The organism is Bradyrhizobium sp. NBAIM14, from assembly GCF_020193895.1.
GTDB classification, from domain to species: domain Bacteria; phylum Pseudomonadota; class Alphaproteobacteria; order Rhizobiales; family Xanthobacteraceae; genus Bradyrhizobium; species Bradyrhizobium yuanmingense.
This window is the reverse complement of record NZ_JADYVQ010000021.1, coordinates 1-55,629: the sequence shown is the minus strand read 5'-3', so window position 1 is coordinate 55,629 and position 55,629 is coordinate 1. Positions and strand designations below refer to the sequence as shown.

The 55,629-nt window shown below is 65.8% G+C and carries 53 protein-coding genes, 1 pseudogene and 1 riboswitch (1 of these 55 only partly in view); of the genes and pseudogenes, 29 read left to right on the top strand and 25 right to left on the bottom strand.

The window, feature by feature from the left end:
- The 4 genes in view from I6F28_RS31870 to I6F28_RS31855 are tightly spaced (each overlapping or abutting the next) and all read left to right on the top strand, a layout consistent with a single transcriptional unit that may run on beyond the window.
- On the top strand, positions 1–146 hold the end of the coding sequence (locus I6F28_RS31870) for an ABC transporter permease (protein WP_025033623.1). The gene continues 814 nt to the left of window position 1, outside the view; only the last 146 of its 960 coding nucleotides appear in the window; its start codon lies off the left edge, out of view; its stop codon occupies positions 144–146.
- Entirely contained in the window at positions 112–1,029 is a 918-nt protein-coding gene (locus I6F28_RS31865; RefSeq protein ID WP_035996800.1) for an ABC transporter permease, read from the top strand. Before I6F28_RS31870 ends, I6F28_RS31865 begins: the two co-directional genes overlap by 35 nt.
- Positions 1,029–2,024, top strand: a complete 996-nt coding sequence (locus I6F28_RS31860) for an ABC transporter ATP-binding protein (RefSeq protein WP_035996773.1) — start codon at positions 1,029–1,031, stop codon at positions 2,022–2,024. Before I6F28_RS31865 ends, I6F28_RS31860 begins: the two co-directional genes overlap by 1 nt.
- The gene (locus I6F28_RS31855) at positions 2,021–2,989 is read left to right on the top strand and encodes an ABC transporter ATP-binding protein (RefSeq protein ID WP_035996776.1); all 969 of its coding nucleotides are present in this window, start codon (positions 2,021–2,023) and stop codon (positions 2,987–2,989) included. The genes I6F28_RS31860 and I6F28_RS31855 overlap by 4 nt, the downstream gene beginning before the upstream one ends.
- Before the next feature lie 29 nt (positions 2,990–3,018).
- Here I6F28_RS31855 and I6F28_RS31850 read toward each other — a convergent pair whose 3' ends face one another.
- Both I6F28_RS31850 and I6F28_RS31845 read right to left on the bottom strand, forming a co-directional pair.
- Entirely contained in the window at positions 3,019–4,923 is a 1,905-nt protein-coding gene (locus I6F28_RS31850; RefSeq protein ID WP_225142864.1) for a sensor domain-containing diguanylate cyclase, read from the bottom strand.
- A gap of 173 nt (positions 4,924–5,096) precedes the next feature.
- Positions 5,097–5,318, bottom strand: a complete 222-nt coding sequence (locus I6F28_RS31845; RefSeq protein ID WP_036020706.1) for a dodecin — start codon at positions 5,316–5,318, stop codon at positions 5,097–5,099.
- 178 nt (positions 5,319–5,496) lie between these two features.
- Here I6F28_RS31845 and I6F28_RS31840 point away from each other — a divergent pair, with 178 nt between their 5' ends.
- Positions 5,497–6,378, top strand: coding sequence for a DMT family transporter (locus I6F28_RS31840; protein WP_157286813.1), 882 nt, complete (start codon positions 5,497–5,499; stop codon positions 6,376–6,378).
- 20 nt (positions 6,379–6,398) lie between these two features.
- On the opposite strand, the gene I6F28_RS31835 is transcribed toward I6F28_RS31840, so the two are convergent.
- From I6F28_RS31835 to I6F28_RS31810, 6 genes are all read right to left on the bottom strand, one after another.
- Positions 6,399–6,956: an HNH endonuclease gene (locus tag I6F28_RS31835; RefSeq protein ID WP_057028390.1), complete on the bottom strand. Its 558-nt coding sequence runs from the start codon at positions 6,954–6,956 to the stop codon at positions 6,399–6,401.
- Between the two features lie 200 nt (positions 6,957–7,156).
- On the bottom strand, positions 7,157–8,134 hold the full coding sequence (locus tag I6F28_RS31830; protein ID WP_225142859.1) for a peptidyl-alpha-hydroxyglycine alpha-amidating lyase family protein: 978 nt from the start codon (positions 8,132–8,134) through the stop codon (positions 7,157–7,159).
- 143 nt (positions 8,135–8,277) lie between these two features.
- Positions 8,278–10,038 (bottom strand): flavin-containing monooxygenase, encoded by a 1,761-nt coding sequence (locus I6F28_RS31825; protein ID WP_225142858.1) that lies wholly within the window; start codon positions 10,036–10,038, stop codon positions 8,278–8,280.
- A 163-nt stretch (positions 10,039–10,201) separates the two neighbouring features.
- Positions 10,202–11,728, bottom strand: coding sequence for an acyl-CoA synthetase (locus I6F28_RS31820; protein WP_225142895.1), 1,527 nt, complete (start codon positions 11,726–11,728; stop codon positions 10,202–10,204).
- Between the two features lie 22 nt (positions 11,729–11,750).
- On the bottom strand, positions 11,751–12,932 hold the full coding sequence (locus I6F28_RS31815) for an ABC transporter substrate-binding protein (protein ID WP_036020716.1): 1,182 nt from the start codon (positions 12,930–12,932) through the stop codon (positions 11,751–11,753).
- A gap of 34 nt (positions 12,933–12,966) precedes the next feature.
- The gene (locus I6F28_RS31810; protein ID WP_035996871.1) at positions 12,967–13,941 is read right to left on the bottom strand and encodes an NAD(P)H-dependent flavin oxidoreductase; all 975 of its coding nucleotides are present in this window, start codon (positions 13,939–13,941) and stop codon (positions 12,967–12,969) included.
- A gap of 181 nt (positions 13,942–14,122) precedes the next feature.
- Here I6F28_RS31810 and I6F28_RS31805 point away from each other — a divergent pair, with 181 nt between their 5' ends.
- A complete protein-coding gene (locus tag I6F28_RS31805; protein WP_225142856.1) occupies positions 14,123–15,010 on the top strand; it encodes a LysR family transcriptional regulator in 888 nt (295 codons plus the stop codon).
- On the opposite strand, the gene I6F28_RS31800 is transcribed toward I6F28_RS31805, so the two are convergent.
- A complete protein-coding gene (locus I6F28_RS31800; RefSeq protein ID WP_225142854.1) occupies positions 15,007–15,660 on the bottom strand; it encodes a DNA-3-methyladenine glycosylase family protein in 654 nt (217 codons plus the stop codon). The genes I6F28_RS31805 and I6F28_RS31800 overlap by 4 nt on opposite strands.
- Before the next feature lie 184 nt (positions 15,661–15,844).
- On the opposite strand from I6F28_RS31800, the gene gluQRS reads away from it, so the two are divergent.
- Together gluQRS and I6F28_RS31790 are read left to right on the top strand one after the other, a co-directional pair.
- Positions 15,845–16,717 (top strand): tRNA glutamyl-Q(34) synthetase GluQRS, encoded by an 873-nt coding sequence (gluQRS, locus tag I6F28_RS31795; RefSeq protein WP_225142852.1) that lies wholly within the window; start codon positions 15,845–15,847, stop codon positions 16,715–16,717.
- A 101-nt stretch (positions 16,718–16,818) separates the two neighbouring features.
- Positions 16,819–18,072, top strand: a complete 1,254-nt coding sequence (locus I6F28_RS31790; protein WP_225142850.1) for an ATP-binding protein — start codon at positions 16,819–16,821, stop codon at positions 18,070–18,072.
- Here I6F28_RS31790 and I6F28_RS31785 read toward each other — a convergent pair.
- Positions 17,999–18,892 carry a YihY/virulence factor BrkB family protein gene (locus tag I6F28_RS31785; RefSeq protein ID WP_109142243.1) on the bottom strand — a complete coding sequence of 298 codons (894 nt, stop codon included), beginning with the start codon at positions 18,890–18,892 and terminating at the stop codon, positions 17,999–18,001. The genes I6F28_RS31790 and I6F28_RS31785 overlap by 74 nt on opposite strands.
- A 312-nt stretch (positions 18,893–19,204) precedes the next feature.
- Between I6F28_RS31785 and I6F28_RS31780 the strand changes: the two genes are divergently transcribed.
- The 6 genes from I6F28_RS31780 (at position 19,205) to I6F28_RS31755 (ending at position 23,270) form a co-directional block, all read left to right on the top strand.
- Positions 19,205–19,399, top strand: a complete 195-nt coding sequence (locus I6F28_RS31780; RefSeq protein ID WP_036020744.1) for a twin transmembrane helix small protein — start codon at positions 19,205–19,207, stop codon at positions 19,397–19,399.
- 2 nt (positions 19,400–19,401) lie between these two features.
- Positions 19,402–19,974 carry a cob(I)yrinic acid a,c-diamide adenosyltransferase gene (locus tag I6F28_RS31775; RefSeq protein ID WP_035996833.1) on the top strand — a complete coding sequence of 191 codons (573 nt, stop codon included), beginning with the start codon at positions 19,402–19,404 and terminating at the stop codon, positions 19,972–19,974.
- A 127-nt stretch (positions 19,975–20,101) separates the two neighbouring features.
- The gene (locus tag I6F28_RS31770; RefSeq protein ID WP_157286821.1) at positions 20,102–20,851 is read left to right on the top strand and encodes an electron transfer flavoprotein subunit beta/FixA family protein; all 750 of its coding nucleotides are present in this window, start codon (positions 20,102–20,104) and stop codon (positions 20,849–20,851) included.
- Entirely contained in the window at positions 20,851–21,795 is a 945-nt protein-coding gene (locus I6F28_RS31765) for an electron transfer flavoprotein subunit alpha/FixB family protein (RefSeq protein WP_225142848.1), read from the top strand. Before I6F28_RS31770 ends, I6F28_RS31765 begins: the two co-directional genes overlap by 1 nt.
- Positions 21,796–21,989: 194 nt before the next feature.
- Positions 21,990–22,871 carry a 3-hydroxybutyryl-CoA dehydrogenase gene (locus tag I6F28_RS31760; RefSeq protein ID WP_035996839.1) on the top strand — a complete coding sequence of 294 codons (882 nt, stop codon included), beginning with the start codon at positions 21,990–21,992 and terminating at the stop codon, positions 22,869–22,871.
- 204 nt (positions 22,872–23,075) lie between these two features.
- A complete protein-coding gene (locus I6F28_RS31755; RefSeq protein ID WP_036020754.1) occupies positions 23,076–23,270 on the top strand; it encodes a glutathione S-transferase family protein in 195 nt (64 codons plus the stop codon).
- Between the two features lie 4 nt (positions 23,271–23,274).
- On the opposite strand, the gene tlpA is transcribed toward I6F28_RS31755, so the two are convergent.
- A complete protein-coding gene (gene tlpA / locus I6F28_RS31750; protein WP_225142846.1) occupies positions 23,275–23,940 on the bottom strand; it encodes a thiol:disulfide interchange protein TlpA in 666 nt (221 codons plus the stop codon).
- A gap of 100 nt (positions 23,941–24,040) precedes the next feature.
- On the opposite strand from tlpA, the gene argH reads away from it, so the two are divergent.
- The 3 genes from argH to lysA all read left to right on the top strand — a co-directional run bounded on the left by argH (position 24,041) and on the right by lysA (position 27,115).
- Complete coding sequence (argH, locus tag I6F28_RS31745) at positions 24,041–25,438, top strand: argininosuccinate lyase (RefSeq protein WP_225142845.1); 1,398 nt, start codon at positions 24,041–24,043, stop codon at positions 25,436–25,438.
- A gap of 94 nt (positions 25,439–25,532) precedes the next feature.
- A complete protein-coding gene (lptM, locus tag I6F28_RS31740) occupies positions 25,533–25,826 on the top strand; it encodes an LPS translocon maturation chaperone LptM (protein WP_035996882.1) in 294 nt (97 codons plus the stop codon).
- Between the two features lie 23 nt (positions 25,827–25,849).
- On the top strand, positions 25,850–27,115 hold the full coding sequence (gene lysA / locus I6F28_RS31735) for a diaminopimelate decarboxylase (RefSeq protein ID WP_225142843.1): 1,266 nt from the start codon (positions 25,850–25,852) through the stop codon (positions 27,113–27,115).
- A 131-nt stretch (positions 27,116–27,246) separates the two neighbouring features.
- Here the strand turns inward: lysA and I6F28_RS31730 are convergent, their stop codons facing one another.
- Together I6F28_RS31730 and I6F28_RS31725 are read right to left on the bottom strand one after the other, a co-directional pair.
- Positions 27,247–28,137 (bottom strand): NAD(P)-dependent oxidoreductase, encoded by an 891-nt coding sequence (locus I6F28_RS31730; RefSeq protein ID WP_225142841.1) that lies wholly within the window; start codon positions 28,135–28,137, stop codon positions 27,247–27,249.
- 218 nt (positions 28,138–28,355) lie between these two features.
- Positions 28,356–28,739 (bottom strand): carboxymuconolactone decarboxylase family protein, encoded by a 384-nt coding sequence (locus tag I6F28_RS31725; RefSeq protein ID WP_028134137.1) that lies wholly within the window; start codon positions 28,737–28,739, stop codon positions 28,356–28,358.
- A 169-nt stretch (positions 28,740–28,908) separates the two neighbouring features.
- On the opposite strand from I6F28_RS31725, the gene I6F28_RS31720 reads away from it, so the two are divergent.
- Positions 28,909–31,578, top strand: coding sequence for a TIGR02302 family protein (locus tag I6F28_RS31720; protein ID WP_225142839.1), 2,670 nt, complete (start codon positions 28,909–28,911; stop codon positions 31,576–31,578).
- Between the two features lie 202 nt (positions 31,579–31,780).
- On the opposite strand, the gene I6F28_RS31715 is transcribed toward I6F28_RS31720, so the two are convergent.
- Both I6F28_RS31715 and I6F28_RS31710 read right to left on the bottom strand, forming a co-directional pair.
- Positions 31,781–32,155: a response regulator gene (locus I6F28_RS31715; RefSeq protein WP_035996894.1), complete on the bottom strand. Its 375-nt coding sequence runs from the start codon at positions 32,153–32,155 to the stop codon at positions 31,781–31,783.
- A gap of 36 nt (positions 32,156–32,191) precedes the next feature.
- Positions 32,192–33,070 (bottom strand): MJ0042-type zinc finger domain-containing protein, encoded by an 879-nt coding sequence (locus tag I6F28_RS31710; protein ID WP_225142837.1) that lies wholly within the window; start codon positions 33,068–33,070, stop codon positions 32,192–32,194.
- 180 nt (positions 33,071–33,250) lie between these two features.
- Here I6F28_RS31710 and ftsE point away from each other — a divergent pair, with 180 nt between their 5' ends.
- The 4 genes from ftsE (at position 33,251) to I6F28_RS31690 (ending at position 36,640) form a co-directional block, all read left to right on the top strand.
- The gene (gene ftsE / locus I6F28_RS31705) at positions 33,251–33,910 is read left to right on the top strand and encodes a cell division ATP-binding protein FtsE (protein WP_057028593.1); all 660 of its coding nucleotides are present in this window, start codon (positions 33,251–33,253) and stop codon (positions 33,908–33,910) included.
- A complete protein-coding gene (locus I6F28_RS31700; protein WP_225142835.1) occupies positions 33,903–34,871 on the top strand; it encodes a cell division protein FtsX in 969 nt (322 codons plus the stop codon). The genes ftsE and I6F28_RS31700 overlap by 8 nt, the downstream gene beginning before the upstream one ends.
- 282 nt (positions 34,872–35,153) lie before the next feature.
- Positions 35,154–35,858, top strand: coding sequence for a YdcF family protein (locus tag I6F28_RS31695; protein WP_225142833.1), 705 nt, complete (start codon positions 35,154–35,156; stop codon positions 35,856–35,858).
- A gap of 11 nt (positions 35,859–35,869) precedes the next feature.
- Complete coding sequence (locus I6F28_RS31690) at positions 35,870–36,640, top strand: lysophospholipid acyltransferase family protein (RefSeq protein WP_225142831.1); 771 nt, start codon at positions 35,870–35,872, stop codon at positions 36,638–36,640.
- 97 nt (positions 36,641–36,737) lie between these two features.
- Here I6F28_RS31690 and I6F28_RS31685 read toward each other — a convergent pair whose 3' ends face one another.
- Complete coding sequence (locus I6F28_RS31685; protein ID WP_109142250.1) at positions 36,738–37,349, bottom strand: gamma-glutamylcyclotransferase; 612 nt, start codon at positions 37,347–37,349, stop codon at positions 36,738–36,740.
- Positions 37,350–37,459: 110 nt separating this feature from the next.
- Between I6F28_RS31685 and I6F28_RS31680 the strand changes: the two genes are divergently transcribed.
- Positions 37,460–38,644, top strand: a complete 1,185-nt coding sequence (locus I6F28_RS31680; RefSeq protein ID WP_225142829.1) for a DUF2125 domain-containing protein — start codon at positions 37,460–37,462, stop codon at positions 38,642–38,644.
- A gap of 119 nt (positions 38,645–38,763) precedes the next feature.
- On the opposite strand, the gene I6F28_RS31675 is transcribed toward I6F28_RS31680, so the two are convergent.
- Genes I6F28_RS31675 through I6F28_RS31665 form a run of 3 tightly spaced genes read right to left on the bottom strand, consistent with a single transcriptional unit; the run spans position 38,764 to position 41,675 of the window.
- Entirely contained in the window at positions 38,764–39,699 is a 936-nt protein-coding gene (locus I6F28_RS31675; protein ID WP_225142827.1) for a prephenate/arogenate dehydrogenase family protein, read from the bottom strand.
- Positions 39,696–40,793, bottom strand: a complete 1,098-nt coding sequence (gene hisC, locus I6F28_RS31670) for a histidinol-phosphate transaminase (RefSeq protein WP_225128580.1) — start codon at positions 40,791–40,793, stop codon at positions 39,696–39,698. Before hisC ends, I6F28_RS31675 begins: the two co-directional genes overlap by 4 nt.
- A 33-nt stretch (positions 40,794–40,826) precedes the next feature.
- Positions 40,827–41,675 (bottom strand): chorismate mutase, encoded by an 849-nt coding sequence (locus I6F28_RS31665; protein ID WP_225142825.1) that lies wholly within the window; start codon positions 41,673–41,675, stop codon positions 40,827–40,829.
- 155 nt (positions 41,676–41,830) lie between these two features.
- Positions 41,831–41,910: riboswitch (SAM riboswitch) on the top strand.
- 94 nt (positions 41,911–42,004) lie between these two features.
- Between I6F28_RS31665 and metX the strand changes: the two genes are divergently transcribed.
- Together metX and metW are read left to right on the top strand one after the other, a co-directional pair.
- Positions 42,005–43,207 (top strand): homoserine O-acetyltransferase MetX, encoded by a 1,203-nt coding sequence (gene metX / locus I6F28_RS31660; protein WP_157286853.1) that lies wholly within the window; start codon positions 42,005–42,007, stop codon positions 43,205–43,207.
- Positions 43,208–43,209: 2 nt separating this feature from the next.
- On the top strand, positions 43,210–43,872 hold the full coding sequence (gene metW, locus I6F28_RS31655; RefSeq protein ID WP_035996939.1) for a methionine biosynthesis protein MetW: 663 nt from the start codon (positions 43,210–43,212) through the stop codon (positions 43,870–43,872).
- Positions 43,873–43,988: 116 nt separating this feature from the next.
- On the opposite strand, the gene I6F28_RS31650 is transcribed toward metW, so the two are convergent.
- Positions 43,989–44,852, bottom strand: a complete 864-nt coding sequence (locus tag I6F28_RS31650; RefSeq protein ID WP_225142823.1) for an alpha/beta fold hydrolase — start codon at positions 44,850–44,852, stop codon at positions 43,989–43,991.
- Positions 44,853–45,065: 213 nt separating this feature from the next.
- Here I6F28_RS31650 and I6F28_RS31645 point away from each other — a divergent pair, with 213 nt between their 5' ends.
- Positions 45,066–45,719, top strand: a complete 654-nt coding sequence (locus I6F28_RS31645) for a TIGR02594 family protein (RefSeq protein ID WP_225142821.1) — start codon at positions 45,066–45,068, stop codon at positions 45,717–45,719.
- A gap of 115 nt (positions 45,720–45,834) precedes the next feature.
- Here the strand turns inward: I6F28_RS31645 and I6F28_RS31640 are convergent, their stop codons facing one another.
- Positions 45,835–46,623 (bottom strand): MOSC domain-containing protein, encoded by a 789-nt coding sequence (locus I6F28_RS31640; protein ID WP_225142819.1) that lies wholly within the window; start codon positions 46,621–46,623, stop codon positions 45,835–45,837.
- Positions 46,624–46,862: 239 nt separating this feature from the next.
- Between I6F28_RS31640 and clpB the strand changes: the two genes are divergently transcribed.
- A complete protein-coding gene (gene clpB / locus I6F28_RS31635) occupies positions 46,863–49,502 on the top strand; it encodes an ATP-dependent chaperone ClpB (RefSeq protein WP_035996950.1) in 2,640 nt (879 codons plus the stop codon).
- A gap of 41 nt (positions 49,503–49,543) precedes the next feature.
- Here clpB and I6F28_RS31630 read toward each other — a convergent pair whose 3' ends face one another.
- The gene (locus I6F28_RS31630; protein WP_225113047.1) at positions 49,544–49,963 is read right to left on the bottom strand and encodes a nuclear transport factor 2 family protein; all 420 of its coding nucleotides are present in this window, start codon (positions 49,961–49,963) and stop codon (positions 49,544–49,546) included.
- 54 nt (positions 49,964–50,017) lie between these two features.
- Between I6F28_RS31630 and I6F28_RS37660 the strand changes: the two genes are divergently transcribed.
- Positions 50,018–50,830 carry a helix-turn-helix domain-containing protein gene (locus tag I6F28_RS37660; RefSeq protein WP_346656755.1) on the top strand — a complete coding sequence of 271 codons (813 nt, stop codon included), beginning with the start codon at positions 50,018–50,020 and terminating at the stop codon, positions 50,828–50,830.
- Positions 50,829–50,973, top strand: a pseudogene (locus I6F28_RS31620) (AAA family ATPase); the annotation flags it as partial. The gene I6F28_RS37660 and the pseudogene I6F28_RS31620, both read left to right, overlap by 2 nt.
- Before the next feature lie 65 nt (positions 50,974–51,038).
- On the opposite strand, the gene I6F28_RS31615 reads toward I6F28_RS31620, so the two are convergent.
- The 3 genes from I6F28_RS31615 to I6F28_RS31605 form a co-directional block, all read right to left on the bottom strand.
- On the bottom strand, positions 51,039–51,299 hold the full coding sequence (locus I6F28_RS31615; RefSeq protein WP_225142808.1) for a hypothetical protein: 261 nt from the start codon (positions 51,297–51,299) through the stop codon (positions 51,039–51,041).
- An 87-nt stretch (positions 51,300–51,386) separates the two neighbouring features.
- Positions 51,387–53,006: a Vgb family protein gene (locus I6F28_RS31610; RefSeq protein ID WP_225142806.1), complete on the bottom strand. Its 1,620-nt coding sequence runs from the start codon at positions 53,004–53,006 to the stop codon at positions 51,387–51,389.
- A 154-nt stretch (positions 53,007–53,160) separates the two neighbouring features.
- Complete coding sequence (locus I6F28_RS31605) at positions 53,161–55,224, bottom strand: M23 family metallopeptidase (protein WP_225142804.1); 2,064 nt, start codon at positions 55,222–55,224, stop codon at positions 53,161–53,163.
- Positions 55,225–55,629 lie beyond the last annotated feature (405 nt).

Genomic DNA, 55,629 nt, shown 5'->3' with positions numbered 1-55,629 from the left:
GCTCGCTGCTGATCTCCTCCATCCTTTCCAACGACACGCCGGTGGTGATGGCCGTCACCTTCGTCTTCGCGTGCCTCGTGGTGCTGTTCAATCTCATCGCGGACGTGCTTTATGGCTGGCTTGACCCTCGCATCTCCCTCCGCTGAGCGGCGCGCCTATTCGCCCTGGCGCGAAGCATGGCGGCGTTACAGCCGCCACCGGCTCGCGGTGGTCAGCGCTGTCCTGCTCCTCATCCTGGTGCTCGCCGTCGTGCTTGGGCCGTTCGTGTGGCGTGTGAAGATCAACGAGATCGACATCGTCGCGGGCCTGCAGGGTCCGTCGCTCGCCCATCCCTTCGGCACCGACGATCTCGGCCAGGACATTCTGGCGCGCATGATCTATGGCGGCCGCATCTCGCTCGCGGTCGGGCTCGCCGCGATGCTGGTCGCTGTCATCATCGGCACAGTGATCGGCGCGCTCGCCGGTATGTCGCGCGGCGCGCTCGGACACGGATTGATGTGGCTCACCGACCTGTTCCTGTCGCTGCCGCAGCTGCCGCTGCTGCTGCTGCTGATCTATCTGTTCCGCGACGGGCTGAAGCAGGTGTTCGGGCCCGAAGGCGGCATCTTCATCTTGATCGTGCTCGTGATCGGAGGTCTGCGCTGGATGCCGGTGGCCCGGCTGGTGCGTGCCCAGTTCTTGTCGCTCCGCGAAAAGGAGTTCGTCGAAGCCGCCCGTGCGCTCGGTGCCAGTCCGGTGCGGCAGGTGGTACGGCACATCCTGCCCAATGCGGTCGGCCCGGTGATCATCGCCGGTACCATCGACGTCGCCGCCGCGATCATCGCGGAATCGACGCTGTCCTTCCTCGGCCTCGGCTTCCCGCCGGATACCCCGACCTGGGGCCGGCTGCTGTTTGACGCCAAGGATTTTCTCGACATCGGCCCGCACTGGGCGCTGTTTCCGGGCGGCGCGATCTTCGTCGCGGTGGTGGCCATCAACTTCATCGGCGACGGTCTGCGCGACGCGCTCGATGCGCGACGGGTGATCTGATGGCGCCGCTGCTCGAGATCAAGGGCCTGAAAACCCACTTCTCCACGGACGACGGCATCCTCCAGGCCGTCGACGGTGTCGACATCTCCATCAACAAGGGCGAGACGCTCTGCGTCGTCGGCGAATCCGGCTGCGGCAAGACCGTGACCGCGATGTCGATCCTGAAGCTGATCGCGATGCCGCCGGGCCGGATCGCGGCGGGCCAGATCATCTTCGAGGGGCGCGATCTGGTGCCGCTGACCAGCAACCAACTCGACGAGATCAGGGCGAAGGAGATCGGCTTCATCTTCCAGGAGCCGATGACCTCGCTCAATCCGGTGCTCACCATCGGCGAGCAGATCGCAGAGAGCCTGCGGCGGCACGAAGCGGTGACCAGGAAACAGGCGCTCGAGCGCACCATCGAGATGCTGAAACTGGTGCAGATCCCGAACGCCGAAGGCCGCGTGCACAATTATCCGCATCAGTTTTCCGGCGGCATGCGCCAGCGCGTGATGATCGCGATGGCGCTCGCCTGCAAGCCGAAGCTGATCATCGCCGACGAGCCCACCACCGCGCTCGACGTCACCATCCAGGCGCAGATCCTCGACCTGTTGCAGGACATGAAGGACCGCTTCGGCATGGCGGTGATGCTGATCACCCATGCCATGGGCGTCGTCGCCGAGACCGCGCAGCGCGTCGTCGTGATGTATGCCGGCAAGGTGGTGGAGGAGGCGCCCGTCGACGATCTCTTCGGCGATCCCCGTCACCCCTATACGCAAGGCTTGATCCGCTCGATCCCGCGCATCGATCTCGACAGCGAGCACAAGACGCGGCTCGAGGCGATCGGCGGCTCTGTGCCGATCCTGATCAACCCGCCGGCCGGCTGCCGCTTCGCGCCGCGCTGCAAGTTCGCTATGAATGTCTGCACCGAGAAGGAGCCGCTGCTGCGCGAGATCGCGCCCGGTCACCGCATGGCCTGTCATCTCGGAGATACCAGCGTGGGAGCCGCGTCATGAGCGAGCCCTTGCTCCGCGTCAGCGGCCTGAAGAAACATTTCCCGGTGCTCGGCGGCCTCTTGTCGCGCCAGGTCGGCACCGTCTATGCGGTCGACGGCGTGTCGTTCTCGGTCAACCGCGGCGAGACGCTCGGCCTCGTCGGCGAATCCGGTTGCGGCAAGTCGACGACCGGGCGCTGCGTGCTGCGCCTGATCGAGCCGACCGACGGCGAGGTCACCTTCGACGGCCAGGACGTACGCAAGCTCGGCGGCAACGATCTGCGCGCGATGCGGCGGAACATGCAGCTGGTGTTCCAGGATCCGTTCGCCTCGCTCAATCCGCGCATGACGGTCGGGGCCATTCTCGGCGAGGCCTTTACCATCCACAATCTCGCCTCCTCCTCGAAAGAGCGCGAGGAGCGCGTTGCGGGGCTTCTGGTCAAGGTCGGGCTCAAGGCCGAGCACATGCGGCGCTATCCGCATGAATTCTCCGGCGGCCAGCGCCAGCGCATCGTGATCGCGCGCGCGCTCGCGGTCGAGCCGAAGCTGATCGTCTGCGACGAGCCGGTCTCCGCGCTCGACGTGTCGATCCAGGCCCAGGTCATCAACCTGCTGGAGGACCTTCAGGCCGAGCTGAACCTGACCTATCTGTTCGTCGCGCACGATCTCTCGGTGGTCGAGCACATCTCCGACCGCGTCGCGGTGATGTATCTCGGCCGCATCGTCGAGCTCGCGAAAGCCAGCGACCTCTACCGCAACCCGCAGCATCCCTACACCAGGGCGCTACTGTCGGCGGTGCCGGTGCCAGATCCAAAACTCAAGCGCGAGCGCATCCGCCTCAAGGGCGACGTGCCGAGCCCGATGAAGCCGCCCTCCGGGTGTCACTTCCACACCCGCTGCCCGATCGCCCAGCCACGCTGCGCGGAAAGCGCGCCGCCGCTGAAGGAGGGCGCGGGCGGCCATTTCGTGGCGTGCCATCTGGCGTAGTGCTATGAATCCGTAGACGGCCGATCAGCTCACGCGCTTTTCGCGGGCCATGCTATCACCTGGCCCGACATCACCAGCCGGTCTCGGCCGCTCTCCTTGGCGACGTAGAGCGCACGGTCGGCGGCGGCGACCAGCGTACTAGAGTCCATCGCGGTCTGGGACGGAAGAGCCGCGGCGCCGCCGATGCTCGCAGTCACCAGCCGCGAAGGCGGATTTTGCGCGTGCAGCATGGCGAGATCGAGCAGCGCCTGGCGAATCGCTTCGCCGACCTCGGCGCAGCCTTCAGGACCGGTGTTCGGCAGCAGCACGGCGAATTCCTCGCCGCCATAGCGCGCCGCGAGGTCGGCCGGACGCCTGGCCTGGGCGGATAAAATCCGGGCCAGCGCGCGCAGGCAGGCGTCGCCCGCCAGATGCCCATAGAGATCGTTGAATTTCTTGAAATGATCGACATCGATCAGTAGCAGCGAGAGCTGGGTTCCGTCGCGCCGAGCCCGCGCCCATTCGTCGGCAAGGTGGTCGTCGAAGGCGCGACGGTTGGCGAGGCCGGTGAGACCGTCAGTGATTGCCAGCGAGGCGAGCCTGTCCTGAAGATCCTTCTGCTCGGTCATGTCGCGCACGACCGCGACGACGCCGTCGATCACGCCGCTGTCGGACGCCACGGTGACGTGTAGCGCCGCCTCGGCCCAGATCTCGCCTTTGTCGCGATGACGCTGCCGATAGACGAACCGCGCTTCCTCCGCCTCGCCATTCTTCAGCGCGGCGATGGCCTGCTCAACTCGTTCCATGTCGTCGGCGTGAATGCCGGCCAGGGCCGAGGTGCCCATCAGTTCTTCGGCCGACCAGCCGGTGATGCGCGCGCAGGAGGGAGAGACGTAGAGCAACCGGTTATTCAGCCCGATGCGGGTCACCATGTCGCTGGATTGCTCGGCCAGCAGGCGGAAATTGGCTTCCTTGGCGACCAGGGCCTGTGCCGTGCGCTGCCGCTGCAGCAACTGACGGACCAGATAGTAGCCGATCACCGCGATCAAGAGGACGAGTCCGAGGACGAAGCTCATGCGTGCTGCTGCCGCGCGTCGCCAGGGGGCGAGCACGTCAGCCTGCGACTTGCTCGCCAGCACCATCAGGGGATAGCGGCTGCTGCGCTGGTAGTAGCTCAGCCGCTCCGCGCCATCGAGCGGCGATTTGAAGTAATAGACCGCTGCGGCGGGGCGGCTTTTCCAGCTTCTGAACAAGGGCGCATCGGACAGGTCGCGTCCGACGAAGGCGCCGCTCTCGTCACGGCTGCGCGCCAGCATGATGCCGCTGTCGTTGAGCAGAGATGCCGAGCCGTTCGGCCCGATGTCGAACCGCTCGTAGAATTTGACGAAATAGCTGACGTCGATCGTGAGCAGGGCGACGCCGGCGAAGCCGCCGTCGGAATCGTTGATCCGGCGGGATGCGGTGACGATCCACTGACCGCCGGAGCGGCTCTTGACGGGTCGCCCGATCAGCGTGCCCGTGTCCGTAGAATCGCGATGGCGTTGGAAATATTCACGGTCGCTGTTGTTGAGCTTGGAGAAATCGAGGTGCTCCGTCGTGGCGAGCCAGCGGCCGGTCGCATCATAGATGAAGATGCCGCGGATGCGTTCCGATGATTTGCGGGTGGGCAGATAGGCCTGGAGCTTCATGATCGTGTCCGGGCCCATCCCGTCGATCTCGAGCCGGTGGACCAGCCCGACGAGAATCGTATCGGCAAGCTCGAACGTGTCGTCCGCGTGCTGGATCAGCGACTGAGCGAGGTTGGTGACGTCGATTTCGGCGTTCCTCAGATCGGCGTTGCGCGCCTCCCATTCGCGCCACGCACTCAGGCCGAGGATAGCCACGCAAGTCAGCACGACGAATCCGGCCGCCCAGAGCGGAAGGCGCGTCTTGCCGAGTTCGCGGCTTGTGACCATCAGGCTTGCTCCAAATCGGAGCAAACCTCTCACTTTCGCCTTAACGGCTTGTTGCAATATCCGCGATGATTGTGCGGGGTCTGTACTCGACCGGGAACATGGCCGACATCGAGTTCCACTCTCGTCGGCCCGCTTTCATGGTGGTGTCGCCGCGCGATGGGCGGCCTGACGTCTCATCCTTCCAACGTGAAGCCGACGCGCAGCGTCACCTGAAAATGACGCACGGCGCCGTTCTCGACATGGCCGCGCGTTTGCACGACCTCGAACCATCTTATTTCGCGAACGGTCTTGGAGGCGCGGCTGATGGCGTTCTTGATCGCATCCTCGATCGAGGTCTCGGATGATCCGACGAGGTCCAGGATCTTGTAGACGTGATCGTGCTCGGCTGTGGGCATGGCCTTCCCTCATTTGGTATATTGCCATCCGAAACATGCGTATGGCGGAACGTGCGCAGGCGAGCATGCCTGGCCCACGGTCTGAACGGTCGTGGGAGCTTCGGGTTCCTTGCTCCGCGATGGCCCGCATGCACCAGGCGAGGTGGAGCGGCCGGCGCTGGCCTGCTAAGCGCTGGGTATGGACACGGCGCGACGCGACAGGACGATCGGCTCTCTCTGCCTGTGCGTAACGGCGTTCGGCTGGGCGTTGAACTGGCCGCTGATGAAGCTGCTGCTGCAGCAATGGCCGCCTTTGTTCGCGCGCGGCCTTGCGGGTGTTTGCGCCTCGCTCATTCTCGGCACCCTGGTGCTGATCCGGAAGGAATCCTTCGCCGTTCCGCGCGAGGCGGTGCCGCGCCTCTTGTTTGCGACCTTCACCAACGTCTTAGCCTGGATGGGTCTCGGCACGGTCGCGATGAAATATGTGAGCGTGAGCGAGGGCGCACTGCTCGCCTATACGATGCCGATCTGGGCGATGCTGTTCGCCTGGCCGGTGCTGCACACGCGGCCGGCGCGACGGGATGTTCTCGGGCTTGTCCTCGGCATTGCCGGCGTCACGCTGCTCCTGAGCGGCAACGGTCTTGCGTTCAGCACCGACAAGCTGGTCGGCATTGCGCTCGCACTGCTCTGCGCCATCCTGTTCGCGCTCGGCAATGTGCTCAACCGCAAGCCGCTGCCGATGCCGCCGCTGGTCGTCGTCGCCTGGCAGGTCGGGCTGGGCTGCGCCACGATGCTGGTCCTCGGCGTGCTGTTCGAGCGCCCTGACGTCACCGCCATCACTCCGCTGGGGCTCGGCTGCTTCGTCTACATGACGCTGGTGCCGATGGGCCTCTGCTACGTCACCTGGTTCGAGACGCTGCGCCGTCTGCCCCCAACCACGGCGTCGACCGGCATGCTGATCGTGCCCGTGATCGGCGTCGTCTCAGCGGCGATCATTCTCGGCGAGCCGCTCGGCTATCGCGAATGGACGGCGATGGCGCTCACGCTCGGCGGCGTGACGCTGGCGTTGCAGCGGGGGTAGCAGAGCGCGCTGGCTCGCACCTACGGATCCAGCTCCGTATCCCAGTACAGATAGTCCAGCCAGCTGTCGTGCAGATAGTTCGGCGGAAACAGCCGGCCGTTGCGGTGGAGCTGGTGCACGGTGGGCGCGAACGCGGTCTGGCGCGGAAACATTTTGGACTGCGCCGGTGTGAGATTGCCCTTGCGCAAATTACACGGCGAGCACGCCGCGACCACGTTCTCCCAGGTGGTCTGGCCGCCTTTGCTGCGCGGGATGATGTGATCGAAGGTGAGGTCTTCGGGCGAGCCGCAATATTGGCAGGCGAAACGATCGCGCAGGAAGACGTTGAAGCGGGTGAAGGCGGGGTGGGTGGTCGGCTTGACGAAGGATTTGAGCGAGACGACGCTGGGCAGCTGCATTTCGAGCGTGGGACTTCGAACCGCCTGATCGTAATGTGCGACGATGTTGACGCGGTCGAGGAACACCGCCTTGATCGCGTCTTGCCACGACCACAACGACAGTGGGTAGTAACTCAGCGGCCGGAAGTCCGCATTCAGCACCAACACCGGCCAACTGCCTTGCGAGACATGTGCGTTCAAGTAACGCTCCCGGCCTCCAATATACGCTGCGAAGCAGCATGTAGTGACATACTACATGCAGCGTGACGGGATTGTGAAGCCCGTTGAGCGACTTATTCAAGCGCAAGCAATGCGGCGGCGGGGTGGCAAACGTGCTCAAAAAGCCGCGATCCAGGGGGCGCGCGGAACCGCCCCAGCATGGGCTGCCGTTGCCATGGCAGCTACTCCCGTACCCGCTCCAGCTTCTGCAGGCAGCGCGTCGCGCGCACCGCGGCCGGCATCTCCTCGTCCGGAAAGCTGGTCTCCCAATTGGTGACGCCGACCTCGCCGACATAGATATCGCCCTTCGAGTCCAGCGCGATGCCGTGCGGCGCCAGGAATATGCCGCTGGCGACGCCCGGCCCCTCCTCGCCGCCGAGCCGCGCGATGCGATTTCCCTTGGTGTCCACGATCGACAGCCGCGGGCCGAGATTGGGTACATTGCGGTTGATGGCGAGGCCGGGGCCGAGCTCGCCGATCACGAAGGTCGGGCTTTTGGCCCCGCCGCAATAGCACAGCGCGCAGGGTCGGTGCAGATTGTTCCACTGCGTCTCGTATTTGCCCTCGCCGTCGAACACCTGGACGCGGTGGTTCTCGCGATCGGCGACATAGACCCAGCCGTCGGCATCGGTGGCGATATTGTGCACGATATTGAACTGACCGGGATCAGTGCCCGGCTCGCCCCAGCTCTTGATCAGCTTGCCGTCGGGCGTGAATTTGTGCACGCGCGCATTGCCATAGCCGTCGGAGACGTAGATCTCGCCCTTCGGCGACAGCGCGGTGTGGGTGCAGCGGTGGAACGGCTCGCCGCTCATGAACGGCGCCGGCTTTGCCGGGATGCCGATCGTCAGCAGCACCTTGCCGTCGGCGGTGCATTTGCGCACGGTATGGTCGCCGTCGTCGGTGCAATAGAGATTGTCGTCGGCGTCGATGTGCAGGCCGTGCGCGCGGGAAAACAGTCCTTCGCCCCAACTGCGCAGGAAATTGCCGTCGCGGTCCAGCACCACCATCGGGTGGGCGCCGCGGTTGAAGACGTAGACGCGGTCCTTGCTGTCGACCGCGACCGAGGCGACGTCGGTGAGTTGCCAGCCGTCCGGCAATTTCGCGAAGTTGTCGACGACGCGGTAGCGGTGCTCGCCGGTGCCGAGAATGGCTGGCATTGATCTCTCCTCTTGTCATTCCGGGGCGCGCGAAGCGTGACCATGATGCGCAATTGCGCATCTGAGAATCCATTGGGCAGCATACTCTGTGGTTAGATGGATTCCGGGTTCGCGCTTCGCGCGCCCCGGAATGACGGCTGTAGCTATATTCGTGCCAAAATCCCTTCCTCGATCGCCTTGATCTGCAGCGCCAGATATTTCGAGTTGATCCGGCATTGCGCCAGGCTCCCGGCGATGAACCAGAGGCCGGGCTGCCTGGTGCGCGCATACATGTTGCGCAGCTCGAAGCCGTCGCCAAAACCCCAGATCGGCCCGACGCGGTCGGCGATGCCGTCGCCGAACAGCTTGCGCACCAGATATTCCTGCGGCTTGTAGCCGGTCGAGAGCACGACCAGGTCGGCGGTAATGATCGAGCCGTCCTTCATCCGCGCGCCCTCAGCGTTGAAGCTTTCGATGTCGGAGAACTGCCTGAGGCTGATCTTGCCCTCGACGATCAGGTTGGAGCAGCCGACGTTGAAGTAATAGCCGCCGCCGCGGGTGAGGTATTTGAACTGCCAGCCGGTGCCGGCTTCGCCGAAATCGAGCTTGAAGCCGACGCGCGCGAGGCCGTCGAGTAGCTCCTTGTCGAGCTGCTTGGATTGCTCGGTCAGCATCACATGCGTCTTCTTCGCGAGCGGCGTCGGCATCGAGGCCGCAATCAGATCGTTGTCCTCTAGCGTGCCCTCGTTGTAGGTCGCATAAGCGAGCTGCGCCGACGGTTCGATATTGGTCACGAGTGTGGGCGAGCGCTGCACCAGCGTCACCTCGGCGCCGCTGGAATGAAGATCCTGCGCGATGTCGTGACCGCTGTTGCCGGTGCCGAGGACGATGGCGCGCTTGCCGGTCCAGTTCTCGCCGTCCTCGTAGCCGCTGGAATGCACCAGCGTCCCCTTGAAATTGTCGAGGGTCGCAATGTCGGGAATGTTGGCGATGCCGCTGACGCCGGTCGCCATGATCACATGGCGCGGATGCATGGTGCGCTTGCTGCCGTCGGCGCGCCGCAGCGTGACGGTCCAGTGGCCCTTGGCCTCGTCATAGGCCCCGCCCTCGAACTCGGTGCCGGTCCAGAAGTTCAGCTCCATCGCATCGACATAGGCCTCGAACCAGTTGGCGAGCTTGTCCTTGGGGATATAGACCGGCCAGTTCGGCGGAAACGGCATATAGGGCAGGTGATTCACCTGCACCTGGTTGTGCAGGGTCAGCGCGTGATAGCGCTTGCGCCAATTGTCGCCGATCCGCATCTCGCGATCGACGATCAGGGTGTCGACGTTCAGCTGCTTCAGCCGCGCGGCAATCGCGAGCCCGGCCTGGCCACCGCCGACCACCAGCACGGCCGGATCGTGGTCGGCATAGGCGCGCGCAGCGTTGCGCTGGTCGAGCCAGTTCGGCCCGCGGAAGTCGCGAGAATAGGCCTGCCCCCGCGGCCGCGAGGTGCCGAGCTGTTCCTCGAAGCCTTTCAATTCGTCGAGCGCGGTGAGCAGCGTCCAGGCTTTCAGGCTGTCGTCAGGGCCGTCGGGAATGAGCCGGACAATGCCGCTGCCGCGGCCGAGCGCGGTCTCAAAATTGAAGATCGCTTCGATGTTGTTGGTGCCGGCGCGCGTCACCCAGCGCGGCGGCGCCCGGTTCGGCGCGATCTTGAAATTGCTGGGCGCCGCCTTGGGCGCGCGCGCCGCAAGCTCCTGCGCGATCGCATCGCGGCCCGCGATGGTCTGCAGGTTCCAGCTCAGCGCCAGCACGTCGCGCCAGAAGCCGTCGGCGAGGAAGAGCGGGCCCAGCGTCGCGGGATCAGGTCTGCTTAAGGTGCGCTCGAAGTCGTCGAGCCACGCCTGTGCGGCGATGGAAATATCCTGCGTCCGGTCCAGCATGCGCGACCTCATGGCCGTCTTCGCGGCGTTTCCTCAGAGATCGAACGCTATACGGTTTCGCCGACCGCCAAAAGCCGCGGACCTGAGCGAGGCCGGCATGCGGCCCTGCCCGGACGGAATATGGCCCGGAATTCCGCACGTGCGGACGCGGCCGGAGGACGACTTAATCGCCGCCCGGCCTCCGGTCCGCCCAATAGGGGTCGCGCAGCTTGCGCTTGAAGATCTTTCCGGTTGCCTCGCGGGGCAGCGCATCCAGGAACTTGACCTCCTTCGGCACCTTGAAGTTGGCCAGACGCTCGCGCAGATAAGCCTGCACCGCGGCGGCGGAGAGCTGCTCGGCCCTGTCGGGCTCGATGCAGGCGCACAGCCGCTCGCCATATTCCGCGTCCGGAATGCCGAACACGGCGCAATCGCGCACGCCGGGCATCGCGATCAACACGTTCTCGATTTCGGCGGGATAGATGTTGACGCCGCCCGAGATCACCATGTCGCGCTTGCGGTCGCAGAGGAACAGATAGCCGTCCTCATCGAGATAGCCGACATCGCCGACGCTGACGAGACCGTCGCGCCCGGCCTCGGCGCGCGCCTGCGCCTTGCCGTGATAGTCGAAATCCGGCACCGCGGTCTGGCGCATGTAGATCTCGCCGACCTCACCAGCATCGCAGAGGCTGCCGTCGTCGCGAAAGATCTTGACGATGCCACCTTCGATGGCGCGGCCGACCGTGCCGGGCTTCTTCAGCGCCTCTTCGGCCGAGTGCCAGACCGGGATGCCGGTCTCAGTCGAGCCGAAATATTCGTTGATGACCGGTCCCCACCACTCGATCATCGCCCGCTTCACCTCGGGCGGGCAGGGCGCCGCGCCGTGCACGACGAAGCGCAGCGACGACAGGTCGTAGCGCTGCCTGACCGCTTCGGGCAGGCGCAACAGGCGCACGAACATGGTCGGCACCATGTGGATATGCGTCACACGGTGGCGCTCGATCAGCGCCAGCAGCTCCTCGGCGTCGAACCGCGGCTGAAGCACGATGGTGCAGCCGTTGCGGAAGGCCATCATGCCGTAGGAATGCGGCGCCGAGTGATACATCGGACCGTTGATCAGCACGACCTGGTCCTCGCGCGGCTTGATGCCGTAGGCGATCGCGCCGACGCGCTCCGAGGCGGCGGCCTGCTCCGGCGGCATCGGCATGCGCCGCACGCCCTTCGGCATGCCTGTGGTCCCCGACGTGTAGATCATCGCCGCGGCCCGGCGCGGCGGCTCCTCTGTTTCCGTGTGGCCGTCGCGCCAGCGGTCCCAATCGGTCAGGCCCGAAGAGATCTCGGTCAGCTCACGGGGAATGGCGAAGGTCGCCGCCAGCTCGGGCGGTGTTGCGACCACGAGCAGGCGGACATCCTCCGGAATGCCGCCGCGGATTTGTGGCAGCAGGTCGGCGTGGCAGATCAGGATCTTCGCGCCACTGTCGGTCAGGATGTAGCGGACCTCCTCGGCCTTCAGGTGCCAATTGATTGGCACCACGGGGCTGCCCAGTGCGGCCGAGGCCGCGACCACCTCGAACAAGGCGAAGTCGTTGCGCAGCATCATGGCAACCGGTGCGCCTGCGGCAAGGTCGAGGGCGCGCAGCCCGCTCGCCGCGCGTCTGATGCGCGCCTGGATCTCGTCATGGCCGATCCGGCGTTCGCCGCTGATGATCATGGTCATTCCCATTCCGTTGGAGTCAGCGATCGTCCAGCACGTCGCCGAAGCCGACCCAGCTCTTGCCGTTGAAGCGCCGCAGCTGCAGCTGCTGGAACGGCAGATAGTCGTCGGCGGCGGTGCTGACGGATATGCCGGGCAGCAGCAGCGGCAGCTTCACCTCTTTCAGCGAGGCGGACTGGCGCATGATGTTGTCGCGGCTGAAATCGTCCTTGCACGCCTTCAGCACCGTCATCAGCAGCGTCGCGTAATGGTAGCCGGCCGCATAGTTGGAGTTGGAGAGATCCGCGTTCGGCATGTACTGCTTCATGAAGGCGAAATACTCCTTCACGCCGGGATCGCTGGCCCATTGCGGGTCCATCGTGTCCTTCTGGTTGCTCGACGAGATCAGGCCGACGGCGTTGTCGAGCCCGGCCGGCTCCAGGAACGAAATCGACGAGGCCGAGGTCGGCACGAAGAACAGCTCGGGCTTCCAGCCGAGCTCGGCGACGCCCTTGATCATCTGCGAGGTGAACTTGCCGAGCACGACGCCGAACAGCACGTCGGCGCCCGATGCCTTCAGGGTCGAGAGCTGCGAGCTGATCGTCGGCGCGCTGGTCTCGTAGGTCGCTTCCGCAACGATCATGCCGGCAGCCTTGTCGCCGAGCGCGCGCTTGAAGCCGGCGACGTAGTCGCGGCCGAAATCGTCGTTCTGGGAGAGGATGGCGATCTTGGCGCCCGGCTTGGTGCGCAGCACGTGCTTGGCATAGACCACGCCTTCGGATTCATAGGCGGCCATGCCGGGCATGGTCCATGGATATTTCTGCGGATCGGCCCATTTGGTCGCGCCGGAAAGCACGAACAGCTGCGGCACCTTCTTGCCGTTGAGGTAGCGATGCACGGCGCTGTTGGTGGCGGTGCCGAGCGAGCCGAACAGCATCAGCACTTCGTCCTGCTCCACCAGCTTGCGGGTCTGCTCGACCGTCTTCGGCGGCGAGTAGGCATCGTCCAGCGTGATGAACTTGACCTTGCGGCCGTTGATGCCGCCTTCGGCATTGATCTTCTCGAAGAACGCCTCCTGCGTGCGGCCGATCGCGCCGAAGCCGGAGGCCGGGCCGCTATAGGGCAGGGTCTGTCCGATCCGGATCTCCGTGCCTTCGGCGTGGGCGCTGTCCGTGGCGAGTGCCAGCAGGGACAGACCGATCAGTGCGGCTGCCAGCTTCATGATATCCTCCCGTTTGTCTTGTCAGTTGGAGACGTCAGGCGCTGACGCGCATCAGGAAATCCTGCCTCGCCTGATCGAATTCACGCTTCATGCGGTCGACGAGCTCCGCGACGGGCGGGGCATCGGTGATCTGGCCGATGCCCTGGCCCGATCCCCAGATGTCGCGCCACGCCTTGGATTTCATGTTGCCGCCGGAGCCGAAATTCATCTTCGATTTGTCGGCGGCGGGGAGGTTGTCCGGATCGAGGCCGGCGGCAGCGATCGACGGACCGAGATAATTGCCGTGCACGCCGGTGAACAGGTTGGTGTAGACGATGTCGTGCGCGGCGTGCTGCGTCAGCGCCGATTTGTAGGCTTGGTCGGCATTGGCTTCCTGCGTCGCGATGAAGCGCGTGCCCATATAGGCGAGGTCGGCGCCCAGCGTCAGCGCCGAGGCGATGCCATAGCCGTCGCTGATCGCGCCCGACAGCAGGACGGCGCCGTCAAACCATTGCTTGACCTCGCGCACCAGCGCAAAGGGCGACAGCGTGCCGGCGTGTCCGCCCGCACCGGCGCAGACCAGGATCAGGCCGTCGACGCCCTGCTCGGCCGCTTTGCGCGCGTGCTTGACGTTGATGACGTCGTGGAACACCAGTCCGCCATAGGAATGCGCGGCCTCGACGATCTCCGCCGGCGGCCGCAGCGAGGTGATGATGATCGGCGCCTTGTGCTTGACGCAGGTCTCCATGTCCTTCATCAGCCGGTCGTTGGAGGCATGGCAGATCTGGTTGACGGCGTAGGGCGCGACCTTCTTGCCGGGATTGCGCGATTTGTACTCGCCGAGCTCGTCTTCGATCCGGCTCAGCCATTCGCCGAGCTTCTCGACCGGACGGGCATTGAGCGCGGGAAAGGAGCCGACGACGCCCGCCTTGCACTGGGCGATCACCAGTTCCGGGCCGGAGACGATGAACAGCGGCGAGCCGACCACGGGCAGCTCGAGCGAATCCTTCAAGAGATTGGGCAGTGCCATCATGTCCTCCCGAAACGCGGCCCCGCCGGCGGGCGGATGACGAGGCGTTTCCGTATTGATTGTCGCGCGGGCGGATGGGCCGCCCGTGGCCGCGGATTTGATCCCATTATAAGGTTGGACGGCGCCGCCCGGGCCGTTCAATAATGAACGGACGATCATTCAGGTATGAACAGGGCCGCCGATGGATTGGGACCTTTGCAAGACCTTCGTCGCGGTCGCCGATACCGGCAGCTTCACCGCCGCCGCCCGCCGCCTGCACACCAGCCATCCCACCGTCAGCCGCAAGATCGCGGCGCTGGAAGCCCAGCTCGGCACCAGATTGGTGGCGCGGGCTGCCGATGGCCTGGCGCTGACCGCGGATGGACGGACCTTGCGCGAGCACGCCGAGGCCATGGCGGCCGCAGCGCTGCGGGCCGAAACCGCAGTGGCGGCGGGTGGACACAAGGCGCGCGGCATCGTCAAGCTGTCGATCGGCGCGACGCTGGCCTCGCACTGGCTGATGCCGCGCTTGCCAGCCTTCCTGCGCGCGCACGATCATATCCAGCTCGAGATCATCACCCATCCATTTCCGGCGAGCGTGCGCCGGCGTGAGGCGGACGTGGTGCTGCGGCCCTTCGATACCGGGGAGGAGAACCTGGTCGGCCGCAAGATCGGCCGTCTCGGCACCGGCTTCTATGCCTCGCGCGATTATGCCGCCGGGCGGTCCCTGCCGGAAAGGCGCGGCGATTGGAAGGAGCACAGCGTCATCGGCTTCGCCGACCAGACGTCCAATGCGCAGCTTGCGCGCTGGAGCGACGTCGTCATGCGGCAGGCAAGGGTGGCGATGCGCTGCTCGTCCCAGGGGGACATGCTGGCGGCGGTCCGCGCCGGCATCGGAATCTCCGCGCTGTCGTGCTTCGTCGCCGAAGCCTATTCCGATCTCGTGCGCGTCGCCCCGCAGAAGCTCGCCAGCGTTGCGGATCTCTGGCTGCTGGCCCATCCCGACCTCGTCGAGCTGCCGGCGGTGCGCGCCGTAATCGAATTCGTCGCCGAATGCGCCCGGACCGACCGCGCGCGGCTGCGGGGTTAGCCCGATTCCGCGAGCACGCCCTCGCGCTTCTTCACCGCGCGGTAATAGCTCCACCACAGATGCGCCGCCGCACCGCGCAGCGGACGCCAGGGCTCGGCAATCGGCGCCATCTGCTTCTCCGTCGGCCGCGCCTTGAGGCCGAGGCCGATACGGATGCCTTCCTGCACGGCGAGGTCGCCGGCCGGCCAGGCATCGCCGTGGCCGAGGCAGAACAGCAAGTAGAGGTCGGCCGTCCAGGGGCCGATGCCGGGCAGCGCGATCAGGGTGTGATGCGCGGCGTCGGCATCCTCCTCGGCGAGCACGTCGAGATTCAGCCGCTGCGCGGCGATCTCGCGGGCGAGATGCTTGAGCGTCTTGATCTTGGCGGCGGAGAGGCCGAGCCGCCCCAGCCGGTCGGCGCGGGCGCGGCGCACGGCGTCATGGTCGAGCGGATCGAATGCGGCCGACAGCCGCCCCCAGATCGCCGCGGCGCTCGCGGTGGAGAGCTGCTGCCCGCAGACGATGTGCGCGAGCCCCGTAAACCCGGGCTCGCGCCGCCGCAACGCCGGCATGCCCGCGATCTCGAGCACGGGCTTGAGCCGCGGATCGCGCTTGATCAGCGTGTGGACGGCCTCTTCGAGATCGGACTGGGTTTCGAGGTGGATGGTCATGGCGGGCGGGTTCTCTCCAGCGTCATGGCGGGCTTGTCCCGGCCATCCACGTCTTTCTCACCGCGAGGCACTGTGTAGCATGAGCGGTGATCGTGGTGTTTGTTCGTGACGTTGACACCATCGGTCTGTGGTACCGAAGAACGTGGATGGCCGGGACAAGCCCGGCCATGACGAGATTCATGTGATGGCACCACCCGTTTTCCGATTCGCCCCGAGCCCGAACGGCTTCCTGCATCTCGGCCACGCCTATTCCGCGCTGCTCAACTTCGATCGTGCGCGAAAGACGGGCGGGCGGTTGTTGCTGCGGATCGAGGACATCGACGTGACGCGGTGCCGGCCGGAGTTCGAGACGGCGATCTACGAGGATCTCGCCTGGCTCGGGATTGCCTGGGAGACGCCGGTGCGGCGGCAGTCGGAGCATCTCGCCGATTATCGCGCTGCGCTGGACAAGATGTCTGCGCTCAGTCTCGTCTATCCCGCCTTCGAAAGTCGGGCCGAGATCGCAAGGCTGGTCGCGGCGCGCGAGGCCGACGGGCCGTGGCCGCGCGATCCCGACGGCGCGCCGCTTTATCCGGGCGAGGCCAAATCGCTGTCGGTTGACGAGCGCTCGCGGCTGATCGCCTCGGGCGCGCCCTATGCGCTGCGGCTCGACATGGCGGCCGCCTGCCGTCACGCCCCAGGCGTGAGCTGGAACGAGCTCGGCGAGGGGCCGGACGGCGCGCGCGGCGTGGTGCCGGCGCGGCCGGAGGCCTGGGGCGATGTCATCCTGGCCCGCAAGGAGACGCCGACCAGCTACCATCTCTCGGTGGTCGTCGACGACGCGCTCCAGGGCGCCAGCGAGATCGTGCGGGGGCAGGACCTGTTTTACGCCACCGCGGTGCACCGCCTGCTCCAGGTTCTGCTCGGCCTGCCCGAGCCGGCCTATCGCCATCACCGGCTGATTCGCGATGAGGCGGGTCGGAAGCTGTCGAAATCGGGCCGCTCGACCGGTCTGCGCGAATTGCGCGCGGCCGGCCTCACGCCTGCCGCGATCCGCCGGCTAGTGGGATTAGGTTAAGTTTCTCTGGGGGTTAGCGAAACGTCGCCGTGACTCCGGGCGTTCCTCCGTGCCATGCTTGGCCAGCGCGGGGTTCGAAGAGGGTACTTCGAAGGGGATTCATGGCGGCGAAGACGCGTCCAGTGCGCACCACCCGGACGTCCAGGCGGCGGCCGCTTCGGAAGCGGCCCAAGGCGGCCGGCCAGTTGCGCAAGCGCAGCACCAAGGCGGCTGCGCCTGATGTCGTCCAGGCGGCGCTGGCCGCGTTTGCCCATGAGGTCCGCACCCCCCTGACCGGCATTCTCGCGATCAGCGACCTGCTCGCGACCTCCGATCTCGGCGAGCGGGAGCGGCGCTGGGCCGACACCATCAAGGCCGGCGCCGAGCATCTGGCGAGCCTCGCCACGCTGTTCGTGGATGCTGCCAGAACGGAGAAGGGCGGCAGCACGCCGCGCCAGGATCTGTTCGATCTCAAGGCGCTCGCCCGCACCGCCGGCGATTCCCTGGCCGGCCGCGCCGCGGCCAAAGGTCTCCAGGCCAAGGTCGAGATCGCCGACAAGATCCCAGGGCTCGTGGTCGGTGATTCCGTCCGCCTGCGCGCCGCGCTTGAGAACCTGATCGACAACGCCGTGAAATTTACCGACCAGGGCGGAGTAGCCCTCGCCGTCGAGCCGTGGCGTCCCGCCAAAGGCAAAGCAAAGGGCAGGGTCGGCGTCGCTTTCGCCGTGTCCGACAGCGGCATCGGCCTGACCATGGCCGAGATCAAGCGGCTTTTCCGCCCGTTCACCCAGGCCAATGTCACCATCGCCGCACGCTTCGGCGGCGCCGGCTTGGGGCTCTCCTCGGTCAAGCAATTGGCGCGGGCGATGGGCGGCGACATCAATGTCGCTCCGCGCCGCGGTGGCGGCGCCACCTTCACATTGACGGTGTCGCTGGACTTGGCGGGACGGGGCAAGACCCGCAAGGCAAAGGACGGTAGCGAGCCCGAGGCGGCCGCTGCGCTTCGCGTTCTCAGCGTCGAGGACAATCCGTTCGGCCGCGTCGTGCTCAACACCATCCTGACCGAGCTCGGCCATCACGCCGAGTTCATCGGGCGCGGTGAGGACACCGTGAACCGGCTGGAGCAGGGCGCATTCGACGCGGTGCTAATGGACATGGTGCTGCCGGGCATCGACGGCATCGAGGCCATCCGGCGGATCCGCAGGCTGCCAACCCCGCTGGCTCGGATCCCGATCATCGGCGTGTCCGGCCGCGGCGAGGACGAGGCCGCCTCGCGCGAAGCCGGGGCCGACGCCTTCCTGGTCAAGCCTGTGTCTCCGAGGGCTTTAGCGACTGCGCTGCTTGAAGCGACACGCCGTGAGGAAGCCGCGACTTGATGATCGCGGCATTGAGCTCGCCGCCGTAAACGAAGATCGCGGCGATGAAGTACAGAAACACCAGCGCGATGATCACCGAGGCGAGGCCCGCATACATGGTCACGTAGTTGTTGGCAAAGCGGGCCAGGTATTGGCCGAACACGATGCTGGAGATCAGTGACGCCACGATGGTGAAGACGATGCCGGGCAGTATCTGCAGGAAGCTGCGCCGTCCCGCCGGCAGCCAGGCGTGCAGGATGATCAGCGCCACCACCAGCGCGCCGATGGAGATGCCGTAGCGCACCCAGGTGAGGATGCTCTCGTTGGATTCGACGAACAGCGGAATGTGGCGCCGCGCCGCCTCGATAATGAGCGGACCGAGCACGATCAGGAACGCCATAGCGAGCGCCGTGAAGGCCGCAATGATCGTATAGGCAATCGACTCCAGCCGAAGCCAGTACCAGCTTCGCATCTCCACCACCGCATAGGCGCGGTTGAGCGCCACCCTGAGCGCCTCGACGCCGTTCGAGGCGAAATAGACCGACAGCGCCGCGCCGATGGTCAAAAGGCCGGTCCGGGTGGTGGTCAGCACGTCATGCACCTCGCCCGAGATCGAATCGGCGACCTGCTTGGGCCAGACCTGGAGCATCAGGCTGGCGGCCTGGTCGGCGAGTTCCTTGGAGCCGAAGAAGCCGGCGAGCGCGGTCAGCACGATCAGGAATGGGAACAGCGCCATCAGCGTCGAGAGCGCGATGTGGCTCGCGATCGCCCAGCCGTCATCGGCGAGGAACGTGTAGAACGCGTCCTCAGCGACGCAGTAGATGTAGCGGATGGCTTTCACTTGGCACCTACGCCGCTGCTGTCTCCTTCTGAACGTAGGGAGAGGCCAGGAGAACAAGCAATGGGCGCAAATCGAAAAATCATCGCGCTACCATCTGATATTCTTGGCCCAAAAGCCAGTTCGCGAAGCCCCCTTTGTCATTCCGGGGCGCGCGCAGCGCGAGGCCGGAATCCATCTAGCCGCGGCGCAAGTGGCGCGATGGATTCCGGGCTCGACGCGCCGGGTCTCGCTTCGCTCGATCCCGCCGCGTCGCCCCGGAATGACGAGCTGGGGAGATGGCGGACCGGCGCACACGGTGTTATCTACCCTCAAATGGCATCTTTTCTGAGTACTTTCATCCTGCCGGCCGCAGCCGGCGCCGTGGCGCTGGTGCTGCTGCTCGGGCTCATCAACATGATGCGCGGCGGCTCGCCCAACACCTCGCAGAAGCTGATGCGCTGGCGCGTGCTGCTTCAGTTCGTGGCGATCATCGTCGCGATGCTCGCGGTCTGGGCGATGGGACGCTGATCATGGTGGTGCTGAACCGCATCTACACGAAGACCGGTGACGATGGCACGACGGCGCTCGGAACCGGAGAGCGGCGTCCGAAATACGATCTGCGCATCGAGGCCTATGGCACCGTCGACGAGACCAACGCGGCGATCGGCGTGGTCAGGCTCTACACCGCGGAGATGCCCGAGCTCGACGCAATGCTCGGCCGCATCCAGAACGATCTGTTTGATCTTGGTGCCGATCTCGCCGTGCCGGAGCGGGAAGGCAAGGCCGAGCGGCTGCGGGTGGTGGCGAGCCAGGTCGAGCGGCTCGAGCGCGACATCGACATGCTCAACGACAAGCTCGCGCCGCTGACCTCCTTCGTGCTTCCCGGCGGCACGCCGGCCGCGGCCCATCTGCATGTGGCGCGCACGATATGCCGCAGGGCGGAACGCGTGATCGTGGAACTGGCGGCCCAGCCGGGCGAGCCGGTCAGCGCGGCTGGCATTCAATATATGAATCGCCTGTCCGACTTTCTCTTCGTGGCCAGCCGGGTCGTGAACGGCAATGGCGCCGGCGACGTGCTCTGGGTTCCCGGCCAGAACCGCTGACCCATCGCGCTCGGCGCATTTCAGAAGGCCAAAATTAGACCCGTTCGCGCGTTGACCGGGGCAGATCGGGCCTTTAGGTTCCGCGCCAGTTGATAACCCCCCTCCCAAATTGAGTGAAAGAGGATCGATGAAGGTCTTAGTGCCGGTAAAGCGGGTGGTCGATTACAACGTCAAGGTCCGCGTCAAGGGCGATGGATCGGGCGTTGAACTCGCCAACGTCAAGATGTCCATGAACCCCTTCGACGAAATCGCTGTCGAGGAAGCGCTGCGCCTGAAAGAAGCCGGCAAGGCCACCGAGGTCGTGGTGGTCTCGATTGGACCTGCGCAGGCGTCCGAGACGATCCGCACCGGTCTTGCCATGGGCGCCGATCGCGGCATCCTGGTGAAGGCGGACGGCACCGTCGAGCCGCTCGCCGTCGCCAAGATCCTGAAGAAGGTTGCGGACGAAGAGCAGCCGGGCCTAATCATTCTCGGCAAGCAGGCGATCGACGACGACTCGAACCAGACCGGCCAGATGCTGGCCGCGCTGCTCGGCTGGTCGCAGGCGACCTTCGCCTCCAAGCTCGAGGTCGAAGGCTCCGACTTCAAGGTGACGCGTGAAGTCGATGGCGGTCTGCAGACCGTGAAGCTGAAGGGACCGGCGATCGTCACCACCGATCTCCGCCTCAACGAGCCGCGCTACGCCTCGCTGCCCAACATCATGAAGGCGAAGAAGAAGCCGATCGCGGAGAAGACGGTCGCCGATTACGGCGTCGACATCGCCGCGCGTCTCGAAGTTCTGAAGACGGCTGAGCCCGCGGGCCGCAAGGCCGGAGTCAAGGTCAAGGACGTCGCCGAGCTGGTGTCGAAACTCAAGAACGAAGCCGGGGTGCTCTGATGACGACGCTTCTGATTGCCGAACACGACAATGCATCGCTCAAGGACGCCACCAACAAGGCCCTGACCGCAGCCGCCGCGCTTGGCGCGGATGTCGAGGTGCTGGTCGCCGGCCAGAACGCCAAGGCCGCGGCGGATGCCGCTGCCAAGCTCGCTGGCGTGAAGAAGGTGCTGCTCGCCGATGGCGACCTCTACGCGCACGATCTGGCCGAGCCGCTGGCTGCGCTGGTGGTGTCGCTGGCGTCCGGCTATGACGCCATCGTCGCGCCGGCGACCTCGCGCTTCAAGAACGTGATGCCCCGCATCGCCGCTCTGCTCGACGTCATGCAGGTCTCGGAGATCACCAAGGTGGTCGCGCCCGATACCTATGAGCGCCCGATCTATGCCGGCAACGCCATTCAGACGGTGAAGTCGAAGGACGCCAAGAAGGTCATCACGGTCCGCACCTCCACCTTCGCCGCAGCAGGCGAGGGCGGCAGCGCCCAGGTCGAGACCGTGGCGGCGGCGGCCGATCCGGGCCTGTCGACTTTCGTCGGTGAGGAAGTCGCCAAGAGTGATCGCCCCGAGCTGACCTCGGCCAAGATCATCGTCTCCGGTGGCCGCGCCATGCAGAGCCGCGAGAACTTCGCCAAGTACATCGAGCCGCTCGCGGACAAGCTTGGGGCCGGTGTCGGTGCCTCGCGCGCCGCGGTCGACGCCGGCTATGCGCCGAACGACTGGCAGGTCGGCCAGACCGGCAAGGTGGTGGCCCCCGAGCTCTACGTCGCGGTCGGCATTTCCGGCGCCATCCAGCATCTGGCCGGCATGAAGGATTCCAAGGTGATCGTCGCGATCAACAAGGACGAGGACGCGCCGATCTTCCAGGTCGCCGACTACGGCCTGGTCGCCGATCTCTACCAGGCGGTTCCGGAGCTGACGGCCGAACTCGGCAAGCTCGGCAAGTAAAAGGCATCGAAAACACCGGCCGGAGGTATAAACTCCGGCCGGTGTTGCGTTTCTGAGGCGTTTTCTTTGGCGTGGGCGCGCCTTGGAGACGATCCAATCTAGGTTTCGAGCCAAGGTTCTGATTAAATCGGACCTCCCGGCTCGAGGGGAAAAGGCAGGGCGCGCCCCCGCGCGCCGTTCCGGTGGATGACAATATGGCGGCAGTGATCAAGAAGGTCGGCGTGATCGGCGCGGGTCAGATGGGCAATGGCATCGCGCATGTCGCGGCGCTCGCTGGCTTCGACGTGGTGCTCAACGACGTTTCGGCCGACCGCCTCAAGTCGGGCATGGCCACCATCAACGGCAATCTGGCGCGCCAGGTCTCCAAGAAGGCCGTCACCGAGGACGACAGGGCCAAGGCGATTGCGCGTATCAAGCTAGCCGAGAAGCTGGACGATCTCGCCGATTGCGACCTCGTCATCGAGACCGCGGTCGAGAAGGAAGAGGTCAAGCGCAAGATCTTCCACGAGCTCTGCGCCGTATTGAAGCCGGAGGCGATCGTCGCCTCCGATACATCCTCGATCTCGATCACGCGCCTCGCCGCCGCCACCGACCGCCCGGAGCGCTTCATCGGCATTCACTTCATGAATCCAGTGCCGTTGATGGAACTGGTCGAGCTGATCCGCGGCATCGCCACCGACGACGCCACCTTCGAGACCGCCAAGGACTTCGTCGGCAAGCTCGGCAAGCAGGTCGCGGTCTCCGAGGATTTCCCGGCCTTCATCGTCAACCGCATCCTGCTGCCGATGATCAACGAGGCGATCTACACGCTGTATGAAGGCGTCGGCAACGTCGAGGCGATCGACGCGGCGATGAAACTGGGCGCCCACCATCCCATGGGTCCGCTCGAGCTTGCCGATTTCATCGGGCTCGACACCTGCCTCTCCATCATGCAGGTGCTGCACGAGGGGCTAGCCGACTCCAAGTACCGCCCGTGCCCGCTGCTGGTCAAATACGTCGAGGCCGGCTGGCTCGGCCGCAAGACCCAGCGCGGCTTCTACGACTACCGCGGCGCCAAGCCGGTGCCGACGCGGTAAGGTGGCCTTGTGCCCCGGACGCAGCGCGGAGCGCTGCAGAGCCGAGGCCCAGGAACCGCGCGCTGAAGGCTAGGTCCCGGCTCTGCGGTGCGTCACTTGCGTGCCGCCCCTTGTCCGGGACACGATTGCCCGTACTGCTCCATGACAATTCATGTCGCGTTAACCTCTCGCGCCTAGGTTACGGCCGGTACGAGGGTTCGCGTAATGGACATGATGGCAATGGTCAGCAGCATGCTGGCCGCACAGCAAGGCGCGCTGCAGTCGAATATCGCGGCGACGCTGACCAAGCAGAACGCGGATATGGAGAAATCCACCGTCCTGACGCTGCTCGGCACCGGCCAGCCCTCGCTCGCCAATGTCGCCCCCGGCGTCGGCGGCAATCTCAATGTGACGGCCTAAACCCTTAAAGCGCCGCGGCGGCCTTGCCGGTTGCCGCGCGGATCAGCTTGAGCGCGTCCTCACTCGCCCATTCCGCCGGCCCCGCGATCGTCGCGATTTCACACCCGTGAGGGTCGACCAGCACGGAGGTGGGCATGCCCAGTGCCCGTCCCACGGCCTTAAGATCCTGGAACACCTTGGCTTTGTGGTCGCTGAAATAGGCGAGCCGGGTCAGGTTGGCCTCTTTCAGGAAGGTTTTCGGCTTCTCCAGGTCGCGGGTGTCGATGTTGATCGCCACCACCTCGAAATTCGGGCCCGATAGCTTGCCCTGGAGTTCGTCCAGCGCCGGCATCTCCTTGCGGCAGGGCACGCACCAGGTGGCCCAGAGGTTCACCAGCAGGGTCTTGCCGCGGAAGTCGGACAGCTTCTTCGGCTTGCCCTCGGCATCCTCGAAGGTGAGGTCGGGCAGCTTCAGCGGGGCGCTTGCCATGGTCAGCGCCGCCACCTCGCCATGGGCGAGCGGGGCGATCTTCTGCGCCGTCGCCACCGCCGCCTTGCAGGTCGGATCGCCCAAGGGCGCCCGGCTCGGGCCGAGCCCGTACAGCGCGGCGAAGCCGGCCAGCCCGACGATCGCCACGGCGGCGATGACGAAGGGGATGCGGCGCGTGGCGGAGGGCTTCTGGTCGAGCATATCGTTTGTCATCCGGTCGCAGATATGGCTATCAGGGGCCTCTTAATACGGCTGGCCGCGGCCAGCAAACGTGCGGCAAATCAGGCGTGAGCAGGGGATCATGAGCAACAAGATGTGGGGCGGCCGGTTCTCGGAACGCCCCGACGAGATCATGGAAGAGATCAACGTCTCCATCGACGTCGATCGTCACCTCTTCGCCCAGGACATTGCCGCGTCCAAGGCCCACGCCGCGATGTTGGCCAATCAGGGCATCATCACGGCTTCTGATGCGAAAAATATCGGCAAGGGTCTAGACACAATCCTGTCAGAGATCGGCAAGGGCGGCTTCGAATTCAAGCGCGCGCTCGAGGACATCCATATGAATGTCGAGAGCCGCCTGTCGGAGCTGATCGGCCCGGCCGCCGGAAGGCTGCACACCGCGCGTTCGCGCAACGACCAGGTCGCCACCGACTTCCGTCTGTTCGTCCGCGACGTCATCGACGAGACCGATGCCGCGCTCGCCGCGTTCCAGCAGGCCCTGGTGGACCGCGCGCTGGAGCACGCCGCAACCGTGATGCCCGGCTTCACGCATCTGCAAACGGCGCAGCCCGTCACGTTCGGCCATCACTTGCTGGCTTATGTCGAGATGGCGGCGCGCGACCGCGGCCGCTTCCAGGACGCCCGCAAGCGCCTGAACGAATCGCCGCTGGGCGCGGCTGCGCTCGCCGGCACCTCGTTCCCGATCGACCGCCATGCCACCGCGAAGGCGCTCCTGTTCGACCGCCCGATGGCGAACTCGCTCGATGCCGTCTCCGACCGCGATTTCGTGCTGGAGACGCTGTCGGCCGCCGCGATCTGCGCCGTGCACATGTCGCGCTTTGCCGAGGAGATCGTGATCTGGACCTCGCCGCTGGTCGGCATGATCCGGCTCAGCGACAAGTTCACCACGGGATCCTCGATCATGCCGCAGAAGCGCAACCCGGATGCCGCCGAGCTGGTGCGCGCCAAGACCGGCCGCGTCATCGGCGCGCTCAACGGCCTCCTGATCGTCATGAAGGGCCTGCCGCTCGCCTATCAAAAGGACATGCAGGAGGACAAGCAGGGCGCCATGGAGGGTTTTGCCGCGCTGTCGCTGGCAATCCGCGCCATGACCGGCATGGTCCGTGATCTCGTTCCGGACGAACCCAAGATGAAGGCGGCCGCGGGCGAGGGCTATGCCACGGCGACCGACCTCGCCGACTGGCTGGTGCGGACGCTGAGGATGCCGTTCCGCGAGGCGCACCACGTCACGGGCCGCATCGTCGCCAAGGCCGCCGAGGGAGGCGTTGCACTGCACGAGCTGCCGCTGAAGGAGATGCAGGCGATCGAGCCCAAAATCACCAAGGACGTGCTCGGCGTGCTGTCGGTCGAATCGTCGGTGAAGAGCCGCACCAGCTTTGGTGGCACCGCGCCGAAGAACGTGGCGTCCCAGGCCAAGGCCTGGGCGAAGCGGCTGGAAAAAGAGCGAAAATTGGGCTGAGGGCAAAATTTCGCTTATGTTTCATGGTCATCCGGCTCTCGCCAGAACGCGCCAATCTCTGTATGGTGCGCCGCGCGTAGTGGGGATTTTCGTCGTGACGTCAAAGTTTCGCCCGGCCGGCTCGGGGTGGGCCATCATTGTCTTGAGCCTGACGGCGCTCGCGCTTGCAGGTTGCGGCCGCAAGGGCCCGCTGGATCTGCCGCCGACCGCCTCCAACGCCCCCGCAGCCACCGGCGCCGCACCCGTCGAGCCCGAGACCGCGGCCCAGAAGGCGCCGAGCCTGTTCGAACCCACGGCCAGCGCGGATGCTGCGCCCGCGGCGGCCAAGGGCCGGAAGAAATCGTTTATTCTCGACCCGCTCCTGGACGAACCTCCCGGCAAGAAATAAGCCGGGACAACCGAGCCTGCGCCATGAACCATTTCGACTATCGCAACGGCGTGCTGCACGCCGAGGCGGTGAACCTGTCCGAGCTGGCCGCCACCGTCGGCACGCCGTTCTACTGCTATTCGACCGCAACGCTGGAGCGGCATTACCGCGTCTTCACCGAGGCCTTTGCCGGCGAGAAGGTGCTGGTCTGCTACGCCATGAAGGCGAACTCCAACCAGTCGGTGCTGCGGACGCTGGCCAAGCTCGGCGCCGGCGCCGACGTGGTTTCGGGCGGCGAGCTGAAGCGCGCTTTGGCCGCCGGCATTCCCGCCAGCAAGATCGTCTTCTCCGGCGTCGGCAAGACCGAGGCAGAGCTGCGCGCGGCGCTCGCCGCCGACATCCTCTGCCTCAACGTCGAATCCGAGCCGGAGCTCGAGCTGCTGTCGCGCCTGGCGACCGAGATGGGCAAGACCGCGCGCATCTCGCTCCGCGTCAATCCCGACGTCGATGCCGGCACGCATGCAAAGATCTCCACCGGCAAGTCCGAGAACAAGTTCGGCATCCCGATCGTGCATGCCCGCGAGGTCTATGCGCGCGCGGCGAAGCTGCCCGGAATCAAGGTGACCGGCACCGACGTGCATATCGGCAGCCAGATCACCGACCTGTCCGGCATGGAGACCGCGTTCCGCATCCTCTCCGAATTCGTGCAGACCCTTCGGGCGGACGGCCACGACATCAGCCACGTCGATTTCGGTGGTGGCCTCGGCATCCCCTATTACATGGATCGCGAGGCGCCGCCGGCGCCGGCCGCCTATGCCGCCATGGTCAAGCGCGTCAGCCACAATCTCGGCTGCACGCTGATGTTCGAGCCGGGCCGCATGATCGTCGGCAATGCCGGCATCCTGGTCGCGAAGGTGATCTATGTGAAGCACGGCGACGGCAAGAATTTCGTCATCATCGACGCGGCCATGAACGACCTGATCCGCCCGACACTGTACGAGGCGCATCACGACATCCTGGCGGTGAAGCAGCCCGCCAAGGGCGCCGCCACCATCAAGGCCGATGTCGTCGGCCCGGTCTGCGAGACCGGCGACTATCTTGCCCTCGACCGCACGTTGCCGACGCCCGCGCCCGGCGATCTCCTCGCCATCATGACCGCAGGCGCCTATGGCGCGGTGCAGGCCGGCACCTACAACACCCGGCCGCTGGTGCCCGAGGTGCTGGTGAAGGGCGACCAATACGCCGTGGTGCGCCCGCGCGTGGAGGTCGAGCAGCTCATTGCGATGGACACGCCGGCGCCGTGGCTGTGAGGCCGCTACCAAAACCTGCAAAACAACCCCATGCACAGTAGACCGGGGCTTTCGCGATGATGCGTGGTCGTCAGGCAAAACCGCTTGAACTGTCGGGTAAATTCAGCACGACCGCGCTATTTCGCTGAACGTCAGTTTTTTCGGCCTACGATCACACCCGCTTTCTTCTCGATCGGCTTGATCGCCGCGGTGAAATCGGACTCGGCGCCTTCGGCGCTGATCACCGTTTCCCACAACCGTCCGACCGCGTCGGCGACCTCCATCGACAGGCCGAGCTGCTTCATCTCCTCCAGCGCCAGCCGCACGTCCTTCACCATCAATCCCGTGGCGAAGCCGAAGTCGAAGGTGCGCGGCAGCACCGCGCGCGGAAACTTGTCGCGGCTCGCGGTGTTCATGCCCGAGCCGGCATTGATGACGTCGATCATCACGGCGGGATCGAGCCCGGCCTTCACGCCCATCACCACGGCTTCCGACGTCGCGACGATCGCGGTCGCCGACAGAAAATTGTTGGCGAGCTTCATGGTCTGCGCCGCGCCCGGCTTCTCGCCGATGAAGAACACCTTTCCGATCACCTCGAGCGCGGGCTTGAGCAGCTCGAACTCGGCTTTCGGGCCCGACACCATCACGGCAAGCGTGCCCTTCTCGGCGCCGCCGACGCCGCCGGAGACGGGACAGTCGATCTGCACGATGCCGCGCTCGGCGAGCAGCCCGTGAATCTTCACAGCCATTGCCGAGCCGACGGTGGAGAGATCGACGAAGCGTTTGGCGCGCCTGCCCTCGATCACGCCGTTCGCTCCCGTTGCGACGTCGAGTGAAGCCTGCAGCGAAGGCAAACTCGCCATGACGGTCTCGGCCTGGTCAGCGACGTCCTTCGGCGACGACGCGGCAAGGGCACCGCGCGCGACCAGCTTGCCGATAACCTCCTTGCGCGTGTCGAATACGACGAGCCTGTGCCCCGCCTCGATCAGCCGCCGCGCCATCGGGAAACCCATGTTTCCGAGCCCGATGAATCCGATGTCCATGGTGTTTCCCTTTGGTTGTTGAAAACGCGCACACCGATGTCGTCCCGGACAAGCGCGCCCTAAAGCGCGCGCCGGTCCGGGACCCATAACCACAACAAGGAGGAATCGTCCCGCAAAGGCGCCGCTCCGAGTCGTCGTAGCAACATCGTCCTGTTGCTATGGGTCCCGGGCTCGCGCTTCGCGCGCCCCGGGACGACAGTTGAGATTGGCGCTGGGTCTCACGCCTTCCCGTCGATCTCTGCGAACACCTCGCGCGCGATGCGGAAGCTGTCGACCGCGGCGGGCATGCCGCCATAGATCGCGACCTGCATCAGGATCTCGCGGATCTCCTCGCGGGTGACGCCGTTGGTCAGCGCGCCCTTCAGGTGCGCGCGAAACTCGTGCTGACGGTTGAGGATCGCGATCATGGCGATGTTGAGCATGCTGCGGGTCTTGCGCGGCAGCTCCTCGCGGCCCCACACCGTGCCCCAGCAATATTCGTTGAGCATCTCCTGGAACGGGCGGTTGAAATCGTCGACGTTCTTCAGGGCGTTGTTGACATAGGCCTCGCCCAGCACAGCTTTGCGGACTTCCAGGCCCTTGTCGTGCATCTTCTTGTCCATGGCGTTTCCTTCGTTTCCCTCGAGATTGGCGCGCGGAAATTACGGGGTTGCACCCGGCCAGTCACGTCCTCGTGTTATGCGGGAAAAGGAGGCGCTCCCGTACGGGAACGGATGCCTCAGTGCTGCCGTTGTGATAGGCTCTGCTCTACCGGGCAACCTGGAGAGTTGATTGAACGGCGTCCCCCCCGAGCCGTCAGACCCGATCCGCAACGGCGATGCGCTGTCGCGGCTGAAGCTGGCGCAGGCCCTTGATCGGGCAACTTATGCCATCGCGTGGGAGCGTGCCTGGCCCAATGCGGCGCGCCTTCTGACCGTCGTCGGCCTGTTCCTGGTGGTGTCCTGGGCCGGCCTCTGGCTGGCGCTGCCGTTCACGGCCAGGGCCGTCGGTCTCGCCCTCTTCGCCGCGATCGCGGCGGCCGCCCTGTTCCCGCTGATTCGCTTCCGCTGGCCGAGCCGCGAGGAAGCGCTGGCTCGGCTCGACCGTGGCTCCGGCATCCGGCACCGCCCGGCCACCGCGCTCACGGACACGCTGACCTCACAGGACCCGGTCGCGCAGGCGCTGTGGCAGGCGCAGCGCGAGCGCACGCTCGCCTCCATCAAGCGCATCCGCGCCGGTGTGCCGCAGCCCCGGCTCGCGCTTCACGACCCCTGGGCGCTGCGTGCCCTCGTGATGGTGATGCTGGTCGCGACCTTCTTTGCCGCGGGTGACGAGCGTGCGATGCGCCTTGGCGCCGCCTTCGACTGGAACGGGGTGCTGGCGCCGGCCAATGTTCGCGTCGATGCCTGGGTCACGCCGCCGCTCTACACCGGCAGGCCGCCGGTCATCCTGTCGGCCGCCAACAAGGAAGCCGCGGCGCTGCCCGCCAGCGGCCCGCTTGCCGTTCCCGCCGGCTCGACCCTGATCGTGCGCTCCTCCGGCGGCAATTTGGATGTCGCCGTCTCTGGCGGCCTCAAGGAGGTCGCCCCGGCCGAAGCCGGCCCCAAGGGGACCAACGAAAGGCATTTCGCGATTTCCGGCGACGGCACCGCGCATGTCCGGGCGCCCTCCGGCCAGCCGCAATGGGCCTTCGCCGCCACGCCGGATCGTCCGCCGACGATCGCGCTCGCGAAGGACCCGGAGCGCCAGGCGCGCGGCGCGCTCCAGCTCTCCTACAAGATCGAGGACGATTACGGCGTCACCGGCGCCGAGGCGAAATTCGCCCCGCGGCCGACCGACGCCAAAGATGGTGCCAAGGATGGCCCCAAGGATGGTCCGAAGGCCGCCGCCGGTGATGGCGACAGCAGGACGGCGCCGCGGCCGCTGTTCCAGCCGCCGAAATTCCCGCTCGCGCTGCCGAATGCGCGCACCCGCAACGGCGTCGGGCAATCCGTGAAGGATCTCAGCGAGGATCCCTATGCCGGCGCCGAGGTCACGCTGACGCTCACGGCCAAGGACGAGGCCGGCAACGAGGCCGCCAGCGAGCCGTTCAACATGCGCCTGCCCGAGCGGCTCTTCACCAAGCCGCTGGCCCGTGCATTGATCGAGCAGCGCCGCATCCTCGCGCTCGACGCCAACAAGAATTCGGACGTCTATGCCGCGCTCGACGGGCTGATGATCGCGCCCGAGATGTTCACGCCGGAGCCGGGACAATATCTCGGCCTGCACAGCGTGGCCCGGCAGCTCGAAGCGGCGCGTACCGACGATGCCTTGCGCGAGGTCGTGGCGAGCCTGTGGGCGCTTGCGGTGACGATCGAGGACGGCAAGATCTCCGACGTCGAGAAGGCGTTGCGCGCGGCCCAGGAGGCGCTGAAGCAGGCGCTGGAGCGCGGTGCAAGCGACGAGGAGATCAAGAAGCTCACGCAGGATCTGCGTCAGGCGCTGAACGATTTCATGCGCCAGCTCGCCGAGCAGTTCCGCAACAACAATGACCCGCAGCAGCTGGCGCGGCCGCTCGATCCGAACACCAAGGTCCTGCGTCAGCAGGATCTGCAGAACATGATCGATCGGATGGAGCGCCTGTCGCGCTCCGGCGACAAGGATGCGGCCAAGCAGTTGCTCGACCAGCTCCAGCAGATGCTGGAAGGCCTGCAGATGGCGCAGCCGGGGCAGTCCGGCGAGAGTGACATGGAGCAGGCGCTCAATGAGCTCGGCGACATGATCCGCAAGCAGCAGCAATTGCGCGACAAGACGTTCAAGCAGGGCCAGGATTCCCGGCGCGACCGCTCGCGCGGCAAGCAGCAGCAGGGCGATCAGTCCATGTCGGAGCTGCAGCAGGACCAGCAGGGACTGCGCGACCGCCTGAAGAAGCTGCAGGACGAGCTTGCCAAGCGCGGCCTCACTCAGAAGGGGCAGAAGGGTCAGCAGGGCCAGCAGGCACAGAAGGGCCAGAAGGGTCAGCAAGGCGAGCAGGGCCAGCCCGGCCAGAACGGCGATCAGGATGGCGACCAGGGCGATGACGGCAGCCTGGATGCAGCCGACGGTGCCATGGGCGATGCCGGATCAAAGCTCGGCGAGGGTAATGCCGACGGCGCCGTGGACTCGCAGGGCAAGGCACTCGACGCCATGCGCAAGGGTGCGCAGAAGATGGCCGAGGCGATGCAGCAGGGCGATGGCGACGGCCAGGGCGACGGCCCCGGCCAGCGTGCCGGCCGGCAGCAGAGCGGCGGCAACCAGACCGATCCGCTCGGCCGGCCGCTGCATGGGCGCGAATATGGCGACGATTATACGGTCAAGATTCCCGGCGAGATCGATACGCAGCGTGTCCGCCGTATTCTCGAAGAGCTCCGCCGCCGTCTCGGCGATCCTTCGCGGCCGCAGATCGAGCTCGACTATCTCGAGCGGCTGCTGAAGGAGTTTTGAGGGACGGCTCAGTTCTCGTAGCCCGGATGAGCGCAGCGACATCCGGGGCAGTGTTCCCGCATATTAGCTGCGCTGATGCGGGCTACGATCGCGCCACAGTTTTCGTCATTGCGAGCGCAGCGAAGCAATCCAGAGTCTTTCCGCGACGGCAGTCTGGATTGCTTCGCTGCGCTCGCAATCACGATATGGGGATACCGCGACGCTAGCCCTTCTTCGCCGCCAGCGCGTCGGCGACCGCCGTGCGGATATCGGCGACCGAGAACGGCTTGGTCACGACGTCATGCACCAGCGCGTTCAGGTTCGAGGCGCGCTCGCGCTGGTCGGCAAAGCCGGTCATCAGCAGGATGGTCAGGTCGGGAAAATCGCGCGCCGCGGAGAGCGCCAGCGCGATGCCGTCCATCACCGGCATCTGGATGTCGGTGAGCAACAGGTCGAAGGCGCCATCCTCGCGGGTCAGGATCTCCAGCGCCTCTGCGCCGTCCTGGGCGGTGACGGTCTCGTGGCCGTCCATGGCGATGGCGCGCGCCACCAGCGCGCGCATCGAATCCTCGTCGTCGGCGATCAAGATCTTCGGCATGAGACAAACCTTGGTATCAACCTCCCCTGGGGGCGATTATACGCTGCCGCCGGCAATGTCGCGCCGGTTGAAGAAACGAACGTCGATGTTGCGGCCCTCCGGCGGCGGTGAGGCCAGGCGCGAGCGGAAGAAGGCGCGCTCACCTGGCCGCAGCACGGTCTGCTCCAGCACCGTGTTCCAGGCATAGATCTCCGCGCCTTGGGCGTCGCGCACGGCAAAACGCAAGCGCGGAATGTCGAGCGGCTTCTTGCCGTCGCCGACGATGACGCCCTCGATCACCAACACCTGTTTACCGTCCACGGTCTCGCTGGAGAGCTTGACGTCCTTGAAGGCGAGACCCCGCAAGTTCACCTCGAGCCCGACCATCTTGTAGAACGCTGCCGTCTGCGGCAGCAGCCGCACCACATCGCCGCGCCAGAGCACCAGTGCCAGCACCAGCGCGCCCATCGCGGCGCAGGCGGTCGGCAGGCCAAGATAGGATTTGCGCGGAGCCGTGGTGGCGACCGGGCGGCTCACCCGCGCGCCGCGGCGAGGGAACAGGCTGCGGAACCAGGACTGGTGCTGCGCGCCGACGGCCTCCTCTTCGGCCTGCCGGGCCGCTGCCGACCATTCGTCCTCGGTTTCGCGGGCCTGCTCGTCCGGCCAGTCGCTGGCGATCGATGGGCTATCGACGATGGGCGCATCAGTGGCGCCGTCGTCCTTGGCATAGGAGTTCCATTGTTCGGCGAGGTCGGACTGATCGTCGGCTCGGCTGGCCGCGGCCATGGCCGGAACGGACGCCTCCTCGATGGCATCCTCGGCGTGGGCGATCCAGGTCTCCTTGCAGCGGGAGCAGCGGACCGCCCGCCCGTTCGCCCCAAGGCTCGCGAGCTTGATGGCGTAGGATGTCATACAATGGGGGCAGACGATATGCATGGACGAGCCTTGATGCATGAACGAAGGTCTTGACGATGCCACGGTCGCGGAGACCGGGCGCCCCTTATGCTACTGGGCGACCGTTAACGAACCGGAAACCATAACGGCGGCAAAACCCGTTGATCGCGTATGGCGGAGCGCCGCAAGGCGGCCCGCGCCTCCTCTCGAACGGAGCTGAGCTTGGTTCGGTTCGAAAATGTCGGATTGCGTTACGGTCTGGGGCCGGAGATTTTGCGCGACCTCACCTTCCAGATCCCCGCGCATTCCTTCCAGTTTCTCACCGGACCGTCCGGCGCCGGCAAGACGTCGCTGCTGCGCCTGTTGTTCCTGTCGCATCGACCGACGCGGGGCCTCGTCAATCTGTTCGGCCACGACATCTCGCAGCTCGGCAAGGACGAAATCGCAGACCTGCGCAAGCGCATCGGCATCGTACTCCAGGATTTTCGCCTGCTCGATCACATGACGACCTATGAGAACGTCGCGCTGCCATTCCGCGTCATGGGCCGCAGCGAGTCGAGCTACCGCAAGGAGGTGATCGATCTGTTGCGCTGGGTCGGCCTCGGCGACCGCATGGACGCGCTGCCGCCGATCCTGTCGGGCGGCGAGAAGCAGCGCGCCGCGATCGCGCGCGCCGTGATCTCGCGGCCGCAGCTGCTGCTCGCGGACGAGCCGACCGGCAGCGTCGATCCGACGCTCGGCCGCCGCCTGCTGCGACTCTTCATCGAGCTCAACAAATCAGGCACCGCCGTCATCATCGCCACCCACGACATCGGCCTGATGGACCAGTACGAGGCGCGGCGCCTGGTGCTGCACCAGGGACGGCTGCACGTCTATGAGTAGGCTGGACGAGCGCGGCGTGCTGGTCGATCTCGGGCAGGAGCGTCCGCAGCTTCCGGCCAAGGCGCGCAACATGTCGCCGATCGTGCCGCGCGCCTCGATCCACGGCAGAGCGCTGCTCGCGGTGGTCGCCATCATGACGTTCCTCGCCTCGATGGCCACGGGCACGGTGCTGCTGGTGAGTGCCTCCGCGGCCGAATGGCAGTCGGACGTCGCGAGCGAAATCACCATCCAGGTTCGCCCGCAGGCCGGCCGCGATCTCGACCGCGACACCGCCGCCGTGGCGGAAGCGATGCGCACGCAAGCCGGCATCGTCGAGGTCAAGCCGTTCACCAGGGACGAGAGCGGCAAGCTGCTCGAGCCCTGGCTCGGCACCGGCCTGTCGATGGACGATCTGCCGGTGCCGCGCATGATCATCGCGCGCGTGCAGCCGGGCACGCCGCTCGATCTCGGCGCCTTGCGCGCGCGCGTGGCGCAGGTCGCCCCTAGCGCCAGCGTCGACGATCACCGCGCCTGGATCGAGCGCATGCGCCTGATGACGAACGCCACCGTGCTGGCCGGCCTCGGCATCCTCGCGCTCGTCATCGTCGCAACCATCATCTCGGTGTCGTTCGCGACGCGCGGCGCAATGGCGGCGAACCGTCCGATCGTCGAGGTCCTGCATTTCGTTGGCGCCGGCGACCGCTACATCGCCAACCACTTCCTGCGTCATTTCCTCAGGCTGGGCCTGGAGGGCGGCGTGATCGGCGGCGGTGCCGCCATGCTGATGTTCGGCTTCTCCGAGTCCATCGCAGGCTGGTTTTCCGGGACTCCCGTCGGCGACCAGTTCGCCGCGCTGCTCGGCACCTTCTCGCTGCGCCCTTCCGGCTACATCGTGCTCGCGGTTCAGGCCGTCCTGATCGGCGCCATTACCGCAGTCGCCTCGCGCCAAACGCTGTTCGCGACATTGAATGATGTTGATTGAGTTTCTTTTCTTCCCTTCTCCCCTTGTGGGAGAAGGTGGCGCGAAGCGCCGGAGGAGGGGTTCTGTCCACGCGTACAAATGTCGAGGTGAATGCGCGGAGAGAACCCCTCACCCGTCTCGCCGCTTTCGCCATAGCCGATGCAAAGCATCGGCATTCTTAAGAACGGCGGCCGGCGGCCGCCTATGCGACCCTCTCCCACAAGGGGAGAGGGTGAAGAAACCGGACTCCACTTCGCCTCAAAACGTCATAAAATCAGATCGGGAAGGGATCACCGACATCGCATGAGCTCGCCGACCGACGATCGATCGCCGAAACTGCCGCGCGGCTGGCTGCGCGCGGCAATCGTGTCGACGATCGCGCTCGCCTTCGTCGGCGCGGCGGCGGGCTTCATTGCGTTCCTGGCGCAATTGCGCGGGGCCGAGAAAGTACCCGATCGCAAGGCGGACGGCATCGTGGTCCTGACCGGCGGCTCCTCGCGGGTATCGGACGCGATGGAGCTGCTGGCTGCCGGCTACGGCAGGCGGCTCCTGATTTCCGGCGTGCATCCGACCTCGACGGCGAACGACATCTCCCGCACCTTGCTGGAGAATCAGTCCTTCATGACCTGTTGCGTCGACCTCGACCGCACCGCGCTCACGACCCGCGGCAACGCGGCGGAGGCGCGGCGCTGGGCCGAGGGACGCCGATTTACGTCTCTGATCGTGGTCACCTCGAACTATCACATGCCGCGCGCGCTGGTGGAATTCTCGCATGCGATGCCGCGGACGACGCTGATCCCGTTCGCGGTGGTCGGCGAAAAATGGCGCGAGGAGCCGTGGTGGATCTCAGGCTCGACGCTGCGGCTGCTCCTGTCCGAATACGTCAAGTACGTTGCGGCCGAGCTCAGGGTGCGGCTGGAGGATTTCGGGATTGACCTTTGGCCTGAGATGTCGGAGCAGCCTGCAGGTCAGCAACCGAAGCGGCCCGCCACCGCGCAGGCCAATTGATCGGACCATCGATGTTCCTGATTTTCCTGCGATCGCTCGTATTCAACGTGCTGTTCTACGCCGTGCTGGTCTGTCTGGCGATCGTTGCGCTGCCGACCTTTGCATTGCCGCCGCGCGCCATGCTGACGGTGGCGCAATGGTGGGCCAAGGCCACGCTGGTCCTGATGCGCCTGGTCTGCAACATCAAGGTGGAATTCCGCGGGGTGGAGAAGATCCCGACAGGACCGCTGCTGATCGTGGCCAAGCATCAGTCGTTCTGGGAGACCTTCGTGCTGCCCGGTTTCTTCCACCGGCCGATCTTCATCCTCAAGCGCCAGCTGATGCAGATCCCGGTGTTCGGCCAGTTCCTGGTCAAGACCGGAATGATCGCGATCGACCGCAACGCCGGCGTGAAGGCGCTGCTCGAGATGACGCGGCGCGCGCGCGAGGCGGTGCGCAGTGGAAAGCAGCTCGTGATCTTTCCGGAAGGCACGCGCCGCGCGCCGGGCGCGCCGCCCAACTACAAGACCGGCTTTGCGCAGATCTATTCCTCCTGCGGCGTGCCGTGCCTGCCGATCGCGCTCAATTCCGGCCTGTTCTGGCCGCGCCGCACCTTCATGCGCTATCCGGGCACGCTGGTGGTCGAGTTTCTCGAACCGTTGCCGCCGGGCCTGCCGAAGGACGAGTTTCTCGCACGCGTGCAAGCGGCGATCGAGGACGCGACCGCCCGGCTCGTCGAAGCAGGACGGAAGGAGCAGGAGCAGTTGATCGGCTCGGCGCCGAGCTACGCGCCGACCGGCTAAAGCGCGATGAGATTGGGATGAATCTTCATCGCGCTTTAGGTTGTTGTTTACGCATGATCTTTCCGGAAAACCGCTTCGCACTTTTCCGGGGCATGCTTTAGCGGCTTTCCCGATCCTGGTCCCGAGCCGCCGCGTGCAGGGAATGCGCATCACCGTGCAGCATCAATGCAAGCTGATGCAGCTGCGTGTCGCGAAAGCCTTCGGCCTCGATCGCCTTCACCGTCGCGGTGACGTAGTCGCGGTTGGCGCCGGACTGGCCGTGGCCCTGGACGACATGGCGGTGCTGCTCGGCCAGCGAGAGGCGGCCGGCATATTGCACATGACCGCGGTCGACGACGTAAGCGAGAGCGGCGACGCGCTGGCGTGCATCGTTCTCCAGCCACACCGAGCGCATCACCTCGCGATAGACCGAGGTGACCTGCTCGCGTGCGCGCAAATATGCGACCACTTCGGCACGGTTCTTCTCGGCGACGCGGAAGGCGATGCCGCGGCAGGCGCCGCCGCGGTCGAGTCCGAGCACCAAGCCCGGCTTCTCCGGCGTTCCGCGATGCACGAAGGAATAGACGCAGAGCGCGCGATGCTCGCCGACCAGCCGCGCCGGGACGCGCTCCTCGAAATCGAAGCCCGGCCGCCACATCAGCGAGCCGTAGCCGAACACCCAGAGGTCGCCCTTGGCTGTGGTGACGGAGGGGAGGGTGATTTCGGACATTTCGGGGACGGCTACCAGAACCCTGCGCCCAAGCGAAGCGATTTCTGCGCCTTTCGTCGCAGGCCCGCCCCGCTTACATTTGCCTGAATCTGGCGTCAAAGGGTCGCCGCATGTCCAATATGACCGTTGCCACTGGCCGCCGCTCCCGCTGGGGCCTTTTCATCGCCCCCGTTCTCGTCCTGGTCCTCGCCGTCGGCTGGACCTGCTTCTGGTTCTATGCGGCGTGGCAGGCCGAAATCGTCGCCGACGCCTGGCGGGCGCAGGAGGCCAAGGCCGGCCGCATCTATGATTGTGCCAAGCGCTCGATCGCCGGCTTCCCGTTCCGCTTCGAGGTCCAGTGCTCCGGCGCCAGCGTCGCCCTGGTCTCGCAGAACGCGAGCAAGACGCCGTTCACGGCCAAGCTCGACAACATCCTGGTCGTGGCCCAGGTCTACGACCCCAAGCGCATCATCGCCGAATTCGCAGCGCCCGCCACGCTGATCGACGGCATTACGCAAAACACCTTCACCGTGAATTGGAGCAAGGGCCGCGCCAGTGTGGCGGGTCTGCCGGCTGTGCCGGATCGCGCTTCCATCGTGTTCGACGACCCCAGCCTCAACCGTCTCGATGGCAGCGTGCAGGTGCCGCTTGCGCGCGCCAAGCAGGTCGAGCTGCACGGGCGCCTTGCCGATGGCTCTCCGGCCGATCATCCGGTGATCGAGACCGTGCTCCATGTCGCGCAGGGCAGCATCCAGGGCGTGCATCCGCTGCTCGCCGAGCCGTTCCAGGCGGACACCCGCGCCAAGATCACCGGCCTCTCCGACCTCACGCCCAAACCGTGGCCGCAGCGCTTCCGCGAGATCCAGGCCGCCGGCGGTCACATCGAGATCGTGCAGTCGCGCATTCAGCAGGGCGAGATGATCGCGGTCGCGGCCGGCACGCTCGGCCTGTCGCCCAACGGCCGGCTCGACGGCGAATTGCAGATGACGGTGACCGGCCTCGAGCGCGTGATCCCGGCGCTCGGCATCGAGAAGATGCTGGAGGAGGGCGTGCCGCAGGCCACGCTGGACCGCGTTGCGCCGGGCGTGAAGTCGCAGGACCTCAACAATCTGTTCGGCGCGCTCGACCGCGCCGTGCCGGGCCTCGGCAAGGTCATCAAGCAGAACGCCAATGCCGGCGTTGCCGCCGGCATCAATTCGATCGGTACCGAGAGCACGCTGGAAGGCAAGAAAGCGCGGAGCTTCCCGCTGAAATTCGTCGACGGTGCCGTGCTGCTCGGCCCGGTCAAGGTCGGCCAGATCCCGCCGCTGTATTAGTTGGCTCCCGTAGCCCGGATGGAGCGCAGCGCAATCCGGGGTTCTTGATCACAGCTGGCACTGTCCCGGATTACGCTTGTGCTCCATCCGGGCTACGCAGCTTTGTCCGGCCTACAGGCTCACGGCTTCTTCAGCGCCGCATGCGGCCGTCCGAAATCGGGCGCGGCGGAATCCTGGCCGATCTCGACGATGCCGCGGCGGATGGCGCGGGTGCGGGTGAAGTGGTCGAACAGCGCCTCCCCGTCGCCGCGGCGGATCGCGCGGGTGAGCTTTGCCAGATCCTCGGTGAAGGTGCCGAGCATCTCCAGCACGGCCTCCTTGTTGGCGAGGAAGACGTCGCGCCACATCGTCGGATCGGACGCCGCAATGCGGGTGAAATCGCGAAAACCGCCGGCGGAGAATTTGATCACCTCGGATTCCGTCACCTGCGCCAATTCGTCGGCGGTGCCGACGATGGTGTAGGCGATCAGATGCGGCAGGTGGCTGGTGATGGCGAGCACGAGGTCGTGATGATCCGGCGTCATCACCTCGACCTTGGCGCCCATCGCCGCCCAGAACGCGCGCAGGTGATCGGTCGCCGCTGCGTCGCTGCCATCAGGCGGGGTCAGGATGCACCAGCGGTTGATGAAGAGCTCGGCGAAGCCCGAATCCGGGCCGGAATGCTCGGTGCCTGCCACCGGATGCGCCGGCACGAAATGAATGCCGCCCGGCAGATGCGGGGCCATGTCGCGGACCACAGCGCCCTTGACCGAGCCGACGTCGGAGACGATCGCACCCGGCTTGAGATGCGGCGCGATCTCCTGCGCTACGGGTCCGCAGGCGCCGACGGGAATGCAGAGGATGACGAGATCGGCATCCCTCACGGCCTCCGCATTGGTCGCCACCACCTGATCGACGATGCCGAGCTCGGCGACACGCGCGCGTGTCTTCTCCGAGCGTGCGGTGGTGACGATTTCACCGGCAAGCCCCTGGAGCTTCGCAGCGCGGGCGATCGAGCCGCCGATCAGGCCGAAGCCGATCAGCGCCACGCGCTGGAAGTGCGCCTGCGCGGTCATTTGCCGCCCATGAAGTCGCGCAAGCCTTCGACGACGAGGCGGTTGGCCTCCTCGGTGCCGATGGTCATGCGCAGCGCATGCGGCAGGCCGTAGTTCTTCAAGCCGCGCAGCACGAGCCCCCGCTTGGTCAGGAACGCGTCGGCGTCATCGGCGGTCGTGCCCTTGTCCGTCGGGAAATGGATCAGCACGAAATTGGCGACGCTCGGCGTCACCTTCAGCCCGAGCTTGCCGATCTCCTCGGTGAGCCAGTTGCGCCAGGTCTCGGTGAACTGCTTCGACATCGCCTGATGCGCGGTATCCTCGATCGCGGCGACCGCGGCATACATCGCCGGCGTCGACACGTTGAAGGGACCGCGGATGCGATTGACCGCGTCGATGACGTGCTCGGGCCCGAACATCCAGCCGATGCGCAGCGCGGCAAGACCGTGGATCTTGGAGAAGGTGTGCGTCACCACCGTGTTCTCGGTGGTGGCGACGAGCTCGATTCCCATCTCATAGTCGTTGCGCGAGACGTAGTCGCAATAGGCGGCGTCCAGCACCAGCAGCACGTGCGAGGGCAGGCCGGCGCGCAGCCGCTTGACCTCGTCGAACGGAAGATAGGTGCCGGTCGGGTTGTTGGGGTTGGCGAGCCAGACCAGCTTCGTCTTCGGCGTCACGGCCTTCAGGATGGCGTCGACGTCGGCGGTGAGGTTGGTCTCCTGGGCGATGACGTTCCTGGCGCCGACCGCCATCGTCGCGATCGGGTAGACCAGGAAGCCGTGTGTCGTCGAGATCGCCTCGTCGCCCTGGCTGAGATAGGTGTGCGCGAGCAGATTGAGGATCTCGTCCGAGCCGGCGCCGCAGATGATGCGGTTGGGATCGAGCCCGAACGAGCGGCCGATCGCCTCGCGCAGCACGCGCGAGGTGCCTTCCGGGTAGTCCTCCAGATGATCTGCCACGCGCTTGAAGGCTTCGATCGCCTTGGGCGAGGGCCCGAACGGCGTCTCGTTGGCGGAGAGCTTGAACACCTTGCGGCCCGGCTCCGGCACCGGGCTCTTGCCGGGCGTGTAGGGCGCAATATCGAGAATGCCGGGATTCGGCACGGGGCGGGACATCTTGGACTCCGGATAGGCTGGGCTGTTCGCGACCTACGATTTCGGCCCGGTCGGGGGCACCGTATAGCGCGTTGCGTGGCTGCCGACGAGGGCCACGGAGCGCACCGAGGCCCCCGCCTCGATCAGGGCAGCCCTGATCTTGTCGATGCTGGTCGCGCCGGTGACCGAGACCAGCAGCGCCGCGCCGTCGAAGGCGGTATCGGGCACGGCCACGATCTCGGCGAGCGGCGACAGCGCGCGGGCGACCTCGGCGTTCCATCCGGAGACGCGCACGCTGAACGTCTCGACCTCCGTCACCAGGGCGCTGTCGGCGACGCGCGAGATCGCGAACACCGGCAAGGCGGCCGGATGGTCGGCGCGCTCGATGAAGGGCATCCGCGCGATGATCTTCGGCGCGCCGTCGGCCTCCAGCTCCAGCCACCATGGCGTGCGGCTCGAGGTCGCCGAGACCAGCGCCAGGTCACCCTTGGATTTTGCCACCGCCTCGACCGCGGCCTGCGCGCTGAAATGGGCGACATAGGGCACGGTGAAGCCGAAATGGAAGCGCGCGGAATCCCGCATTGCCGGCTCGCTCACCGAGACGTCGGCATGCACGGAGAACGGCGCCTGCACATAGGTGAAGGTCGAGATGATGACGCGCCAGATGCTCTCGACCGTGTCGAGCGGCAGGATGCCGCGATGACGCTGCACGATCTCGCGCATCATGGCAGCCTCGCGCGCGGGCCGGAACGCCGAGCCGACTTCCTGGGTCTGCTTCACCTGGATCAGGCGATCGATGATCTCGCCGCGCTGCATGAGGAGGCGATGCATGCCCTCGTCAATCGCGTCGATCTCCTTGCGCAGTTCCTGCAGCGATGGTGGCGCGGGCGGACGTTGGGACATGTCTGGTCGTCGATCGTTCCGATGGGGATGTCCTGATTAGGCAGTCGTGGCGGCGAAAGCAAAGAGAAATGACGTGCTTTGCAGGCGTTGCGGCAGAGGCGAATTGGGCCGATCCGGGCCGCGACTTGACGAAAACCGCCCAAGACGGTAGCTTTTGCCCGTTCCGTGGTCATTTGAGCCGGCCGGCTTGCAGCCACGTTAAAAAACTCGCTAAACAGGCCGGGGACGCTTCCGATCCCGGCCGAACCTATCGTTCAGGCCGGGTTTTTCATGGCCTGATGTCAGCGGCGCGGTCGAGCAGCCAGTCGCAAACGAGGTCGATGTCCGAGATGGGTAGCGTCAAGTCGATACCGAGTCCTGCGATCAGCGCCGACGAGCGGTCGCACGAGGTCGATCATCCAAGCTCGCTGGTTGCGCATTTCGGCACCGAGCAGCCGCTGCGGCTCGATTGCGGCGTCGATCTCACCCCGTTCCAGATCGCCTACCAGACCTATGGCGAGCTCAATGCCGATCGCTCCAACGCCGTGCTGATCTGTCATGCGTTGACCGGCGACCAGCATGTCGCCAACGTACATCCCGTCACCGGCAAGCCGGGCTGGTGGGAGACGCTGGTCGGTCCCGGCCGACCCATCGATCCCAAGCACTACTTCATCATCTGCTCCAACGTGATCGGCGGCTGTATGGGCTCGACCGGGCCGGCGTCGATCAATCCCGCCACCGGCAAGGTCTGGGGCCTGGACTTCCCCGTCATCACCATTCCGGACATGGTGCGCGCGCAGGCGATGCTGATCGACCGGCTCGGCATCGACACGCTGTTTGCGGTCGTCGGCGGCTCGATGGGCGGCATGCAGGTGCTGCAATGGACCGCCGCCTATCCGGAGCGCGTGTACTCCGCGCTGGCGATCGCCTGCGCGACGCGGCACTCGGCGCAGAACATCGCCTTCCACGAGCTCGGCCGCCAGGCCGTGATGGCCGACCCCGACTGGCACGGTGGCGGTTATGCCGACCGCGGCATCCATCCGCATCGCGGGCTCGCGGTGGCGCGGATGGCGGCGCACATCACTTATCTCTCGGACGCGGCGCTGCACCGCAAGTTCGGCCGGCGCATGCAGGACCGCGAGCTGCCGACCTTCTCGTTCGACGCCGATTTCCAGGTCGAATCCTATCTGCGTTACCAGGGCTCGTCCTTCGTCGAGCGCTTCGACGCCAATTCCTATCTCTACCTGACGCGGGCGATGGACTATTTCGACATCGCCGCCGACCATGGCGGCGTGCTGGCCAAGGCCTTCGCCGACATCAAGACGCGCTTCTGCGTGGTCTCCTTCACCAGCGACTGGCTGTTTCCGACCTCGGAATCGCGCGCGCTGGTGCACGCGCTGAACGCTTCGAGCGCGCGCGTGTCATTCGCCGAGATCGAGACCGATCGCGGCCACGACGCCTTCCTGCTCGACGTGCCCGAATTCTTCGACATCTCCCGCGCCTTCCTGCAATCGGCTGGCAAGGCGCGCGGGCTCAACCTCGAGGACCGTTAGCGATGTCCGTGCAGGAAGTGTTGCCGCTGGACGGCGTTGCCGCCAGGCCATCCGGTGATTATCGCGCCGATCATCGGCTGGTCGCCGAGATGGTCAAGCCGGGCTCGAAGGTGCTCGACGTCGGCTGCGGCGACGGCGATCTGCTTCAGCTGCTGGAGACCCGCGGCATCGACGGCCGCGGCATCGAATTGTCGCGCGAGGGCGTCAACCGCTGCGTCGCCAAGGGGCTCGCGGTGGTGCAGGGCGATGCCGACACCGATCTCGTCAACTATCCCGACGATGCCTTCGACTACGTGATCCTGTCGCAGACGCTGCAGGCGACGCGGCAGCCGAAGGTCGTGCTGGAGAACCTGCTGCGCATCGGCCGCCGCGCCATCGTCTCGTTCCCGAATTTCGGCTTCTGGAAGATGCGGCTCCAGCTCCTGATCGGCGGCCACATGCCGCGCACGGAGAATCTGCCGGCGACCTGGTACGACACCGCCAACATCCATTTCTGCACCATCAAGGATTTCGTGCAGCTCTGCGACGAGATCAACGTCAAGATGGAGCGCTCGGTCGCGCTCGATCTCTACGGCCGGCCGGTGCCGCTGAACCTGCCCTGGTGGGTGTGGAACATGTTCGGCGAGCAGGCGGTGTTCTTGCTGAGCCGGGGCGGGGGGAAGTAGTTTCTCTCCGTCATTCCGGGGCGATGCGAAGCATCGAGCCCGGAAACCATCGTCCAACAGCGCCTGCAGCCCGATGGATTCCGGGCCTGCGCCTTCGGCGCATCCCGGAATGACAGCTAGTGGGAAACCAGCGACCGCGGGTCCCGCACCGGCCAACGTCCTGCTTCCACCAGCGTCACGAACCGCTCGACACTCTCGTTGAACAGCGCGGGCTCCTCCAGGTTCAGCACGTGGCCGGACTTCGGAAACATCGCGAGCCCCGCCGCGGGCAGGTGCTTCTTCAGGAACAGGCTGGCGCCCATGCAAGGCTCGTCCTCGTCGCCGCAGATGATCAGCGCGGGTGTTGCCGCGCCTCTGATCGCGTCCGTCATCGTGTAGATCGAGGGACGGCCGCCCTGGAATCCGCGCATGGTGCGCGCCGATCCCATGGCATCGTGCCGCGCCAGTGCGGCGTAGAAATCGGCATGCCCGCGTGGATCCTTCACCAGGAACGGAATCCGGCTCGGCGCCTCGCGCGTGACTTTCGCGACCTCCACCGATCCCAGCGTCTCGAACTGCTCGGCATTGGCGCGGCACTGCGTGCGCCAGGTCTCCAGGTTCTCGAGCTCCGAGCCGGAGCCGACGCCGGCCAGCGTCATCGACAGTGCGCGCTGCGGCGCGTTCAACCCGATCTGCAACGAGGAATAGGCGCCCATCGAAAGACCGACGAGATGCGCGCGCTCGATGCCGAGATGATCGAGCACCGCAAGCGCATCGGTGTAGAAATGCGTGTAGGTGTAGACCTCGCCGTCAGGCACGTCCGACGGCGTGTAGCCGCGCGCCGAATAGGTGATGCAGCGATGGCCACGCGAGAAGTAGCGCATCTGCGGCTCCCAATTGGTGTAGTCCGCCGCGAACTCGTGCAGAAAAAGTATCGGCGTTCCCTGGCCCGCCTCCTCGAAATAGATGCGGACGCCGTCCCTGGTCGTGGCATGGGGCATTAACCGTTTCCCTCTGTTTCAAGCCGTGTTCGAGGATCGCAGTTAATTCTGTTGTCGGCAATGCGGCAGCAGCGCCGAGCACGAACACAAAATCATTGCAGCCATTCGCGGGCGTTGCGTCTTTTTCTCGCCACATCGGGCGGCTTAACGGCCAAACGGATGTCGGCCATTGCACGGGCCGGCGGGAAGTGGGGGTGTCAAGAAGGATGAAGAATGTTCGAGTTGTTTGCGTCTCGCCTGTCGCGTTGTGTTGTCGCGCTGGCGCTGTTCTTCGCGGCGGTCGCCGTGTTCGTTTCTCCGGCCTCGGCACGGCCGTATCATCGTCATAGCGCAGAGCGGCACGGTTACGTGCATCACGCCAGACATCATCACCACGGTCACTATCGCCATCATGCCCGCAGTTCGCGCTTCGAGCGCAGCGCGGCGCAATGGCAGGCAAGCGGCTTCGCCGACACCCAGGCGAGCTATGATCCGAATGCCAACGCCAGCGGTGCCGGCATGAACGGAGGCTTCAGCGGAGGATCGGGTCTCGTCTCCGAGGCACGCCGCCATATCGGCGGCAATCCGACCGGGCGCGGCCGCCTGTGGTGCGCGCGCTTCATGAACATGGTGCTGGAGCATACCGGCCATCGTGGCACCGGCTCCGACATGGCGAGCTCGTTCGCGCGCTACGGCACGCGCATCTCGGGTCCGCAGGTCGGCGCCATCGCCGTGATGTCGCGCGGCCGCCGCGGCGGTCATGTCGGCATCATCACCGGCATCGACGCGCAGGGTAATCCGATCATGATCTCCGGCAACAACGGCAACCGAGTCCGCGAAGCCCCGGTCTCGCGCGGCAAGATCTATGCGTATGTGATGCCGAACTGAGCCTCGTCATTGCGAGGAGCGCTTGCGACGAAGCAATCCAGACTGTTTCCGCAGATGCATTCCTGGATTGCTTCGCTGCGCTCGCAATGACGGAGTATGTTGAGACGGCGTTAGCTCACAGCAGCTTCGGCTCTTCCACCGCCACCACATCGCCGACGCCGACGTCACCGTCGGCGATCACCTCGGCATAGATGCCGCAGTCCATATGGCCGAGATGGCGCGAGAGCGTGGGCGGGATTTCGAGATCGCGCTTGGCGGTCTCGGGGTCGACATTGGTGGCCGGGCAGCGGACGATGCGCTTGATCACCTTCAGTCTGGCCTGCCCGATCGCGAGCGTCTGGCCGACGAGGTCGAGCTCCGACCAGGCCGGCCAGCCTTTCACGTAGAGATTGGCGCGGAAGCGCAGCGGATGCACGGCGACGCCGCCGAGCATGGTCTCGATGGCGCGGACGCTGTCGAGATTGATGATGGAGACGACCTTGCGGGCGACGTCGGAGAAGCTGTGGTCGCGGCCGGAGAGAATTTTGGGCGGGCCCTTCAACTCGGGCTGAAAGTTCTCCGTGAAATAGGCCTCGATGGCGGCGCGCCCGGCGGCGGTCTCGAGATCGCCGCTGGCGACGATCTGGCCGTCCTTGCGGATGGTCAGCACGTTGGTTTCGTCGTCGAACCGGCTGTCGAGCTCGGCCAGCCGCTCATTGCGCGCCAGCATCAGAAACTGGATTTTCGGCTTCCATTCGGGCGCCTCGGGGTTGAACCCGCTCGGGCCGTTCTCGATGGCGTAGCGGCGGTCGGCCGGCAGGGTCTGGCCGACCCGCAAAGGAACGTGCGACAGGCGCTCCGGCGTCAGGCCCTTGATCGGGTAGCGGTAGAGGCCGGTGATCTCGGCGGTATGGCTGGCTGTCATGCCGCTACTTAAGGGATTCGGCCCGCGACCGCCAAGCCCGCCCGTCCGCGCACGAAATTGTGAAGTAGCCTCTTTCGCATCCGCAACCTGCTTCCCACATCTGGCCCAGGCCGGCGGCAACGCCAGCAAAAGACGACCGTTACCGGTTGAGAAACGTCAATGCGGTAATTGGAAACCCAATGAAGATGCCGTTTGGGGTGCCTTAGAGGGCCCCGAGGGCAGGCCGAGGGACAGAAAAGATGAATATCGAGAAGTATACCGAACGCTCCAGGGGCTTCATCCAGTCCGCGCAGTCGCTCGCCATGCGCGAGGGGCACCAGCAGTTCTCAACCCTGCATGTGCTAAAGGTCCTCTTGGACGACAATGAGGGGCTCGCCGCCGGTCTGATCGACCGCGCTGGCGGCAATTCCCGCGCAATCCTGAAGGCGACCGAGGACGCCCTCAACAAGGTGCCGAAGGTCTCCGGCGGCGGTGCCGGGCAGATCTATCTCGCGCCCGAGCTGGCCCGCACTTTCGATGCGGCCGAAAAGGCCGGCGAGAAGGCCGGCGACAGCTTCGTCACGGTCGAACGGCTTTTGCTCGGGCTCACGCTGGAGAAGACCAGCGAGGCCGGCACCATCCTGAGCAAAGGCGGCGTCACGCCGCAAAACCTCAACGCGGCGATCGAGGCGCTGCGCAAGGGCCGCACGGCCGACAGCGCGACCGCTGAGAACGCTTATGATGCCCTGAAGAAGTATGCCCGCGACCTGACCCAGGCCGCGCGCGACGGCAAGCTCGATCCGGTCATCGGCCGTGACGAGGAGATCCGTCGCACGATTCAAGTGCTCTCGCGCAGGACCAAGAACAATCCCGTCCTGATCGGCGAGCCCGGCGTCGGCAAGACCGCCATCGCCGAAGGCCTCGCGCTGCGCATCGTCAACGGCGACGTGCCGGAGAGCCTCAAGGACAAGAAGCTGCTCTCGCTCGACCTCGGCGCACTGATCGCAGGCGCGAAATACCGCGGCGAGTTCGAGGAGCGGCTGAAGGCCGTGCTGCAGGAAGTGACCGGGAGCGAGGGCACCTTCATCCTGTTCATCGACGAGATGCACACGCTGATCGGCGCCGGCAAGGGCGACGGCGCGATGGACGCCTCCAACCTGCTCAAGCCGGCGCTCGCGCGCGGCGAGCTGCACTGCATCGGCGCGACCACGCTCGACGAATATCAGAAGCACGTCGAGAAGGACGCCGCGCTGGCCCGGCGTTTCCAGCCGATCTTCGTCAGCGAGCCCTCGGTCGAGGACACCATCTCGATCCTGCGCGGCTTGAAGGACAAGTATGAGCAGCATCACGGCGTGCGGATCACCGATTCCGCGCTTGTTGCGGCGACGACGCTGTCCAACCGCTACATCACCGACCGCTTCCTGCCCGACAAGGCGATCGACCTCATGGACGAGGCCGCGGCGCGGCTGAAGATGCAGGTCGATTCCAAGCCGGAAGAGCTGGATTCGCTCGACCGCGAGATCATCCGGCTCAAGATCGAGCAGGAGGCGCTGAAGAAGGAAAGCGATGTCGGCTCCAAGTCCCGGCTCCAGACCCTGGAGAAGGACCTGGCCGAGCTCGAGGAGAAGTCGGCGGCGCTGACGGCGCGCTGGAGCGCGGAGAAGAACAAGCTCTCCGACGCCCAGAAGCTGAAGGCCGAGCTCGACGGCTTGCGTGTCGAGCTCGCCAATGCGCAGCGGCGCGGCGAATTCCAGAAGGCCGGCGAGCTGGCCTATGGACGGATCCCGCAGCTCGAGAAGCAGCTTGCCGATATCGAAGCCAAGGAGAACTCGGGCGAGATGATGGAGGAGGCGGTCACCGCCAACCACATCGCGCAGGTGGTCTCGCGCTGGACCGGCGTGCCCGTCGACAAGATGCTGGAAGGCGAGAAGGAGAAGCTCCTGAAGATGGAGGAGCAGCTCGGCAAGCGCGTCGTCGGCCAGGCCGAGGCCGTGCGTGCGGTCGCAACCGCCGTGCGCCGCTCGCGTGCCGGCTTGCAGGACCCGAACCGCCCCACCGGCTCGTTCATGTTCTTAGGGCCGACCGGCGTCGGCAAGACCGAGCTGACCAAGGCTCTCGCGGAGTACCTGTTCAACGACGAGACCGCGATGGTCCGCCTCGACATGTCCGAATACATGGAGAAGCACTCGGTCTCGCGGCTGATCGGCGCGCCTCCGGGCTATGTCGGCTATGACGAGGGCGGCGCGCTCACCGAGGCGGTGCGGCGCCGACCCTACCAGGTGGTGCTGTTCGACGAGATCGAGAAGGCGCATCCTGATGTCTTCAACGTGCTGCTGCAGGTGCTCGACGACGGCCGCCTGACCGACGGCCAGGGCCGCACCGTCGACTTCCGCAACACGCTGATCATCATGACCTCGAACCTTGGTTCGGAATATCTGGTGAACCAGCCGGAGGGCGAGGACACCTCGGCCGTGCGCGAGCAGGTGATGGGAATGGTGCGGGCGCACTTCCGCCCCGAATTCCTCAACCGTGTCGACGAGATCATCCTGTTCCACCGGCTGCAGCGCAGCGAGATGGGCCGCATCGTCGAGATCCAGTTCGCGCGGCTGCAGAAGCTCCTGACCGATCGCAAGATCGTGCTGAGCCTCGATGCCGCGGGCCGCGACTGGCTCGCTGCCAAGGGCTGGGATCCCGCCTACGGCGCAAGGCCCTTGAAGCGGGTGATCCAGCGCTACCTCCAGGACCCGCTCGCCGAGATGATCCTCGCCGGCGACGTCAGGGACGGCGACAATGTCGCGATCTCGTCCGAAGGCAATGTGCTGACCTTCAACGGCAAGGCGCCGCAGACCGCCGAGATCACCCAGTTCGAGGCGCCGGTGGCGAAGCGGAAGCTGAACTGATGAAATACACGCCCTCCGCGCCAAACTCGCGGAGGGCGTTTTCAATCCGCTAAGAACGCGTCCACCACTGCCTGATCGCGGTCGTAGACCCAGCATTCGCTCAGCAGGCCTTCACGCACGGCATAGACCAGCAACCGTTCCAGTTCAGCCGTGCGACCGTCCCGGCTGAATGATTCCCGTGCGAGAATGGCGCCGCGCCGCGGCCCGGCCATCACGTCATCAATGGCGAGCAGTTTTCGGTTGGAGCGGCGTGCGACCTCGGCCAGAGTGGCAAGCGCGGCCGCCTTGCCGCGGTGAGTGCCGGCGAGCGGATTATGGCCGGCATAGTTCAGCATGAATTCATCGTGGTAGCAGGCGGCGATCGCGGCGCGGTCACCGGCCTGCCAGGCGGTCGCGTAGCGCGTGACGGCGGCGCGGATCGCGGCGATTTGTGCGGCGTCATCTACCAGAACTCTGTCCATCGATATGATCTCCCGGGTCATCGGCAGCGCTGTGCCGGTGCGCTATGATGAGGCATGACCTCGCCTTCCGGCTTTCAGGAACTGGCTATCAGCACGCCGCCCAGCGGCGGACCAAAGAGGGCGCGGATGCTCGATTGGGACGCGCGGCTGCTCTATCTCGGTCCAGCCTTCGGGCTGACGCCCCACCGCAATGCCACCGGCGTGCTGGCCGTCGCGCTCGACGGGGCGATAGGCGTAGCTAACGATCCGAGGGCGCGCTCACCGTCTTATCGCGAGACCCGCAGCGTGCTGATCATGCCCAACAGTCTGCACCATCTCCGCACCGATGCTGGACGGATGGCCTTCCTCTATGTCGATCCCCTCGGCCGCGATATCGAGGCGCTTCGCTCACGAATGAAGGAGGTCGGATCGAGGGCCGCGTTCGACATGATCGACGAGAGGTCGGTCGTCGCGCTGTTCGGCGCCATCGCGGAGCGACGCCTCGCATCTGAGGACGCGCAGCAAGCAGCCCGCGATATGCTTGGGATCGGATCAAGTCCGCAGCCAGATGCAAGAATTGCCGCCGCCATCGAGCGGATGCGCGAGCAGCCCAGCGGTTCGCACACCCTTGCTGAACTCGGCCGCAGGGCCGGACTTTCGTCCTCGCGCTTCCTGCATCTTTTCAAGGACGTCACGGGTGTGCCGCTCCGCCGCTACCGGATCTGGTCCCGGATCGGCGCTGCCGCGCGGGCGGTCGCACAAGGCCAATCGCTGACCGAGGCCGCGCATGACGCGGGCTTTTCCAGCTCCGCGCATTTCAGCACGGCCTTCCGCGACATGTTCGGTATGATGCCGTCGGAATTGTTCGCACGGGTGCGTGCGGGTTAACGTCTTCAACGTGCTGTTGCAGGCGCTCGGCGACGGCCTGCTGGCCGAGGGCCAGGGCCGTACCGTCGATTCCGCGACATGCTGATCATCATGGCCTCGAACCTCGGTCCGAGTATCTCGTGAACCAGCCGGAGGGTGAGGATCTGAAATGAAAGCCGCCCCGGAGGGTCACCTCTCCGGGGCGTCTTGTTTTGCTGTCTCGCCAAATTTAGTTGCCGGCCGCCGGGGCGGAGCGCGGCTCGACGCCGTCCTCCTCCTCCTCCAGCTCCGACAAAATATCCACCAGCTCGCGCACCCGGCCCTGCGCCAGCGGGCGCAAATCGTTGATCATCGGCTCGTCGTTGGCGAGCCAGGCCTGGGCCTCAGCAAGCTCCTCGGCGGTCGCGCCGGTTCCGATAATCTGGGCAATGGTGACATCGTCGGCGCGGTCCACGGCTTTGACGACATCGTCGCGTGAGAGGCGCGTCATGGGCGATCCTCCTGCTGGCTTCCGGTCAGCGTCTAAACGGCGAACCGGCGCGCCGGTTCCCGGGGTCGAGCCCCGTGCACGCCACTGCTATTTCTTCACCACCTTGTAGATCGCATTCTCGACATCCGAGCTGACGTAGATCGCGCCCGTCGCGCCGACTGCGACGCCGGTGGGGATATGCGTCGGCAAGCCGCCGGGGGCGCCGGTCAGGCCGATCGGGAGATTGGCTGCGATCTCGGTGACCTTGCCGGATTCCGGCACGATCTCGATCAGCCGCTTGGCGCCGACTTCGGCGACGATCAGCTTGCCGTCGCCGGTGCGCGCGATGCCTTCTGGCATCTTCAGATCCTTGGCGATCACGGTCTTTTCGCCGGTGCTGTTGATTTTGGAGATGATGCCAGCAAAAGCCTCGGTGACGTAAACCTCGTCGCCGGCCCCGCGGACGAGACCCATCGGACCCTCGAGCGCGCCGATCAGCGTGGTGCGATCCTTGCCGTGCTCGCCGCTCACCTTGACCAGCGACTTGGTGCCGAGCTCGGCTACCAGGATGCTGCCGTCCGCGAGCACGACCGCGTCATGCGGCGCCTTGAAGTCGTGCAGCATGTCGCGCGTCGCGCCGGTCCTGCCGTCGATCACCTGCACGGTGCCGGTGAACCAGCTCGACAGGACCACGTCGTTGCCCTTCGCCGTCGCGCTCATCGGATATTCGAGCGTCGTGCCAGCGGCGTGCATGCGCGCCTTTTCGGTGACCTCGCCGGTCACGCCGTCCACCGTGCGATAGGCGAACAGGTCGGCGACGTGGATCGTGTCCTTGCCGTTCTCCGAGGTGACGCCGATGCCGCCGGGCAAAGCGAGCTTGCCGATGATGATCTGCTTGGCATGACCGGTCGCGGGATCGACCTCCTGGATGCCGTTGTCGGCCATGTTGGAGACGTAGATGCGGTCCTTGTCGTCGATGGCGAGATTGTCCAGCGACGGCTTCAGCTGCGCGACCATGGTCTTGGCGCCCGATTTGGGATCGACCCGGACGAGCTGGCCGAGCGCGGTGTCGATCACGACGAGATTGCCCTTGGAATCGAAGTTCACGGCGGCCGGGATCTTGAAGCCGTCGGTGACGACACTCAGCTCGGCCTTGTCGACGTCGACCCTTGCGACCTGGCCCTTGAACCAGAGCGGACCATAAAGCTTGTCGTCGGGACCGAACTCGAAGCCGTTGAGGCCGCCCATCTTCTCCATGATCTGGCGGGGCGGTTTGACGCCCTCGACGTCGATCTCGTAGAGCGCATCGCCGAGGAAAACGGTGGTGGCGTAGAGCCTGCCGTCCTTGCGGAAGGCGAGCGAGTTGATGCCGGGCAGCCCGGACGCGAGCTTCTTGATCGGTCCGTCGCCCTTGCGCGCATAGAGATCGCCGGCGAGGAAGCCGGTCCAGGCCATGGTGCCGTCGGGCGCGAATGCAATGTCGTCGGCCATCCCCACCGGTGCCGGGATTGCAACCTTGGCGCTGCCGCCGGCAATGTCGACCTCGTAGAGCGCAGCGCCCGCGACGCTGCCGGCAAACAAATGGCCGGCCTTGTCGACACCGAGCCCGTGCACACCATGGAATGCCGAGCCCGGCACGAGTCTCGTGACTTCCCAGCCATCGGCCGATGCGCTCGTTGCGGCGAACAGCGCAGAAATCAGGGCTGCGCAGGCGAGCCTGTTTCTCATGGCGTGACCTCCCATTTTTTGGAAAGTATTCGCCCGTCCTGCGGCTTTGGCAAACGAAACTTGACGTTGTGACGCCGCGAAGCGGCCTCGCTGCGCAGCGTGCTCGTTTGAAATTCTGTTTGACAACGCCGGCCGATATCGGCGCGTTGCCGGCTTACCGGTTGGTGACCTGCAGCGGCCCGCCGGTGGCGTCCGACATCCGGGCGATGGCGCCGCCGCGGCCGCTCATCATGCCGTCGAGCCGGTCGCGCTCCTTCTCGAAGCTTGCCAGCATCGGGCCCTCCAGCGAACGGCCGCGCGGCAGCTTCACGCGCATCGGATCGACGAAGCGGCCGTTGACCAGGATCTCGTAATGGACGTGCGGGCCGGTCGACAGGCCGGAGGAGCCGACGAAACCGATCACCTGGCCCTGCCGCACCTTCTTGCCGGGCTCCATGCCCTTGGCGAAGGCCGACATGTGGCCGTAGGCAGTCTCGTAGCCGTTGGCGTGCTTGATGCGGATGTACTTGCCATAGCCGCCCTCGGGGCCGGCCTTCTCGATCATGCCGTTGCCGGAGGCGAAGATCGGCGTGCCGTAGGAGGTGGACCAGTCGACGCCGGTATGCATCTTCACGTAGCCGAGGATCGGGTGGCGGCGGCCGCCGAAGCCGGAGCGCATGATGGCGTTGTTGACGGGCTTTCTGACCAGGAACTTCTTCGCGCTCTTGCCGGTCTCGTCGTAATAGTCGACGAGGCCGTCGTCGGGGCTCTGGTAGCGGTAGTATTTCTTGGTCTCGCCGCCGACGGTGAGCGAGGCGAACAGCACCTCGTTCTTCTCGGTCGCGGTCACGCCCTCGTCCTCGCCCGCGTAAAACACGTCGAAGGAATCTCCGGGCTGCACCTTGCGCTGGAAATCGACGTCGTAGGAGTAGATCTTGATCATGTCCTCGATGACGGGCATCGGGACCTTGTTGCGCATCGCGGTCTCGTAGATGCTCTGGTAGAGCCGCACGCCGGAGCCGTCATCGTCATCCTCGTCGTCGCTGCTGGCGTTGGCCGCAGTATCGGCGACGGTATTCATGCTGGAGACGTCGACGGCGACGTATTTGCCGAGATCGGACAGCGCCGCGATCGCTTCCACCATCGTGTCGTTTGCAACCACGACGCGATAGGGCTGCAGGCGCGCGCCGGGGCTTGCGGGCGCCATCAGGATGCGGAGCTTCTCGCCTTCCTTCAGGCCGCCGTCGCGGCCGCGCGGTCCGAGCGTCGCGGTGATCGCCTTGATCTCGTCGGCATTGGCGCCGAGATCGCGCAGCACGCCGGCGACGCTGTCGCCCTTCTTGACCATGTGGACGCGTTCGCCGTTGGGATTGCCGCCGGTGATCTGCTCCTTGGTCTTGGGCAGCAGCGTGACGTTCTCGCGCACCACGCGCGTCTCGAAGCCGGCATAGGGATCGGACGGCGAGGCCTCGGCGGCGTAGGCGGTTCTGATGTCGGAAGGACCGGTCGCGCCGGAGATGTCGGCAGCCGTGTTGGCGAGCGAGGCGTAGCGCACCCCGCCATTGCCGCGCCAATTGGCGGCATCGCGCACCCGCATCAGGATGTCGTCGAGTGCCACCACCGCGGAAATCTTGGCCTTCGGCAGCACCGGCGACAGGTCCTTGGTGACGAAGGACACTTCCGCGTCGGGCTCGACGGCTTCAGGATTGTTGGGATCGTCGGACGCCGTCTTCGGGTCGGAGCCGACATCGGTCAGCAGGCGCTGGGCGTTGAACGGCGGGATCTTCGCCGACAGATCGCTCGTCGTCATCGACAGATTGCCGGCGATCCGCACGAACGGACGCACCCGCATCACGTCACGGTTGCCGACGCGGGCAACCGTCGAGACGCGCATCACGTTGCGCGAGGCGGTGGATTCGCTCGGCGGCGGCAGGCGATCGCTCTTGTGCAGCGTGGCGGCACGATCGGCGGCGCCGAATGCTCCGCGCAGCGCGCCTTCGACCCGCTCCGGCACCTTGGCGAAGGTCATCTCGCCGTCGAGCGAAGCGAAAACGGCGCCGCCGATCAGGGCTGCGCCGCAGAGTCCGGTCAAAATTGTCCCGCTGAACCATTGCACCGAGACGCGGCGGCGGTCGATCACCGCGGCTTCAGAACCATCGACGGACAGCGGCGGCTCGTGGCCGAGATCGATGATCCCGGTCTCACGCCCGTAAGTGCCGCGTGACGTCCTGTGGTTCAACCCAAGTCCCCCAACTCAACGACCCAAGATGCCCGGTTTCGAACCTGTCCCAGGCTGCCCTCTTGAACGGGGATCGCCGGAGCAGGCAAGCCGCACAACTGTCCGCGCCCAGAAAGCCCCTTGATGGGGCCGGCCGAAATTACGAACAGCTGGACGGGTAAAGCTCTCTCGATGTCTTTCGAATGCCGAAGGAAGGTCGCGTCATTTGCAACATCGCCTTCCTCTGACCCCATGAAAATCGCCGGCAGCCCCCACAGGCGTCCCCGCGATTCAAGCTTGTCTCTTATCAGAACGCCGCGGGATTGTGGCTCAAGTACGGCGCCAAATATGGAAAAAGTTTCCTAAATGCCGAGCCGTAAAGGCCCCCGTCAGATCACGGGCTGAGCTCGGGCGGGGTGGGGGGAC

Bases quoted from the DNA above. Each gene is read 5' to 3' on its own strand.
- I6F28_RS31865 (WP_035996800.1), top strand. From the start codon at position 112: ATGGCTGGCTTGACCCTCGCATCTCCCTCCGCTGAGCGGCGCGCCTAT.
- I6F28_RS31860 (WP_035996773.1), top strand. From the start codon at position 1,029: ATGGCGCCGCTGCTCGAGATCAAGGGCCTGAAAACCCACTTCTCCACG.
- I6F28_RS31855 (WP_035996776.1), top strand. From the start codon at position 2,021: ATGAGCGAGCCCTTGCTCCGCGTCAGCGGCCTGAAGAAACATTTCCCG.
- I6F28_RS31850 (WP_225142864.1), bottom strand. From the start codon at position 4,923: ATGGTCACAAGCCGCGAACTCGGCAAGACGCGCCTTCCGCTCTGGGCG.
- I6F28_RS31845 (WP_036020706.1), bottom strand. From the start codon at position 5,318: ATGCCCACAGCCGAGCACGATCACGTCTACAAGATCCTGGACCTCGTC.
- I6F28_RS31840 (WP_157286813.1), top strand. From the start codon at position 5,497: ATGGACACGGCGCGACGCGACAGGACGATCGGCTCTCTCTGCCTGTGC.
- I6F28_RS31830 (WP_225142859.1), bottom strand. From the start codon at position 8,134: ATGCCAGCCATTCTCGGCACCGGCGAGCACCGCTACCGCGTCGTCGAC.
- I6F28_RS31825 (WP_225142858.1), bottom strand. From the start codon at position 10,038: ATGCTGGACCGGACGCAGGATATTTCCATCGCCGCACAGGCGTGGCTC.
- I6F28_RS31820 (WP_225142895.1), bottom strand. From the start codon at position 11,728: ATGATCATCAGCGGCGAACGCCGGATCGGCCATGACGAGATCCAGGCG.
- I6F28_RS31815 (WP_036020716.1), bottom strand. From the start codon at position 12,932: ATGAAGCTGGCAGCCGCACTGATCGGTCTGTCCCTGCTGGCACTCGCC.
- I6F28_RS31810 (WP_035996871.1), bottom strand. From the start codon at position 13,941: ATGGCACTGCCCAATCTCTTGAAGGATTCGCTCGAGCTGCCCGTGGTC.
- I6F28_RS31805 (WP_225142856.1), top strand. From the start codon at position 14,123: ATGGATTGGGACCTTTGCAAGACCTTCGTCGCGGTCGCCGATACCGGC.
- I6F28_RS31800 (WP_225142854.1), bottom strand. From the start codon at position 15,660: ATGACCATCCACCTCGAAACCCAGTCCGATCTCGAAGAGGCCGTCCAC.
- gluQRS (WP_225142852.1), top strand. From the start codon at position 15,845: ATGGCACCACCCGTTTTCCGATTCGCCCCGAGCCCGAACGGCTTCCTG.
- I6F28_RS31790 (WP_225142850.1), top strand. From the start codon at position 16,819: ATGGCGGCGAAGACGCGTCCAGTGCGCACCACCCGGACGTCCAGGCGG.
- I6F28_RS31780 (WP_036020744.1), top strand. From the start codon at position 19,205: ATGGCATCTTTTCTGAGTACTTTCATCCTGCCGGCCGCAGCCGGCGCC.
- I6F28_RS31775 (WP_035996833.1), top strand. From the start codon at position 19,402: ATGGTGGTGCTGAACCGCATCTACACGAAGACCGGTGACGATGGCACG.
- I6F28_RS31770 (WP_157286821.1), top strand. From the start codon at position 20,102: ATGAAGGTCTTAGTGCCGGTAAAGCGGGTGGTCGATTACAACGTCAAG.
- I6F28_RS31765 (WP_225142848.1), top strand. From the start codon at position 20,851: ATGACGACGCTTCTGATTGCCGAACACGACAATGCATCGCTCAAGGAC.
- I6F28_RS31760 (WP_035996839.1), top strand. From the start codon at position 21,990: ATGGCGGCAGTGATCAAGAAGGTCGGCGTGATCGGCGCGGGTCAGATG.
- I6F28_RS31755 (WP_036020754.1), top strand. From the start codon at position 23,076: ATGGACATGATGGCAATGGTCAGCAGCATGCTGGCCGCACAGCAAGGC.
- tlpA (WP_225142846.1), bottom strand. From the start codon at position 23,940: ATGCTCGACCAGAAGCCCTCCGCCACGCGCCGCATCCCCTTCGTCATC.
- argH (WP_225142845.1), top strand. From the start codon at position 24,041: ATGAGCAACAAGATGTGGGGCGGCCGGTTCTCGGAACGCCCCGACGAG.
- lysA (WP_225142843.1), top strand. From the start codon at position 25,850: ATGAACCATTTCGACTATCGCAACGGCGTGCTGCACGCCGAGGCGGTG.
- I6F28_RS31730 (WP_225142841.1), bottom strand. From the start codon at position 28,137: ATGGACATCGGATTCATCGGGCTCGGAAACATGGGTTTCCCGATGGCG.
- I6F28_RS31725 (WP_028134137.1), bottom strand. From the start codon at position 28,739: ATGGACAAGAAGATGCACGACAAGGGCCTGGAAGTCCGCAAAGCTGTG.
- I6F28_RS31715 (WP_035996894.1), bottom strand. From the start codon at position 32,155: ATGCCGAAGATCTTGATCGCCGACGACGAGGATTCGATGCGCGCGCTG.
- I6F28_RS31710 (WP_225142837.1), bottom strand. From the start codon at position 33,070: ATGCATATCGTCTGCCCCCATTGTATGACATCCTACGCCATCAAGCTC.
- I6F28_RS31700 (WP_225142835.1), top strand. From the start codon at position 33,903: ATGAGTAGGCTGGACGAGCGCGGCGTGCTGGTCGATCTCGGGCAGGAG.
- I6F28_RS31695 (WP_225142833.1), top strand. From the start codon at position 35,154: ATGAGCTCGCCGACCGACGATCGATCGCCGAAACTGCCGCGCGGCTGG.
- I6F28_RS31690 (WP_225142831.1), top strand. From the start codon at position 35,870: ATGTTCCTGATTTTCCTGCGATCGCTCGTATTCAACGTGCTGTTCTAC.
- I6F28_RS31685 (WP_109142250.1), bottom strand. From the start codon at position 37,349: ATGTCCGAAATCACCCTCCCCTCCGTCACCACAGCCAAGGGCGACCTC.
- I6F28_RS31680 (WP_225142829.1), top strand. From the start codon at position 37,460: ATGTCCAATATGACCGTTGCCACTGGCCGCCGCTCCCGCTGGGGCCTT.
- I6F28_RS31675 (WP_225142827.1), bottom strand. From the start codon at position 39,699: ATGACCGCGCAGGCGCACTTCCAGCGCGTGGCGCTGATCGGCTTCGGC.
- hisC (WP_225128580.1), bottom strand. From the start codon at position 40,793: ATGTCCCGCCCCGTGCCGAATCCCGGCATTCTCGATATTGCGCCCTAC.
- I6F28_RS31665 (WP_225142825.1), bottom strand. From the start codon at position 41,675: ATGTCCCAACGTCCGCCCGCGCCACCATCGCTGCAGGAACTGCGCAAG.
- metX (WP_157286853.1), top strand. From the start codon at position 42,005: ATGGGTAGCGTCAAGTCGATACCGAGTCCTGCGATCAGCGCCGACGAG.
- metW (WP_035996939.1), top strand. From the start codon at position 43,210: ATGTCCGTGCAGGAAGTGTTGCCGCTGGACGGCGTTGCCGCCAGGCCA.
- I6F28_RS31650 (WP_225142823.1), bottom strand. From the start codon at position 44,852: ATGCCCCATGCCACGACCAGGGACGGCGTCCGCATCTATTTCGAGGAG.
- I6F28_RS31645 (WP_225142821.1), top strand. From the start codon at position 45,066: ATGTTCGAGTTGTTTGCGTCTCGCCTGTCGCGTTGTGTTGTCGCGCTG.
- I6F28_RS31640 (WP_225142819.1), bottom strand. From the start codon at position 46,623: ATGACAGCCAGCCATACCGCCGAGATCACCGGCCTCTACCGCTACCCG.
- clpB (WP_035996950.1), top strand. From the start codon at position 46,863: ATGAATATCGAGAAGTATACCGAACGCTCCAGGGGCTTCATCCAGTCC.
- I6F28_RS31630 (WP_225113047.1), bottom strand. From the start codon at position 49,963: ATGGACAGAGTTCTGGTAGATGACGCCGCACAAATCGCCGCGATCCGC.
- I6F28_RS37660 (WP_346656755.1), top strand. From the start codon at position 50,018: ATGACCTCGCCTTCCGGCTTTCAGGAACTGGCTATCAGCACGCCGCCC.
- I6F28_RS31615 (WP_225142808.1), bottom strand. From the start codon at position 51,299: ATGACGCGCCTCTCACGCGACGATGTCGTCAAAGCCGTGGACCGCGCC.
- I6F28_RS31610 (WP_225142806.1), bottom strand. From the start codon at position 53,006: ATGAGAAACAGGCTCGCCTGCGCAGCCCTGATTTCTGCGCTGTTCGCC.